The sequence below is a fragment of the Citrobacter sp. MGH 55 genome, from assembly GCF_016906145.1.
GTDB lineage: Bacteria > Pseudomonadota > Gammaproteobacteria > Enterobacterales > Enterobacteriaceae > Citrobacter_A > Citrobacter_A amalonaticus.
The window spans coordinates 857,390-909,208 of record NZ_CP070239.1; the positions used below are offsets into that span (position 1 = coordinate 857,390).

The 51,819-nt window shown below is 54.5% G+C and carries 46 protein-coding genes; 12 read left to right on the forward strand and 34 right to left on the reverse strand.

The window, feature by feature from the left end:
- Positions 1-2: 2 nt before the first annotated feature.
- The 3 genes from JTI98_RS03410 to glpE form a co-directional block, all read right to left on the reverse strand.
- The gene (locus JTI98_RS03410) at positions 3-761 is read right to left on the reverse strand and encodes a DeoR/GlpR family transcriptional regulator (protein WP_044253528.1); all 759 of its coding nucleotides are present in this window, start codon (positions 759-761) and stop codon (positions 3-5) included.
- Between the two features lie 15 nt (positions 762-776).
- Entirely contained in the window at positions 777-1,607 is an 831-nt protein-coding gene (glpG, locus tag JTI98_RS03415) for a rhomboid family intramembrane serine protease GlpG (protein ID WP_042998448.1), read from the reverse strand.
- A gap of 74 nt (positions 1,608-1,681) precedes the next feature.
- A complete protein-coding gene (gene glpE, locus JTI98_RS03420) occupies positions 1,682-2,014 on the reverse strand; it encodes a thiosulfate sulfurtransferase GlpE (protein ID WP_044327375.1) in 333 nt (110 codons plus the stop codon).
- A 197-nt stretch (positions 2,015-2,211) separates the two neighbouring features.
- On the opposite strand from glpE, the gene glpD reads away from it, so the two are divergent.
- The 4 genes from glpD to JTI98_RS03440 all read left to right on the forward strand — a co-directional run bounded on the left by glpD (position 2,212) and on the right by JTI98_RS03440 (position 8,132).
- Positions 2,212-3,720 carry a glycerol-3-phosphate dehydrogenase gene (gene glpD, locus JTI98_RS03425; protein WP_042998450.1) on the forward strand — a complete coding sequence of 503 codons (1,509 nt, stop codon included), beginning with the start codon at positions 2,212-2,214 and terminating at the stop codon, positions 3,718-3,720.
- Positions 3,721-4,129: 409 nt separating this feature from the next.
- A complete protein-coding gene (locus tag JTI98_RS03430; RefSeq protein ID WP_058587463.1) occupies positions 4,130-5,461 on the forward strand; it encodes an MFS transporter in 1,332 nt (443 codons plus the stop codon).
- Positions 5,458-7,173, forward strand: a complete 1,716-nt coding sequence (gene ilvD, locus JTI98_RS03435; protein WP_058587462.1) for a dihydroxy-acid dehydratase — start codon at positions 5,458-5,460, stop codon at positions 7,171-7,173. Before JTI98_RS03430 ends, ilvD begins: the two co-directional genes overlap by 4 nt.
- Before the next feature lie 53 nt (positions 7,174-7,226).
- Complete coding sequence (locus JTI98_RS03440; protein WP_187251212.1) at positions 7,227-8,132, forward strand: dihydrodipicolinate synthase family protein; 906 nt, start codon at positions 7,227-7,229, stop codon at positions 8,130-8,132.
- 49 nt (positions 8,133-8,181) lie between these two features.
- Here the strand turns inward: JTI98_RS03440 and JTI98_RS03445 are convergent, their stop codons facing one another.
- The 7 genes from JTI98_RS03445 to asd form a co-directional block, all read right to left on the reverse strand.
- Positions 8,182-8,937: an IclR family transcriptional regulator gene (locus JTI98_RS03445; protein WP_216081921.1), complete on the reverse strand. Its 756-nt coding sequence runs from the start codon at positions 8,935-8,937 to the stop codon at positions 8,182-8,184.
- Between the two features lie 128 nt (positions 8,938-9,065).
- Positions 9,066-11,513, reverse strand: a complete 2,448-nt coding sequence (glgP, locus tag JTI98_RS03450; RefSeq protein WP_044263852.1) for a glycogen phosphorylase — start codon at positions 11,511-11,513, stop codon at positions 9,066-9,068.
- Positions 11,514-11,532: 19 nt separating this feature from the next.
- Positions 11,533-12,966, reverse strand: coding sequence for a glycogen synthase GlgA (glgA, locus tag JTI98_RS03455; protein ID WP_042322968.1), 1,434 nt, complete (start codon positions 12,964-12,966; stop codon positions 11,533-11,535).
- 2 nt (positions 12,967-12,968) lie between these two features.
- Entirely contained in the window at positions 12,969-14,261 is a 1,293-nt protein-coding gene (glgC, locus tag JTI98_RS03460) for a glucose-1-phosphate adenylyltransferase (protein WP_042998455.1), read from the reverse strand.
- Between the two features lie 17 nt (positions 14,262-14,278).
- On the reverse strand, positions 14,279-16,252 hold the full coding sequence (glgX, locus tag JTI98_RS03465) for a glycogen debranching protein GlgX (RefSeq protein WP_216081922.1): 1,974 nt from the start codon (positions 16,250-16,252) through the stop codon (positions 14,279-14,281).
- On the reverse strand, positions 16,249-18,435 hold the full coding sequence (gene glgB, locus JTI98_RS03470) for a 1,4-alpha-glucan branching enzyme (protein WP_192502999.1): 2,187 nt from the start codon (positions 18,433-18,435) through the stop codon (positions 16,249-16,251). The genes glgX and glgB overlap by 4 nt, the downstream gene beginning before the upstream one ends.
- A 267-nt stretch (positions 18,436-18,702) precedes the next feature.
- Positions 18,703-19,809, reverse strand: coding sequence for an aspartate-semialdehyde dehydrogenase (gene asd, locus JTI98_RS03475; protein ID WP_042998458.1), 1,107 nt, complete (start codon positions 19,807-19,809; stop codon positions 18,703-18,705).
- Between the two features lie 190 nt (positions 19,810-19,999).
- Between asd and yhgN the strand changes: the two genes are divergently transcribed.
- On the forward strand, positions 20,000-20,593 hold the full coding sequence (yhgN, locus tag JTI98_RS03480; protein ID WP_042998459.1) for an NAAT family transporter YhgN: 594 nt from the start codon (positions 20,000-20,002) through the stop codon (positions 20,591-20,593).
- Positions 20,594-20,630: 37 nt separating this feature from the next.
- Here the strand turns inward: yhgN and gntU are convergent, their stop codons facing one another.
- The 5 genes from gntU to JTI98_RS03505 form a co-directional block, all read right to left on the reverse strand.
- Positions 20,631-21,971 (reverse strand): gluconate transporter, encoded by a 1,341-nt coding sequence (gene gntU / locus JTI98_RS03485; RefSeq protein WP_044263856.1) that lies wholly within the window; start codon positions 21,969-21,971, stop codon positions 20,631-20,633.
- 3 nt (positions 21,972-21,974) lie between these two features.
- The gene (gene gntK / locus JTI98_RS03490; protein ID WP_216081923.1) at positions 21,975-22,502 is read right to left on the reverse strand and encodes a gluconokinase; all 528 of its coding nucleotides are present in this window, start codon (positions 22,500-22,502) and stop codon (positions 21,975-21,977) included.
- A 139-nt stretch (positions 22,503-22,641) separates the two neighbouring features.
- On the reverse strand, positions 22,642-23,637 hold the full coding sequence (gene gntR, locus JTI98_RS03495) for a gluconate operon transcriptional repressor GntR (RefSeq protein WP_042998462.1): 996 nt from the start codon (positions 23,635-23,637) through the stop codon (positions 22,642-22,644).
- Positions 23,638-23,727: 90 nt separating this feature from the next.
- Positions 23,728-24,423, reverse strand: coding sequence for a pirin family protein (locus JTI98_RS03500; RefSeq protein ID WP_043001767.1), 696 nt, complete (start codon positions 24,421-24,423; stop codon positions 23,728-23,730).
- Positions 24,424-24,546: 123 nt separating this feature from the next.
- Positions 24,547-25,584: an oxidoreductase gene (locus JTI98_RS03505; RefSeq protein WP_216081924.1), complete on the reverse strand. Its 1,038-nt coding sequence runs from the start codon at positions 25,582-25,584 to the stop codon at positions 24,547-24,549.
- Positions 25,585-26,046: 462 nt separating this feature from the next.
- Here JTI98_RS03505 and yhhY point away from each other — a divergent pair, with 462 nt between their 5' ends.
- Positions 26,047-26,535 (forward strand): N-acetyltransferase, encoded by a 489-nt coding sequence (gene yhhY / locus JTI98_RS03510; RefSeq protein WP_042998463.1) that lies wholly within the window; start codon positions 26,047-26,049, stop codon positions 26,533-26,535.
- An 87-nt stretch (positions 26,536-26,622) separates the two neighbouring features.
- On the opposite strand, the gene ggt is transcribed toward yhhY, so the two are convergent.
- Positions 26,623-28,368: a gamma-glutamyltransferase gene (gene ggt / locus JTI98_RS03515; RefSeq protein ID WP_044327555.1), complete on the reverse strand. Its 1,746-nt coding sequence runs from the start codon at positions 28,366-28,368 to the stop codon at positions 26,623-26,625.
- Between the two features lie 119 nt (positions 28,369-28,487).
- Between ggt and JTI98_RS03520 the strand changes: the two genes are divergently transcribed.
- On the forward strand, positions 28,488-28,865 hold the full coding sequence (locus JTI98_RS03520) for a DUF2756 family protein (protein WP_216082223.1): 378 nt from the start codon (positions 28,488-28,490) through the stop codon (positions 28,863-28,865).
- On the opposite strand, the gene ugpQ is transcribed toward JTI98_RS03520, so the two are convergent.
- The 10 genes from ugpQ to livK form a co-directional block, all read right to left on the reverse strand.
- Positions 28,849-29,595 (reverse strand): glycerophosphodiester phosphodiesterase, encoded by a 747-nt coding sequence (ugpQ, locus tag JTI98_RS03525; RefSeq protein ID WP_058587460.1) that lies wholly within the window; start codon positions 29,593-29,595, stop codon positions 28,849-28,851. The genes JTI98_RS03520 and ugpQ overlap by 17 nt on opposite strands.
- Complete coding sequence (locus JTI98_RS03530; RefSeq protein WP_044263869.1) at positions 29,592-30,662, reverse strand: sn-glycerol-3-phosphate import ATP-binding protein UgpC; 1,071 nt, start codon at positions 30,660-30,662, stop codon at positions 29,592-29,594. Before JTI98_RS03530 ends, ugpQ begins: the two co-directional genes overlap by 4 nt.
- A 1-nt stretch (position 30,663) precedes the next feature.
- Positions 30,664-31,509 carry a sn-glycerol-3-phosphate ABC transporter permease UgpE gene (gene ugpE, locus JTI98_RS03535; protein ID WP_044327552.1) on the reverse strand — a complete coding sequence of 282 codons (846 nt, stop codon included), beginning with the start codon at positions 31,507-31,509 and terminating at the stop codon, positions 30,664-30,666.
- Positions 31,506-32,393, reverse strand: a complete 888-nt coding sequence (gene ugpA / locus JTI98_RS03540) for a sn-glycerol-3-phosphate ABC transporter permease UgpA (RefSeq protein ID WP_054176485.1) — start codon at positions 32,391-32,393, stop codon at positions 31,506-31,508. Before ugpA ends, ugpE begins: the two co-directional genes overlap by 4 nt.
- Before the next feature lie 106 nt (positions 32,394-32,499).
- Positions 32,500-33,816, reverse strand: a complete 1,317-nt coding sequence (gene ugpB, locus JTI98_RS03545; protein ID WP_044327556.1) for a sn-glycerol-3-phosphate ABC transporter substrate-binding protein UgpB — start codon at positions 33,814-33,816, stop codon at positions 32,500-32,502.
- 267 nt (positions 33,817-34,083) lie between these two features.
- Entirely contained in the window at positions 34,084-34,797 is a 714-nt protein-coding gene (livF, locus tag JTI98_RS03550) for a high-affinity branched-chain amino acid ABC transporter ATP-binding protein LivF (protein ID WP_044253570.1), read from the reverse strand.
- A gap of 1 nt (position 34,798) precedes the next feature.
- A complete protein-coding gene (livG, locus tag JTI98_RS03555; RefSeq protein WP_042998472.1) occupies positions 34,799-35,566 on the reverse strand; it encodes a high-affinity branched-chain amino acid ABC transporter ATP-binding protein LivG in 768 nt (255 codons plus the stop codon).
- Entirely contained in the window at positions 35,563-36,840 is a 1,278-nt protein-coding gene (gene livM / locus JTI98_RS03560; protein WP_042998473.1) for a branched chain amino acid ABC transporter permease LivM, read from the reverse strand. Before livM ends, livG begins: the two co-directional genes overlap by 4 nt.
- The gene (gene livH / locus JTI98_RS03565; RefSeq protein WP_042998474.1) at positions 36,837-37,763 is read right to left on the reverse strand and encodes a high-affinity branched-chain amino acid ABC transporter permease LivH; all 927 of its coding nucleotides are present in this window, start codon (positions 37,761-37,763) and stop codon (positions 36,837-36,839) included. The genes livM and livH overlap by 4 nt, the downstream gene beginning before the upstream one ends.
- A gap of 46 nt (positions 37,764-37,809) precedes the next feature.
- Positions 37,810-38,919: a high-affinity branched-chain amino acid ABC transporter substrate-binding protein LivK gene (livK, locus tag JTI98_RS03570; protein WP_042998475.1), complete on the reverse strand. Its 1,110-nt coding sequence runs from the start codon at positions 38,917-38,919 to the stop codon at positions 37,810-37,812.
- Positions 38,920-39,339: 420 nt separating this feature from the next.
- Here livK and panM point away from each other — a divergent pair, with 420 nt between their 5' ends.
- Positions 39,340-39,723: an aspartate 1-decarboxylase autocleavage activator PanM gene (gene panM / locus JTI98_RS03575; RefSeq protein WP_044253808.1), complete on the forward strand. Its 384-nt coding sequence runs from the start codon at positions 39,340-39,342 to the stop codon at positions 39,721-39,723.
- Between the two features lie 179 nt (positions 39,724-39,902).
- On the opposite strand, the gene livJ is transcribed toward panM, so the two are convergent.
- The 6 genes from livJ to ftsY form a co-directional block, all read right to left on the reverse strand.
- Positions 39,903-41,003, reverse strand: a complete 1,101-nt coding sequence (gene livJ, locus JTI98_RS03580) for a branched chain amino acid ABC transporter substrate-binding protein LivJ (protein ID WP_142764811.1) — start codon at positions 41,001-41,003, stop codon at positions 39,903-39,905.
- Positions 41,004-41,211: 208 nt separating this feature from the next.
- A complete protein-coding gene (locus JTI98_RS03585) occupies positions 41,212-42,477 on the reverse strand; it encodes a 4-aminobutyrate--2-oxoglutarate transaminase (RefSeq protein ID WP_216081925.1) in 1,266 nt (421 codons plus the stop codon).
- Positions 42,478-42,607: 130 nt separating this feature from the next.
- Positions 42,608-43,462, reverse strand: coding sequence for an RNA polymerase sigma factor RpoH (gene rpoH, locus JTI98_RS03590; protein WP_042998479.1), 855 nt, complete (start codon positions 43,460-43,462; stop codon positions 42,608-42,610).
- A 253-nt stretch (positions 43,463-43,715) separates the two neighbouring features.
- Complete coding sequence (gene ftsX, locus JTI98_RS03595; protein WP_042998480.1) at positions 43,716-44,774, reverse strand: permease-like cell division protein FtsX; 1,059 nt, start codon at positions 44,772-44,774, stop codon at positions 43,716-43,718.
- On the reverse strand, positions 44,767-45,435 hold the full coding sequence (gene ftsE / locus JTI98_RS03600; RefSeq protein WP_216081926.1) for a cell division ATP-binding protein FtsE: 669 nt from the start codon (positions 45,433-45,435) through the stop codon (positions 44,767-44,769). Before ftsE ends, ftsX begins: the two co-directional genes overlap by 8 nt.
- 2 nt (positions 45,436-45,437) lie before the next feature.
- Positions 45,438-46,925 (reverse strand): signal recognition particle-docking protein FtsY, encoded by a 1,488-nt coding sequence (gene ftsY / locus JTI98_RS03605; protein ID WP_216081927.1) that lies wholly within the window; start codon positions 46,923-46,925, stop codon positions 45,438-45,440.
- Between the two features lie 159 nt (positions 46,926-47,084).
- Between ftsY and rsmD the strand changes: the two genes are divergently transcribed.
- Both rsmD and JTI98_RS03615 read left to right on the forward strand, forming a co-directional pair.
- Positions 47,085-47,681: a 16S rRNA (guanine(966)-N(2))-methyltransferase gene (rsmD, locus tag JTI98_RS03610; RefSeq protein ID WP_216081928.1), complete on the forward strand. Its 597-nt coding sequence runs from the start codon at positions 47,085-47,087 to the stop codon at positions 47,679-47,681.
- Positions 47,671-47,940, forward strand: coding sequence for a DUF1145 family protein (locus JTI98_RS03615; RefSeq protein ID WP_042998484.1), 270 nt, complete (start codon positions 47,671-47,673; stop codon positions 47,938-47,940). Before rsmD ends, JTI98_RS03615 begins: the two co-directional genes overlap by 11 nt.
- Before the next feature lie 65 nt (positions 47,941-48,005).
- On the opposite strand, the gene JTI98_RS03620 is transcribed toward JTI98_RS03615, so the two are convergent.
- A complete protein-coding gene (locus tag JTI98_RS03620; protein WP_044327803.1) occupies positions 48,006-48,365 on the reverse strand; it encodes a DUF2500 domain-containing protein in 360 nt (119 codons plus the stop codon).
- Positions 48,366-48,506: 141 nt separating this feature from the next.
- Here JTI98_RS03620 and JTI98_RS03625 point away from each other — a divergent pair, with 141 nt between their 5' ends.
- Together JTI98_RS03625 and zntA are read left to right on the forward strand one after the other, a co-directional pair.
- Complete coding sequence (locus JTI98_RS03625; RefSeq protein ID WP_044253586.1) at positions 48,507-49,133, forward strand: lysoplasmalogenase; 627 nt, start codon at positions 48,507-48,509, stop codon at positions 49,131-49,133.
- 76 nt (positions 49,134-49,209) lie between these two features.
- The gene (gene zntA, locus JTI98_RS03630; RefSeq protein WP_216081929.1) at positions 49,210-51,408 is read left to right on the forward strand and encodes a Zn(II)/Cd(II)/Pb(II) translocating P-type ATPase ZntA; all 2,199 of its coding nucleotides are present in this window, start codon (positions 49,210-49,212) and stop codon (positions 51,406-51,408) included.
- A gap of 45 nt (positions 51,409-51,453) precedes the next feature.
- Here zntA and tusA read toward each other — a convergent pair whose 3' ends face one another.
- On the reverse strand, positions 51,454-51,699 hold the full coding sequence (tusA, locus tag JTI98_RS03635; RefSeq protein ID WP_042998488.1) for a sulfurtransferase TusA: 246 nt from the start codon (positions 51,697-51,699) through the stop codon (positions 51,454-51,456).
- Positions 51,700-51,819: the final 120 nt, after the last annotated feature.

A 51,819-nucleotide genomic window follows, 5' to 3' on the forward strand; every position in this document is an offset into this window, starting at 1 on the left:
CTTTAGCACAGTTCCAGTTGAATATGGTTATCGGTGATCACCTTCATTACCCCTGCTGGTGGCAGAGCATCGGTATATACCGCATCCACCAGACTGATACTGCCCATATTCACCATCGCATTACGGCCAAACTTCGAATGATCCGTCACCAGTATGACGTGGCGGGAATTCTCAATAATTGCGCGCTTGGTACGCACCTCGTGATAGTCGAATTCCAGCAGCGAGCCGTCACTGTCGATGCCGCTGATCCCCAGAATGCCGAAGTCCAGGCGGAACTGAGAAATAAAGTCGAGCGTCGCTTCGCCAATAATACCGCCGTCCCGGCTGCGAAGTTCACCACCCGCGAGAATAATGCGAAAATCCTCTTTTACCATCAGCGTGTTCGCCACGTTGAGGTTGTTGGTCACAATACGTAAATTGCTGTGGTCGAGTAGCGCGTACGCCACCGCCTCGGGCGTGGTCCCGATATCAATAAACAGCGTTGAACCGTTAGGGATCTGCGAGGCAACTTTACGCGCAATACGCTCTTTTTCCGCCGTCTGCGTGGCTTTACGATCGTGCCACGGTGTGTTGACGGAACTGGACGGTAGCGCCGCGCCACCGTGATGACGCAGAATCATGTTTTGATCGGCCAGGTCATTGAGATCCCGGCGAATCGTTTGTGGGCTAACGGAGAAATGCTCCACCAGCTCTTCAGTACTGACGTATCCCTGTTTTTTTACCAGCTCAATGATTGCATCATGTCGTTGTGTTTGTTTCATTGTTATTCCCTGGAACTATGTTCGTTTTCGCGCATTTAACGTATCCGCGAACGCCATTGCCAACCCAACTGCCAGCCCGGCGATATGTGCGCCATTGGCCATCGACATCCCAAACAAATCAAACCATCCGGCGACGATCCAAATCAGCGCGAAAATAATCAGCCCGCGCTGCAGGTAGATTCCGCTTTGCGGATCGCGCTCGCCACGCAGCCAGACGTAACCCATCAGCGCATAAACGACGCCGGAAAGCCCGCCGAACCACGGGCCGCTAAACTTATGCTGTACATATCCGCTCAGTAGGGCGCTGATGACCGTAATCACTATCAGTTTGCCGCTGCCTAAACGTTTTTCAACCGCACCACCAAGATACCACCACCACAGCAGGTTGAAGAGGATATGCATCAGCGAAAAGTGCATGAAGGCGTGAGTGAAGTAGCGCCAGACGTCAAACTGTAATGATGGGTCAAACGGCCAGGCCAGCCACACCATTACGGTTTGATCGCCAACGATATTCATGACGATAAATACCAGAATGCAGGCCGCCATAATCAGCCAGGTGACCGGACCGGCACGCTCACGCAGTGTGGCAATAAACGGGAAGCGGCGATAACGCAGCCCACTGCCAGTATGACCGGACTGCCAGCTGGCCGCGAGATAGCGCGGATCGCCAGGGTTCTCCATAAATCGCGCCAGCTCAGCATGCACACGTTCGGCCTGCGTTTCATCCGCCAGCCAGACATCGCTTTGATGATGTTGTTGAATGGTCAGGATAACGCCCTGCGTCGCCATGTAATCAACAAAGGCCTGTGCCACGCGGGGGTTAGCAAAAGAGGTAATCATCAACATGGTTGCTGTCGCTTAATCCATACAAAAGAGGACAGTATATATACCCTTCTAATTTCAAGCTGCATCTTTGTTGGCTATGAAGACGAACCGTATGCCACTTCGGCAGGGAAATGGCGATGCCAGGCGTCAAAACCGCCATCAACGCTGTAGACCGCGTCATAGCCTTGCTGAAGCAAATATTGCGCCGCGCCTTTACTGCTGTTGCCGTGGTAGCACATGACCAAAACCGCCGTATCGAAATCGTGATCGCGCATAAACGAGCCCAGCGTGTCGTTCGTCAGGTGAAATGCCTGGGGAGCATGCCCCATCGCAAAACTTTGTGGATCGCGGATATCCACCAGTACCGCCGCGCCCTGATGCAGCTTCTGGTGCGCTTCTTCAACATTAATACATTCAAACTGATCCATACATTCTCTTCTTTATCGTGCAGGTGAAACGTTTTCGGCATTTTATCCGTTAGTGTACGTCCCCATGGGAGTGAAACGCCATAATGTTATATGTATCACTGTAAATTGTTTATTCGATGTTACCAATGGAGCGTTTCTTTGCTATTATGCTCGATAACGAACATTTATGAGCCATAACGAAAGCGCACGAGGGCAGCATGGAAACCAAAGATCTGATTGTGATAGGGGGAGGCATCAACGGTGCCGGTATCGCGGCAGATGCCGCTGGACGCGGTTTATCCGTGCTGATGCTGGAAGCGCAAGATCTTGCGTGCGCAACCTCCTCTGCCAGTTCTAAACTCATCCACGGTGGCTTGCGCTACCTGGAACACTACGAATTCCGGCTGGTGAGCGAAGCGCTGGCTGAACGCGAAGTGCTGCTGAAAATGGCCCCGCATATCGCCTTCCCAATGCGTTTTCGCCTGCCGCATCGCCCTCACCTGCGTCCGGCATGGATGATTCGTATTGGTCTGTTTATGTACGATCATTTAGGTAAACGCACCAGCTTACCGGGTTCTGCCGGTTTGCGTTTTGGCGCAGAGTCGGTACTGAAACCGGAAATTGTGCGCGGTTTCGAATATTCCGACTGCTGGGTCGACGATGCGCGTCTGGTGCTGGCCAATGCCCAGATGGTGGTGCGAAAAGGTGGGGAAGTGTTAACCCGCACTCGTGCAACCTCTGCGCGTCGTGAAAACGGTCTGTGGATCGTCGAAGCCGAAGATATCGATACCGGTAAGACATTCACCTGGCAGGCGCGTGGGCTGGTCAACGCCACGGGGCCGTGGGTAAAAGAATTTTTCGACGAAGGTATGCATCTGCCTTCGCCATACGGTATTCGCCTGATCAAAGGCAGCCACATCGTGGTGCCGCGCGTCCATACCCAGAAACAAGCCTACATTCTGCAAAACGAAGATAAACGCATTGTGTTTGTTATTCCGTGGATGGATGAGTTCTCCATCATCGGCACCACCGACGTCGAGTACAAAGGCGATCCGAAAGCGGTAAAAATCGACGAAAGCGAAATCAATTACCTGTTGAAAGTCTATAACGCGCACTTTAAGAAACAGCTTGGTCGTGACGATATCGTCTGGACCTATTCCGGCGTGCGTCCGCTGTGCGACGACGAGTCGGATTCACCACAGGCCATCACCCGCGATTACACGCTGGATATTCATGATGAAAATGGCAAAGCGCCGCTGCTTTCTGTCTTCGGCGGTAAACTGACCACCTACCGTAAGCTCGCCGAGCACGCGATGGAGAAACTGTCGTCGTACTATCAGGGCATTGGCCCGGCATGGACCAAAGACTGCGTGCTGCCAGGCGGTGAAATCGGTGGCGATCGCGAAGACTACGCGGCGAAACTGCGCCGTCGTTATCCGTTCCTGACAGAATCGCTGGCGCGCCATTACTCACGCACCTACGGAAGCAACACAGAGTGGATTCTCGGCGAAGCCACCTCTGTCGCGGATTTAGGCGAAGATTTCGGCCATGAGTTCTACGAAGCAGAGCTGAAATATCTGGTAGACCACGAATGGGTTCGCCGTGCAGACGATGCGCTGTGGCGTCGTACCAAAGAAGGGATGTGGCTCAACGCCGAACAGCAGTCCCGCATGACCCAGTGGCTGGCGGAGTACGTCGCGAAACATCAGCTTTCACTGGCATCGTAATCTCCTCACGCCCGATAGCAACAAGCTATCGGGCGTTTTTATGTTTCCCTCTACAGCACAACGCGCACTGCGATGACGAAACACATACTTCCCCGTCCCTGAAATCCTCAAAAAACACCGCCATTCCCCGTATGGAATACGTTGCCTGTTCACGTGTGCATTCTTCTTCCGGCGAAAATCGGTAACCAGAATCAGCCAGTCAGCCGTTCCCCTTTGTTTTCAACCCTCTTTTTTTCGTGCCAGAACACTTTCCGGTGAGTGTTGCAGCAGGATATGAAGCAAATCACAAAATATAACCTTGCTGAGAATATGGAATTGACGCTCAAAATTTATCCCCTCATAGTATCTGCATACAGAACAATAGTTCTATATACAGAACAAACTACCTCTACTATTAAGGGATGCGCTAATGAGCATTGAACTCGATAAACCGACTACGCGAGGGCGCTGGCTGCACATCATTCCAGCTACCATCCTCGTTTATATCGTGGCTTACATGGACAGGACGAACATCGCAATTGGGATTGCGGGAGGAATGGACGAAGACCTGGGGATGACCGCCTCGTTTGCCGGTCTGGTCGCCGGTATTTTCTTTATTGGTTATATCTTCTTGCAAATTCCCGGCGGTCAAATTGCGGAACGATACAGTGCCAAGAAATTAATTGCCTGGACCATCGTCGCATGGGGCGGGTTCGCGCTACTGACAGGCTTCGTCCAGACTCCAACCCAATTGCTGATTATCCGCTTTGTCCTTGGCGTCGCTGAGGGTGCGGTCTATCCCGCTATTCTGGCGCTGATCGGTCACTGGTTCCCCAATGAAGAACGCGCAAGAGCGATTGCCTATTTCCAGATGAACCTTGCCGTGGCCTCAATCATCACCGGGCCGCTTTCCGGCTGGCTGATCGAAACCTATGGCTGGCGAGAAATGTTCATCATCGAAGGCTTACTTTCTCTCGGCCTGCTGTTCGTCTGGCTGCCTTTGGTTTCTGACCATCCTCATCAGGCCAAATGGCTGGATCCTAAAGAGCGCGCCTGGATCGAACAGAAACTGCAGGCCGATCGCGCACTGACGATCGCAGATGAGACAAGCAGCATTCGCAATGTTCTGAGCAGCATTAACTTATGGAAACTGATCGGTATCTATTTCTTCGTGCAGGTTGGTTTCTACGGCTTCGCCCTCTGGATGCCAAACCTGATTAAACACCTGACCGGCAGCGGAATGACTATCGTCGGCTTACTGACTGCGGCACCGTACATTTTGTGCATCGTCGGTCAGTACTACATTGCCAAATGGTGCGACAAAACCATGAATCGCCGCCTCTATACGGCAATTCCGTTGCTGGGCTTTGCCGCCTGTCTCGCACTCTCCCTGCTGTTGAAAGATAACATCTGGCTGGCGTACGGCATGATGGTCATCTGCGGCTTCTTCCTGCAGGCCTATGCGGGACCGTTCTGGACATTACCGCCATTACTCTTCGCTCCCAACGTGCTGGGCGGCGTACGCGGCACCATCAACGCATTAGGCAACATTGGCGGTTTTATTGGTCCTTATCTGGTGGGCCTGTTAACCGTCACATTCTCACAAACGGCGGGGATGACGGTGCTGGTTGCCGCACTCCTCATCGCCGTCGCGCTGCTGTTCAGTTTACCTTCGGTTACTGCCCGTCCTGCAGGCAGTAGCAACCCTCATCATGCATCGGCGCCTGAGACGTCACTCAAACAAGAAGGAATCGCCAAATGAGTCAGAAATGCCAACACGCCCGTGACCTGTGGTCACAACTGGACGCCCTGCGTCTGGGGATGAATTACACCAAAGAAGATGTCAATAAACTGCAGGTTCTGGTGGATGATTGCTATGGCGAAAGTCATCCCGGTAGCTTTCATCTTAATCATCTGGGCGATGAAGCCGTCTTAGGCATTCACGAAAGCGGCGGTCGTGCCGTTCGTCACCACGTGACCGATATTTGTGATGGCTGGGGTCAGGGTCATGACGGGATGAACTATATCTTAGCCTCCCGTGAGGCTATCGCGAACATGGTCGAAATTCATGCTTCCGTCGTGCCATACGATGCCGGTATCTTGATCTCCAGTTGTGATAAATCGATCCCGGCGCATCTGATCGCCGCTGCGCGCCTGAATCTACCGATGCTGCATATCCCCGGCGGCTCAATGCGTCCGGCACCGAATATGAGCACGTCCGATCTCGGTGGTATTACCGCCAAACTCAAGAAAGGCGAGATAGCCATCCAGCAGGTGGAAGCCATGCAGCAGTGCGGTTGCCCGACAGCAGGCGCGTGCCAATTTATGGGCACCGCCAGCACGATGCAGTGCATGTCTGAAGCGCTCGGCCTTGCCTTACCGGGAAGCGCATTGCTGCCCTCGACACTGGCGGAAATTCGCCGCATCGCGCGAAACGCCGGTCATCAGGCGTTATACCTGGCAGAGAAAAATATCACGACGCATAAAATTCTCACGCCTGCCGCCTTTGAAAACGCCATTAAGGTCCATGCCGCCATCGGTGGCAGCACCAACGCCATGATCCATCTCCCGGCGATCGCCCATGAACTGGGTTGGGAACTGAAACCTGAGTTGTTTGACCAGATAAACAATGAGATCCCTTACCTCACCAACATTCAACCCAGCGGTCAGTATGTGACTGAAATGATGTGGTTCGCGGGCGGCGTGCCGATGGTGCAATGGTATCTTCGCGACTATCTGGATCTGGATGTCCTGACAGTGACTGGCCGGACGCTGGGGGAAAACCTGGAAATGCTCCATCAGTCCGGTTTCTTTACCCGCAACCACGGTTATTTGAGTAATTATCGGGTCAGCCCGGAAGAGGTGATTCGTAAGCCGGAAAACGCCACCAAGAAAGGGTCGATTGCCGTGTTAAAAGGTAATATCGCACCAGAAGGCGCAGTCATTAAATATGCCGCCTGCGCGCCAGATATGCACCACCATACCGGCCCTGCGCGCGTTTTCAATTCGGAAGAGGATGCCCAACAAGCCATTATTCATAACCACATCGAACCGGGTGATGTCATTTTTATCCGTTATGAAGGGGCTAAAGGTTCGGGAGCACCGGAGATGCTCATGACCACAGACGCGATTGTTTACGACAAACGTCTTGATGGCAAAGTCGCCCTGATTACCGATGGTCGTTTCTCCGGCGCAACCAGCGGCCCTTGCGTCGGCCATGTTTCACCGGAAGCCGCCGATGGCGGTCCCATTGCGCTTGTCGAAGACGGCGACCTCATCGAAATGGACGTCAAGGGGCGCAAGCTCAACATTGTGGGTATTCATGGTGAGTACAAAACAGAAGAAGAAATTCAGCACTGTCTTGAACGCCGTCGGACAAACTGGACAAAACCGGATTATTCAAATCGACGCGGCGTCTTTAAGCAATTTACGACCAACGCAACCTCATTAATGGCGGGAGCCTGGATTAAATAACGTCCCTGGTGGGCGGCATTATCGCCAGCCCACCTGCTTTTAAGGATAAAATCATTATGCAAACTGAAAAATTCAACGGTGTCTTTCCGCCTGTTCCGACCATTGTTAATGCCCAGGGGAAATTAGATAAGAAAGGGATGGCGACCTTACTTGACCATCTTATTGCGAACGAGGTTAACGGCGTATTATTACTTGGCAGCGGCGGTGAGTTCTGCCATATGACAAAAGAGCAGCGTCTGGAAGCCGCTGAGTTTTGCGTTCAACATATCAATCATCGAATTCCGGTGTTGTTAGGGATCAGCAGTACCAGCACGCAAGACGTCATTGATTACGGTCGGCATGCTGACAGTCTGGAAGTCGATGCCGTACTGGTCCTCAATCCTTATTATGCACGACTGACCGATGAGTATATTTATCACCATTTCAAAACTGTCGCCGAAAGTATCAACACGCCGGTTATTCTCTATAACTTTCCGGCGCTTACCGGCCAGGATCTCAGCATTGATTTAATTACCCGGCTGGCACATGACATTCCCAATATCATTGGCATAAAAGATACCGTGGATAACATTAGCCATATTCGCGAAATCATCAATACCGTACGACCGATTCGCCCTGATTTTGTTATTTTCTCTGGTTACGATGAATATATGATGGACACGTTGATCCTGGGAGGAAATGGCGGGATCCCTGCAACTGCTAACTTTGCTCCGCAGTTAACCTGTGGAATTTATCGTGCCTGGCGCGAAAAAGAATATGAGACCTTGTTTCGCCTGCAACGTCGACTGTCTGCGTTATCAACTATTTACAGTCTGGATACGCCTTTCTTCGGGATTATCAAAAAAGCCATCCAACTCAGTGGCATTGATATCTCGGTTGAGGTCATGCCGCCAGTGCAACCGGCAAGTGAGGCACATATCACCAGCCTGAAAAAGGTTCTACAGCGCGCCGGGTTGTAACTCTCATCAGCGGGCTTAGCGCCCGCCTTTTCATTTAGCAGCGAAAAGACTAGCGCAACAGCGACGACAGGCGACGACTGGCATCCATCATCTGCATGGCAAGCGTTTCTCGTTTGTCATCCGGGATCTGGAACGCGACGCCTGACACACTCAAGGCCGCCACCACCTTCCCTTCGGCATTAAATATGGGCACCGCGATACAACGGACGCCTAAAGAATCTTCTTCGTTATCATAGCCCCAACCGCGCTGACGGATCCCGGCTAATTCCTGCTTGAGGATATCCACATCGGTAATCGTCGTTTCGGTATAGCGCGTCAGAACCTGATCGGGCGGCAGCAACTCATCCAGCTCTTCCGAATTAAGCCAGGCAATCAGCACTTTCCCCAGACCAGAACTGTGCAGCGAAAGGCGCTTGCCCTCCCAACTACGGATCACAATTGCCTGTGGGCTTTCCAGCTTGAGAAGATAAATAGGAGAGTCGCCTTCAAGTACGCCAAGATGACAGGTTAAACCCGTCGCATTACGAATTTCTTCCAGTATGGGCAGCGCTATTTTTTTAATATCGTACTGTTCAGCGGCTTTATTGCCTAATTCGTAGAGCCGTAACCCAAGATAATATTTGTCTTTTTCCTGACGCAATAAGCCATGCGCAACCATGCCCGTCAGTAAAGAGGAGGTACTGCTTTTTGCGATTCCTGAATTTTGATGAATTTGCGTGAACGTCGCGCCATCGCATTCCATCAGATAAGCGAAGACGCGCATAATTTTGTCGAGGGCAGGAATCGATGTTGTGATTTTTTTCATATACTTATCAATTAATTATAATTAATTCCTCGGACACTATACACCAGCAGACGGTTATTATTCCATATCAATGCGCAATCACCGCGCACAAAAAAGGAGCCCGAAGGCTCCTTTTTTAACATGACGACTTACAACCGTACCGGATCAATATGCCAGATGTGGTCAGCATACTCCTGGATGGTCCTGTCAGAGGAGAAGTAGCCCATGTTGGCGATATTGAGCATCGCTTTGGCGGTCCACTCTTCCGGACGTCCGTACAGGTCGTCTACCTTGTCCTGACAATCGACATAGCTGCGGTAGTCCGCCAGTACCTGATAGTGATCGCCGAAGTTGATCAGCGAATCCACCAGATCACGATAACGCCCAGGCTCTTCCGGACTGAACATGCCGCTGCCGATTTGCGTCAGTACCTGATGCAGTTCCTCATCTTTATCGTAATATTCACGCGGTTTATAGCCCTGCCTGCGCAGTTCTTCGACCTCTTCCGCCGTGTTACCAAAGATAAAGATGTTCTCTTCGCCAACGTGTTCCAGCATCTCCACGTTCGCCCCGTCCAGCGTACCGATAGTCAACGCGCCGTTGAGTGCAAACTTCATGTTGCTGGTGCCGGAGGCCTCTGTCCCCGCCAGCGAAATCTGCTCAGACAAATCGGCTGCCGGAATGATCAACTGCGCCAGGCTCACGCTGTAGTTGGGGATAAACACCACTTTCAACTTATCGCCAATCTGCGGATCGTTATTGATGACTTTCGCGACGTCATTAATCAGGTGAATGATGTGCTTCGCCATGTAATAGGCCGATGCGGCCTTACCGGCAAAAATATTCACTCGCGGCACCCACTGCGCATCAGGATCGGCCTTAATGCGGTTGTAGCGCGTTATCACGTGCAGCACATTCATTAGCTGACGCTTATATTCATGAATACGCTTAATCTGGACATCAAACAGCGATTTCGGATTCACCACCACATTGAGTTGCTGCGCGATATAGTTTGCCAGCCGCTTTTTGTTTTCCAGCTTCGCCTGACGTACCGCATGATTGACCAGCGGGAAATCACAGTGCTGTTCAAGTTCATGCAGTTGGCTCAGATCGGTACGCCATGTGCGGCCAATGTTCTCGTCCAGAACGCCGGAAAGCGACGGGTTTGCCAACGCCAACCAGCGGCGCGGCGTCACACCATTCGTCACGTTGCAAAAACGGGTCGGGAAAATGGTCGCAAAATCCGCGAACAGCGACTGCACCATCAGGTTAGAGTGCAACTCGGAAACGCCATTCACCTTATGACTCACCACCACCGCCAGCCACGCCATACGTACGCGGCGACCGTTGGACTCGTCAATGATCGACGCGCGTCCCAGCAGACCGGTATCGTTCGGATACTGCTCCTGCAACGTTTTCAGGAAGTAGTCGTTAATTTCAAAGATGATCTGCAGATGGCGCGGCAGGATTTTGCCCAGCATATCCACCGGCCAGGTTTCCAGTGCTTCGCTCATCAGCGTGTGGTTGGTGTAGGAAAAAACCTGGCAACACACTTCAAACGCGTCGTCCCAGGTGAACTGATGTTCATCAATCAGCAGACGCATGAGTTCCGGGATCGACAGCACCGGGTGCGTGTCATTCAGGTGAATGGCAATCTTATCCGCGAGGTTGTCGTAGGTTTTGTGCAACTGATAGTGACGGCTCAGGATATCCTGCACCGTTGCCGAGACCAGGAAATACTCCTGACGCAGACGCAGTTCGCGTCCGGAATAGGTGGAGTCATCCGGATACAGCACGCGCGACACGTTCTCGGAGTGGTTTTTATCTTCCACGGCGGCGAAGTAATCGCCCTGGTTGAATTTACCGAGGTTAATTTCGCTACTGGCCTGCGCATTCCACAGACGCAGCGTGTTGGTGGCGTCAGTGTCATAACCGGGGATAATCTGGTCGTAGGCGACCGCGAGGATCTCTTCGGTTTCAAGCCAGCGTGTTTTCTTGCCTTCCTGCTGAATACGTCCGCCAAAGCGAACTTTGTACCGCGTGTTATGGCGTTTGAATTCCCACGGATTACCATATTCCAGCCAGTAATCAGGAGACTCTTTCTGTCGCCCATCGACGATGTTCTGCTTGAACATCCCGTAGTCGTAGCGGATACCATAGCCACGCCCCGGCAGCCCTAAGGTTGCCAGCGAATCCAGGAAACAGGCAGCCAGCCGCCCGAGACCGCCGTTACCGAGACCCGGGTCGTTTTCTTCATCGATGAGTTCTTCAAGATCTAATCCCATCGCTTCCAGCGCGCCCTGGACATCGTCATAAATCCCCAACGATAACAGCGCATTGGAAAGGGTACGTCCAATCAGAAATTCCATCGACAGGTAATAAACCTGGCGGGTTTCCTGGGACAGTTGGGCTCGGTTAGAACGCAGCCAGCGCTCCACAAGACGATCGCGCACCGCAAACAGCGTCGCGTTCAGCCATTCATGCTTATTGGCAATAACCGGGTCTTTACCAATCGTGAACATCAGCTTGTAAGCGATAGAGTGCTTAAGCGCTTCTACGCTCAGCGTCGGCGATGCATAGGTAAATGGAGCATTCATAATGATGATTCCTGAATATCTATTTCAAGCGATAGTAAAGCTCGCGGTATGACTTCGCCGCGACTTGCCAGCTAAAATCCATCGCCATCGCTTGCCGTTGCACAAACCGCCAGAGCGAAGGTCGAGACCACAGCACGAAAGCGCGCCGGATAGCCCGTAGCAGGGACCAGGCGTTGCTGTCCTCAAACACAAACCCGCTGGCGATGCCATCGGCAAGGTTTTCCAGCGAGCTGTCGGACACCGTATCTGCCAGTCCACCGGTACGCCGTACCAGCGGCAACGTACCGTACTTCAGCCCGTAGAGTTGCGTTAAGCCGCACGGCTCAAAGCGGCTCGGTACCAGAATGACGTCCGCGCCGCCCATGATGCGGTGCGAAAACGCTTCGTGATAGCCAATCTGCACACCGACCTGACCGGGATATTCGGCAGCGGCGGCAAGGAAACCTTCCTGCAACACCGGATCGCCCGCCCCCAGCAGTGCCAATTGTCCGCCCTGCTCCAGCAGGCCCGGCAACGCCTCCAGCACCAGGTCCAGCCCCTTCTGGCTGGTCAGGCGACTGACGACGGCAAACAGCGGAACCTTGTCATTGACCTTCAGTCCCATTGCTATCTGCAACTGGCGTTTGTTTTCCGCCTTCTCTTCCAGCGAATCCCGCGTATAGCGCGACGCCAGCAAGAGATCCGTCTCTGGACTCCAGATTTTCTCATCTACCCCGTTCAGAACGCCAGAAAGCCGCCCTTCACGATGGCGCTGTTGCAGCAACCCTTCCATACCGTAGGCAAACTGCGGCTCGGTGATCTCCCGCGCGTAGGTCGGGCTGACCGCCGTGATGTGGTCGGCGTAGTACAGACCGGCCTTCAGGAATGAAATCTGACCGTTAAACTCCAGCCCATGCATGTTAAAGAACGACCATGGCAGTTGGATGTCATTCATATGCTGTGCATAAAACATGCCCTGATACGCCAGGTTGTGCACGGTAAACACCGATTTCGCCGGACGTCCGCGCGCGGCCAGATACGCAGGCGCCAGGCCAGCATGCCAGTCGTGCGCATGCACCACGTCCGGGCGCCAGAATGGATCAAGCCCACAGGCCATTTCACATCCTACCCATCCCAGCAGCGCAAAACGCAGTACGTTATCGGTGTAGGCAAACAGGTTCGTATCGTGATACGGACTCCCCGGACGATCGTAAAGATGCGGGGCATCAATCAGGTAAATCCCCACACCGTTGTAATGACCAAACAGCAGACTAATCCTGCCCGCGAATGTGTCGCGACGGCTGACTACTTGCGCATCCGTGATGCCCCGACGAATGTCGGGAAACGCGGGCAGCAAAACGCGGGCATCAACACCATCCGCGATTTGCGCCGCCGGCAACGCGCCAATCACATCTGCCAGACCACCTGTTTTCAACAGGGGAAACATCTCCGAACATACATGTAAAACCTGCATTCTCACTCCTGTTTGACCTGCAGTTTGCGCAACATTTCGCGCGTCACCAGCACAATGCCTTCCTCGGAGCGGTAGAAGCGACGGGCATCTTCTTCCGCATTTTCGCCAATCACCATGCCTTCAGGGATAACGCAGGCACGATCGATAATGCAGCGACGCAGGCGGCATGAGCGTCCTACCCAGACTTCGGGTAGCAACACTGCCGAATCAATATTACAGAATGAATTCACCCGCACGCGCGGGAACAGAACGGACTGCACTACGACAGAACCGGAAATAATACAGCCGCCCGAAACCAGTGAGTTCAGCGTCATGCCGTGGCTTCCCGAGCGGTCCTGCACAAATTTCGCCGGCGGTAGCGATTCCATGTGGGTGCGAATCGGCCAGTTCTGATCGTACATATCCAGTTCCGGGGTCACGGATGCCAGATCGAGGTTTGCTTTCCAGTACGCTTCCAGCGTTCCGACGTCACGCCAGTACGGCTCGGACTCAGGATCCGACTGAACGCAGGACAACGGGAAAGGATGTGCATAAGCCATGCCAGCTTTGGTGACTGTCGGAATAATATCTTTGCCGAAGTCATGGCTTGAACCTTCGTCGCTGTCATCCTTTTCCAGCAACTCATAAAGATAATCAGCATCAAAAATGTAGATCCCCATGCTGGCGAGCGATTTCGTGGCATCGCCTGGCATGGCGGGTGGGTTCGCCGGTTTTTCAACGAACTCAATAATCTTATCGTTTTCATCGACCGCCATTACGCCGAACGCGCTGGCCTCTTCGATCGGCACCGGCATACAGGCCACGGTGCAGCGCGCGCCTTTCTCGACGTGGTCGATCAGCATGCGGGAGTAATCTTGCTTATAGATATGGTCACCCGCCAGGATCACCACATATTCCGCCTTATAGCGACGGATGATATCCAGGTTCTGCGTCACCGCATCTGCCGTGCCGCGATACCAGTTTTCGCCCTGCATTCTTTGTTGAGCAGGCAGCAAATCGACAAACTCATTCATCTCCTCGCTGAAGAACGACCAACCACGCTGAATATGCTGTACCAGAGTGTGAGATTGATATTGCGTGATGACGCCAATACGGCGGATCCCGGAGTTAAGACAGTTGGATAACGCAAAATCAATAATGCGAAACTTACCACCAAAGTGAACGGCCGGTTTTGCACGTTTGTTGGTTAAATCTTTCAGACGAGTGCCACGTCCGCCCGCCAGAATCAGGGCAACCGATTTCAACGGCAACTGGCGCGCCAACATTAAACGATCATTCTTCTCTAAACTCACCATGACTAACTCCTTTTTGATCATCTCTGGAACACACACAGTCCGTGCGCAGGTCCCGGCCAGACAGCCGTAATTACCGGATTATCCTCTCCGGCAAACGGGGGAACAGCGCGCCATTCCCCTTCAGGTAAAACAATTTCAGCAGTATCAAGCGCGGCATTGATGGCAATAAGAAAACGATCCGACAGCAGGATTTGCATCTGCATTGGCCCGTTTTGCCATTCATCCGCACTCAGTGGTTGCGCGTAGCGATTAAGCCAGCGCACGTTGCCATCTCCCTCTTCCCACCAGTAGTCTCCCACCAGCGCCGGGATTTGCTGGCGCAGTTTGATTAATGCGGCGGTAAAATCGATTAATCCCCCGCTCGCCTGCGACCAGTCCAGCCAGGTCAACGCATTGTCCTGGCAATAGGCGTTGTTGTTGCCATGCTGACTGTGTCCGTGTTCATCACCGGCCAGCAGCATGGGCGTTCCCTGAGAAAGTAAAAGCGTCGTCAGCAACGCATGAATGCTGTCGCGGCGACGTTCGACGACCTCCAGAGTGCCGCCTAATCCTTCTTTACCATGATTATTGCTATGGTTATTGTCGGTTCCGTCCCGATTTTCCTCTCCGTTTGCCTCATTGTGTTTCTGATTGAAACAAACGCAGTCTCTGAGCGTAAAACCGTCATGTGCGGTGACCAGATTGACGGAAGCGGAAGGTTTGCGCCCATCGCGCTTAAACACGTCGCTGGAGGCCGCAAAACGCCCGGCAAACTCGCCGAGCGACACATTGCGCTGTAGCCAGAAGCGGCGTGACGCATCGCGAAAATGATCGTTCCACTCCGCGAACGGTGCGGGGAAATTCCCCACCTGATACCCGCCGGCCCCGATATCCCAGGGTTCAGCGATAAGCTTAACGCCGGACAGCACCGGGCACTGTTTGATGGCGGTAAACAACGGCGCATCCTGGCTAAACGCCGGCGTACGCCCCATCACCGATGCCAGATCAAAACGAAAACCATCGACATGGCAGGTTTCAACCCAGTAACGCAGGCATTCAAGGGCATACTCCACCACGCAAGGATGGCTGAGATTGAGCGTGTTACCGCAACCGGTCCAGTTGTGATAATCGCCATCTTCTCTGATCCAATAATAGCTACGGTTGTCGATTCCGCGCAGGGAGATGAGCGGCCCGTCCCGATCCAGCTCAGCGCTGTGGTTGAGTACAATGTCGAGAATGACCTCAATGCCGGCATTGTGCAGCGCCTTAACGGCATCGCGAAATTCATCCAGCGCCGTCTCTGGCGAGCATGCATAGGCTGGATGCAGCGCAAACAACGCGACGGGGTTGTAGCCCCAATAGTTTGACAACCCCAGCCGTTGTAAACGCGGTTCACTGGCGAAATGCGCCACGGGCAACAATTCCAGTGCGGTAATCCCCAAATGCTTCAGATAATCGATCACCACCGGATGACCAAGCGCGTGGTACGTGCCGCGAATCTCTGCCGGGATTTGCGGATGCAGGTAGGTTAAACCTTTGACATGTGCCTCATAGATGACGGTATTGCCCCACGGCGTGCGCGGCGGGGCATCGTCTTCCCAGTCATAGCGATCGACGGTCACCACGCACTTCGGCGCAATGGCGACGTTATCACGATGATCCGGCTGGTCATAACCCGCATGCATCAGCGGGTCATCTTTCAGGTCGCCCTCTACGCGACGCGCGCAGGGATCAATCAGCAGCTTAGCCGGATTAAACCAGTGACCCTGCGCTGGCTGCCACGGCCCATGCACGCGATAGCCATAACGCAGACCGGGACGGGCGTCGGCCAGATAGCCGTGCCAGACATCTCCGGTGCGCGCTGGCAGGTCGTAGCGCTGCTCATTGCCCGACGCGTCAAACACACACAGCTCAACGCGCTCGGCATGGGCGGAAAAGAGCGTGAAATTCACGCCATGTCCGTCATACGTTGCGCCATGCGGTGTGGCGTTACCGGCAACCAGTTGCGTCATTCCGCCTCCCGAACCAGCCAGATTGTCGACAGCGGCGGCAGCGTCAGACTCAGGGATTGCGGGCGTCCGTGGCTGGAAATCTCATCGGTATGGACCGCCCCGCCGTTCCCGGCATTGCTGCCGTGATAGTGCATCGAGTCAGTATTGAGAATTTCGCGCCATTTACCCGGCTGATTGACGCCAAAGCGGTAACCGTGACGCGGCACCGGCGTGAAGTTGCTGGCGACGATAATTTCGTTCCCGACCTTATCGCGACGGACAAAAATCAGTACTGAACGTTCTTTATCATCGACAACCAGCCATTCGAAGCCGTAAGGGTCAAAGTCGAGCTCATGTAACGCTTTGTGGTGACGATAGGTCAGGTTGAGGTCGCGCACCAGACGCTGCACACCGTGGTGCCAGTTGTCGCCGCCTTCCAGCAAATGCCAGTCAAGGCTGGCGTCATGATTCCACTCGCGCCCCTGAGCGAATTCGTTGCCCATAAACAGCAGTTTTTTACCCGGGAAGGCCCACATCCAGCCATAGTAAGCGCGCAGGTTGGCAAATTTCTGCCACGCGTCGCCCGGCATGCGGTCGAGAATCGATTTCTTACCGTGGACCACTTCGTCATGCGACAACGGCAGAACGAAGTTTTCGGTATAGTTGTAGAGCATGCCGAAGGTCAGCTTATCGTGATGATATTGACGATAAACCGGATCCAGCTTCATGTAATCGAGGGTGTCGTGCATCCAGCCAAGGTTCCACTTGTACCAGAAACCCAGGCCGCCCATATCCTGCGGTCGGGAGACGCCCGCGAAATCCGTCGACTCTTCCGCCATGCTCACCGCCCCCGGCACCTGCTCACCGAGAATGCGGTTGGTATTGCGTAAAAACTCAATCGCTTCCAGATTCTCGCGGCCGCCGAATTCATTCGGGATCCACTCGCCCTCTTTGCGACTGTAATCGCGATAAATCATCGACGCCACGGCATCCACGCGCAGGGCGTCAATACCAAAGCGTTCAATCCAGTACAGGGCGTTGCCCACCAGATAGTTACTGACTTCACGACGACCGTAGTTGTAGATCAGCGTGTTCCAGTCCTGGTGATACCCTTCGCGCGGGTCGCTATGCTCGTACAGTTTGGTGCCATCGAACTCCGCGAGAGCAAAATCATCCGACGGAAAATGGCCCGGCACCCAGTCAAGGATGACGTTCAAGCCCGCCTGATGCGCGGCGTTCACGAAATAACGGAAATCATCGCGCGTGCCAAAACGACGCGTTGGCGCATAAAGTCCCGTTGGCTGATAACCCCAACTGCCGTCAAACGGATGCTCATTCACCGGCAGCAGTTCGAGATGGGTAAAGCCCATCCATTTCACGTACGGGATGAGCTGGTCAGCCAGCTCGCGATAGCTCAGCCAGAAGTTGTTGTCGGTATGGCGACGCCATGAACCCAGATGGACTTCATAAATGGAGATTGGCGCGTCAAACTGGTTCGCTTTTTTGCGCGCCTCGGTCTGTTCCACTTTTTCGGGCAGACCGCAAATGAGCGAGGCCGTTTCCGGACGCATCTGTGCTTCAAAGGCGTAAGGGTCGGCTTTCACCCGCAGATTACCGTTGGCGTCGATCATCTCATATTTGTAGAGCTGACCATGCTGTGCGCCGGGGATAAACAGTTCCCAGATGCCGCTTTCTTTGCGCAGACGCATCGGGTGACGGCGACCATCCCAGAAGTTAAATTGTCCGACTACGGAAACGCGGCGCGCGTTCGGCGCCCAGACGGAGAAACGCGTCCCCGTGACGCCATCCATGGTGTCCGCGTGCGCCCCCAGCGTTTCATACGGACGCAAATGGGTGCCTTCCGACAGCAGCCAGGCATCCATATCCTGAATAAGAGGACCAAAACGGTAGGGATCATCAATCAGATTTTGCTGGCCGTGCCAGACAACAGCGAGCTGGTAGCGAAAAGGATTTTTACGACGAGGTAATACACCGCTGAAAAAACCGCGTGAGTCGAGGCAGTCCAGTTTGCCGACTTTGCGCCCGGTTTTAGGTTCGATCACCCACACTTCAGTGGCGTCAGGTAAAAGCGCGCGGACTTCGAGTCCGGCTGAGGTCTGGTGCATACCGAGTACGGAAAAAGGATCCGCAAAATGGCCTGCGATTAGCGCATTAATCACGTCTCTATCGATACGATCGGACATGGTTTTCATCCTGTTTTTTGGTGTCACTCCTCCAACTGATTTTCGACATCAGTCAGCGACACTTTTTTTGACCTGAACGGTGCAGCACAATTGTGCATCCTCTCTGCACCGTCCTACCTTCAGGTAAAGCCCTGATACTGAGATCAGGACACCCTTAAAGAATAGCCAACACTTTCATTAACTCCTGCATAAAGACTATACATTTGCGTTTACTCCTTTTTTACGCATAAAAAGGGGTGACTCAGCACCCCTTGTAAACCAACGCGATTACGCCAGATGGCGCAACATACGTCGCAACGGCTCTGCAGCCCCCCAGAGCAACTGGTCGCCTACCGTAAAGGCTGACAGGAACTCCGGTCCCATGTTCAGCTTACGCAGACGGCCAACTGGCGTGGTCAACGTGCCGGTAACGGCCGCTGGGGTTAACTCACGCATGGTGATATCCCGATCGTTTGGCACCACTTTCGCCCACGGATTGTGAGCCGCCAGCAGTTCTTCCACGGTCGGAATGGAAACGTCTTTTTTCAGTTTGATAGTGAACGCCTGGCTGTGGCAACGCAGCGCGCCAACGCGCACGCACAGGCCATCGACCGGAATGACGGATGAGGTATCAAGGATTTTGTTAGTTTCCGCCTGGCCTTTCCACTCTTCGCGGCTCTGGCCGTTATCAAGCTGTTTGTCAATCCACGGAATCAGGCTACCTGCCAGCGGGACGCCAAAGTTATCTACCGGCAGTTCGCCGCTACGAGTCAGTTGGGTAACTTTGCGTTCGATATCGAGAATAGCGGAGGAAGGCGTTGCCAGTTCATCAGCGACGTAGTTATGCAACTGGCCCATCTGGTTGAGCAGTTCGCGCATATGACGCGCGCCGCCGCCGGAGGCCGCCTGGTAGGTCGCGACCGACACCCAGTCCACCAGGTCATGGGCAAACAGACCGCCGAGCGACATCAGCATCAGGCTAACGGTACAGTTACCGCCGACGAAGGTTTTAATCCCGTTGTTCAGACCCCGGGTGATAACATCCTGGTTAACCGGGTCGAGGATAATGATAGCGTCATCTTTCATGCGCAGCGAAGAGGCCGCGTCAATCCAGTAACCCTGCCATCCGCTTTCACGAAGCTTTGGATAGATTTCGTTGGTATAATCGCCGCCCTGACAGGTCACAATGATATCGAGCGCTTTCAGCGCGTCCAGATCGAAAGCGTCCTGAAGTGTGCCGGTCGAGGTACCGCCGAACGTCGGCGCGGCCTGCCCAAGCTGAGAAGTTGAAAAGAAAACAGGGCGAATGGCGTCGAAGTCGCGCTCTTCAACCATGCGTTGCATGAGAACAGAGCCGACCATACCGCGCCAGCCGATAAAACCAACATTTTTCATAGCGTTTTTTCCTGCAAAGATGTGTGCTGTGTATGCTGACCAGTGTCCTACTGGCTCATCCTTCACCATACAAAAAGCAGCCAAAGTCGCAAGTGAATTTAATCAATGATAGCGATGCCATCAGAAATGCGACTTATCCCGCTGCTTAAGCGAGCAGAAAGTCCGAGGCAATTATCAGGGAATTTGAGTTATGAATGAAATCATTTCTGCAGCCGTTTTATTGATCCTGATTATGGATCCGCTCGGTAATTTGCCCATTTTCATGTCCGTACTGAAACATACCGAACCGAAGCGGCGTCGGGCAATCATGGTGCGCGAGCTGTTCATTGCGCTGTTACTGATGCTGATTTTCCTTTTCGCGGGCGAGAAAATTCTCGCATTCCTGAATTTGCGAGCCGAAACGGTTTCAATATCCGGGGGCATTATTCTGTTCCTGATTGCCATCAAGATGATTTTCCCCAGCGCCACCGGAAACAGCGCAGGCCTTCCGGCAGGCGAAGAGCCCTTTATTGTCCCGCTGGCGATCCCGTTAGTTGCCGGCCCAACGATTCTGGCCACGCTGATGTTGTTATCGCATCAATATCCGAATCAAATGGGGCATCTGGTGATTGCCTTGCTGCTGGCCTGGGGCGGTACGTTTGTGATTCTGCTGCAGTCGTCGCTGTTTCTGCGTCTGCTGGGTGAGAAAGGGGTAAATGCGCTGGAACGCCTGATGGGATTGATTCTGGTGATGATGGCGACCCAGATGTTCCTGGACGGTATCCGGATGTGGATGAAGGGATAAAACAATAGGGCCGGGCGATTGCCCGGCCTACCTTTTTTCAACTGAGCAGTGAAAACGCCACCATACCCACCATCGCACCCACGGTGCCGAGGATGGTTTCCATCATTGTCCAGGTCTTCAGCGTTTGTGCTTCTGTCGCACCGGTGAATTTCCCGAACAGCCAGAAACCGGCATCGTTCACGTGGCTGACGACGATCGACCCCCCCGCGATACAGATAGACAGTGCCGCCATCTGCGCCCCGGAGAAATTCAGTTGTTCAATTACTGGCATCACCAGTCCCACCGCCGTTAAGCAGGCTACGGTCGCGGAGCCCTGAATGATACGCACCGCTGCCGCCAGCACGAAGCAGGTAATGGCAATCGGCAAGCCCATCCCGGTCAGCGCTTCACCCAGCGCCGGCCCCACGCCAGAATCCACCAGCACCTGCTTGAAGACACCGCCAGCACCAATCACCAACAGGATGATACCCGCCGGTTGCAGCGCGTGACCGCAAATCTCCATGACCTTATCTTTCGGCATCCCCTGACGCATCGCCAGGCCGTAAATCGCCACCAGACAAGCCACCAGAATCGCGGTGAACGGGTGACCGACAAATTCAAACCACTGGTAAGCCGTAGAACCGACCGGCACAAAACGTGCGGCGATAGTTTTCAGTCCCACCAGCACCAGCGGCAACAGGATCAGCGACAGGCTGAAGCCAAAGGACGGCATTTTGCCCTCGCCCAGGTGCGGTTCGGTAATATCGTCTGGAATATTCAGCTCAACGTAGCGGCTGATAAAGTTGCCCCACAGCGGCCCGGCGATAATCATCCCTGGAATGGCGGCACACAGACCAATCAGAATCATCCAGCCAAAGTCGGCGTGCATCTGAGAAGCGAGCAGCATCGGCGCAGGCCCCGGCAGCAGAAATGCCGCGGCCGCCGCCACGCCCGCAAACAGCGGGATCACCAACTTCACCAGGTTTGTACCGGTATGACGCGCCATCGAGAATGCGACGCTTATCAGCAGAACAATGGCCACTTCAAAGAACAGCGGCAGCGCGCAAATCAGTCCCGCCAGCCCAATCGCATAATGCGCGCGACTGTGGCCGAAGGATTTCAGCATTTTGACCGCAATCTGATCGACTGCGCCCGTTTCATGCAAAATCTTGCCAAACATGGCCCCCAGAGCGACCACAATCGCCAGGAAGCCCAGCGTACCTCCCATCCCTTTTTCCATTGTCGCCGCGATTTTATCGAGCGGCATACCGGAAAAGAGACCTGCACCAATAGACACCACCATCAAAGCAACGAAGGCGTGCATACGTGCCTTCATCACTAAAAACAACAGCAGCAGAACGGAGCCTACTGCTGTTAAAACAAGCGTTAATGTACTCAAAACTTACTGCCTTTTATTAATGACCTCGATGGTGCTGGCAACAACACCTTCCAGTGGCTGATCGATATCCACCACCAGTACGTCGCTTTCGTCTGCACCCGGTTCTTGCAGGGTTTCAAACTGCGTCACCAGCATCTGGGTTTTGAAGAAATGGCCTTTACGCGCCTTCAGACGGCTTTCGATCACGTCGAAATCGCCTTTCAGGTAGATAAAAGAAAGGTTCGGGTTACCGTTACGCAGCAGGTCACGGTAGTGTTTTTTCAGTGCGGAACAGACGATCAGCGAAACCTTATTGGTACGCTGCATCGCAAACGCGGCGTCATTCAGCGCCTGCAACCACGGCTTACGGTCGTCATCGTTGAGCGGCTCACCGGAGGCCATTTTCTCAATGTTGCGACGCGGATGGAGAAAATCGCCATCAAGAAACGCGGCATGCAGTTGATGCGCCACTTCGCTGGCGACAGCGGATTTACCGCTGCCCGATACGCCCATCAGAACGTAAATGTGGTGATCATGATTAGTCGTGCTCAAAGTGGTGCCCCCACAGTACAAGGATCAGGAATTGTTACGGGTAACTGTTATCGGTAACATTGTCCAACCTGACTAAAACAGAAGCAATATCCAAACGTGCGAGAAGTGAATAAGTGTGAGCTACTTCAAATTTGTCGGGTTAAATAGATCCACCCGGTGACAAGGTGAAACCTAAATCTAACATTTTTGGCGTGACGCTCTCCCCACGAATACGCGCCAGCAGACGCTCTGCGCCAATGCTGCCCATACGCTCACGCGGCGTCAGCACGCTGGCCAGACGCGGTTCCATCACCTGACCGATATCATGGCCGTGAAAACCAGCGATCGCCATGTCATCCGGGATCCTCAACCCTAAACGCTGGCATTCAAAGGCCGCGCCCACCGCCAGGTCATCGTTAGTGCAGAAGATACCGTCCAGTTGCGGGTATTCACGACGCGCCTGACGGATAAGCTCAATCCCCGAAGAGTAAGAAGAAGACTGCTCCACCATCACACTGTAGGGCAACAGACCGGCATCCAGCATTGCCTGTTCGTAACCCTTCTGTTTGATGATAGTACGTTCGTCAAGACGTGCCCCCAGATAGGCGATATGACGATGCCCGCGTGCAATAATCGCGGCGGTCATTTGACGCGCGGCTTCAAAGTTGTCAAAACCGACGGCGATATCGAGGCAGGGTGACTGACTGTCCATCAGTTCAACCACCGGAATCCCCGCCACTTCGATCATTTTCAACGTGCGCGGCGTGTGGGTACGTTCAGTCAGGATCAGACCATCGATGTTCCAGGAGAGCATCGACTCCAGACGTTCCTGTTCCATCTCCGGCTTATAACCGTAGTGCGCCAGCATGGTTTGATAACCATGCGCATCCGTCACGGTCTCAATACCGCGTAAAACTTCAGCAAAAACCTGGTTGGTTAACGACGGCAGCAGTACGCCAATGGCCCGGCTGGTGGCGTTGGAGAGGATATCAGGTGCGCGATTGGGAATATAACCCAGTTCATCAAGTGCAGCAGCGATCTTGCCCCGCAATGCAACGGAGACTTGCTCCGGATTACGCAAAAAACGGCTGACCGTCATTTTGGTCACACCAACACGGTCAGCTACATCCTGAAGTACGGGTCTTTTCTTCTTCATCGTCCTGAGAAATCGTAAGTGAGAGATTTGCTCAGTTTATCACGGACAAAGCACAACCTTCCCCGTTTAAAGGGAAGGTTGCGTAATTATTTATACAGGCGGCAGATCAAACAGCAGGATTTCACTATCGCTGTCAGCATGAATTGACAGCGCCTGCTCATCCCAAATCGCCAGACCGTCGCTGGTGGTGGCTTTCGTGCCGTTAATGCTCACCTCGCCTTTTACCACCTGGATCCAGACGCGACGTTCAGCAGCAATCTGGTGTACTGACTGCTCACCTTTCACCAGCGCCCAGCGATACAGTTCCATATCCTGGTACACTTTCAACGAGCCGTCGCGAGCGTCCGGTGACAACACCAGTTGTTTACCCTGTGTGGCGTCGAAGCGGCGCTGCTCGTAACGCGGCGTGATGCCGGTTTTTTCCGGAATGATCCAGATCTGATACAGACGCAGACGATCCGTTTTGCTCGGGTTGTACTCAGAGTGCCGGATCCCGGTCCCCGCGCTCATAATCTGGAATTCACCAGCCGGCACCTGCTCTTTATTGCCCATGCTGTCCTGGTGTTCTACTGCGCCTTCCAGCACGTAGGTCAGAATTTCCATGTCTTTATGCGGGTGGGTACCGAAACCCTGGCCGGCGTCAATCACGTCGTCGTTAATCACGCGAAGTGCCGAGAAGCCCATAAAGTTGGGATCGTAGTAGTCAGCAAAAGAGAACGTATGCCAGGAATCCAGCCAGCCATGATTCGCGTGGCCACGGTCGTTTGCTTTGCGTAAGTAGATCATTGTGTTCACCCCCAGATGTTTTCGATGGAGTAAGTGTGGACCGAATCCATCATCAATCATAGAGGGTGAAAATTGACTCCTCTGTTCAAAAATTATGAACAAGTACAGAGGAGTCAGTCTGGCTTATCGGGCAAGGGTAATCGTGGCCGGTGAAGCCTGTCCGAACGCCCGTTCGAGGAGTTCAAGGTTGGTCAGAACGTCAGATTCCTTGACGTAATTTGGCGCGCCTGTGGTGAGAGTGTCATACAACGCATCATAGACACGCCCGTAGTCGCCCGTTTCCGGTTTGACCTCTTCTTTCACCGTCACCCCTTCGTCGTTAACGTACTCCAGCACGCCAACGGAATCGTCCGCCGCAAAGCCTGGCTCACCCGGCATGATGTTGGCCTTCAGGCTGGTTTCCTGCTGGTCAATACCGTATTTGATAAACGACCCCTTGGTGCCGTGCACGATAAACTTCGGATAGTCGATTTTCACCAGATGGCTGGTTTTGACGATGGCCTTTACATCGCCGTAAAACAGTTGCGCTTCAAAGGTGTCGTCCGGATTGGCCTTATTGCGCAGGCTGCGGATATCGTACGCCACGTGGTCCGGACGACCGAACAGCGAGATAACCTGATCCATCGTGTGTACGCCCAGGCCATAAAACGCGCCATCCTGCGGTAAACCTGGTTGGGTCTCCGCGACCGGGCGGTAGTAATCAAAGTGGCTTTCCAGTTCCACAATCTTACCCAGCTTACCGCTTTCAATCGCCTTTTTGGCGGTCAGGAAACAGGAGTCAAAGCGACGGTTTTGATACGGCGTCACCGTCAACCCTTTGCTCTGCGCCAGTTCAAACAGCATCTTCGCTTCAATCATTGTCGGGGTGAAGGGTTTCTCAACCAGCACGTTCTTCCCGGCCTCCAGCGCCCGTTTCGCGTAGTCAAAGTGGCTGTCGGCGTGGGTACAGATGATAACCAGCTTGACCTGCGGATCATCGAAAATTTCATTGAGATCGCTGGTGAAGTGGATGTGTGAGTAAATCGGCGCCTGCTCTTCCGGCTTCGCACGACGGCGAAAGATATGGGCCACATGCCAGGTATCTTTACGGTGAAGGACATACGGGAGATGGTAGCGAGTCGCACTCTTGCCGAACCCGATAAATGCGCAATGTAACGTCATGGTGGCGTCCTTTTTGGAAAAAAAAGATGCATACACCATAGCGCAAAGCACAGAGAGACTAAATGCGGAACCTCTCCTGAGGATGCGCTGTCGCACCTGGAAACGGATTGCTCGCGCCTCGGGCGTGAGTGGCGCAGGCAGATTATTCACGGCCTGCGCACAGCAGCCGGAGCGTACTTAATGTATGTGAGGAGCTCGGGCACTTCCCTGGGACAAAATAACAAGTCAGCCTGGCTGAAAAAAGACCAAAAAAAAGCCAGCACCCGGCTGGCTAAAATAATACTGGAAGCAATGTGAGCAATGTCGTGCTTTCAGGTTCTCCGCAAGGGTCTTCCTGAACGCAGAGCAATAATAATCATTCTCATTCGCAGTTGTCCAGCGATTTCTTCAAAAAAATGCAGTTGACGACATTTTTAATCTCAGCGACTGTAAAGACTCAATAACCCCTAAAGGAGATCGGGAATGAGTGAGATAGTGATACGCCATGCTGAAACCAAAGATTACGACGCGATTCGTCAGATCCATGCCCAGCCGGAGGTGTATCACAACACGCTACAGGTTCCTCATCCATCCAGTGAGATGTGGCAGGCGCGACTCGCCGAACAGCCCGGCATCAAACAACTTGTGGCCTGCATTGACGATCGCGTGGTTGGACATTTGTGCATTGCCGTCGTTCAGCGTCCACGCAGGAGTCACGTCGCCGATTTCGGTATTTGTGTTGATGCGCAATGGCAAAACCGCGGTGTCGCCAGCGCATTAATGCGGACCATGATCGACATGTGCGACAACTGGCTGCGCGTTGAGCGCATCGAATTAACGGTGTTTGTCGATAACGCCCCCGCCATAGCCGTGTATAAAAAATATGGTTTTGAAATTGAAGGCACCGGCAAGAAGTACGGCCTGCGTAACGGCGAGTACGTCGATGCCTATTTTATGGCGCGGATGAAGTGACAAATTGCCCGGTGGCGCTACGCTTACCGGGCCTACAGCTGCACAAACGTAGGCCGGGTAAGGCGAAGCCGCCACCCGGCAACAAAATCAATACCCCGCCGTTAAATCGTCCACAGTGCGTGGGTCTGATGCGCCATACAGCGCACCGTCCGGCCCTACCATAATGCTCTGTGTGCTACCCATCGCCTCTTTCAGCGCAACCTTCTGCCCTTTTTGCTCAAGTAGTTTGAGGGTATCCGGGCTAAAGCCTTTCTCCACACGCAGCTCATCCGGCAGCCACTGATGATGGAAACGCGGCGCGTTGGTCGCTTCCGCCACATTCATCCCGAAATCGATGCTGTTGACCACCATTTGCAGCACAGTCGTGATAATCCGGCTCCCACCCGGACTGCCCGTAACCAGCCAGGTTTTACCGTCTTTCACCACGATGGTGGGCGACATTGACGACAGTGGACGTTTCTTCGGCCCAACGGCGTTGGCATCTCCTCCCACCAGACCATAGACATTTGGCACGCCCGGCTTAGCTGAGAAGTCATCCATCTCGTTATTCAGCAGAATGCCGGTATTCCCCGCCACAATGCCGGTCCCGAAGGTGGTGTTGAGGGTATAAGTGACCGCCACGGCGTTACCGTCTTTATCCACCACCGAGAAGTGAGTGGTCTGGTTACTCTCGTAGGGCGCCAGTTTGCCAGGGCGAATTTCGCTGGAGGGTTTCGCCTTGTTGATATCGATCCGTTCGGCAATCGATTTGGCGTAATCTTTGTTGGTCAGCGCCTGCCACGGCACCTTCACAAAATCCGGGTCGCCCAGGTATTCCGAACGATCGGCGTAGGCCTGTTTCTCCGCTTCCGCCATCACCTGCATGGCGTCCGCACTGCCGAAGCCGTATTGCTTCATGTCGAAGTTTTCAAGGATATTCAGGATTTGCACGATGTGGATCCCGCCGGAGGACGGCGGTGGCATCGAGAAGACCTGATATCCGCGATAGTCACCGCTAATTGGCGTGCGCTCTACCGCTTTATAGCCCGCCAAATCCTCTTTGGTCATCAGCCCGCCATTTTTCTGCATCTCCTGCGCAATCTGGTCGGCAATCTCCCCTTTATAAAAGGCATCCGGCCCCTTTTCCGCAATCAACTCCAGGCTTTTCGCCAGATTTTTTTGTACCAGTTTGTCGCCCTTTTTCAGCGGCTCACCGTCCTTCCAGAAAATGGCTTTGCTGTTTTCGTGATTCGGAATGACTTCACTGCCGTAGGTTTTTAGATCGTCCGCCAGCGCATCGTTAACCACAAAGCCCTCTTCCGCCAGTTTGATCGCCGGACGCACCACCTTGTTGAGCGGCAGGGTGCCATATTTTTCCAGCGCCAGAGAGAACCCGGCCACGGTGCCCGGCGTGCCGGACGCCAGATGGGAGGTCAGCGATTTTTTACTGTCCGGATTGCCCTGGTCGTCAAGGAACATATCGCGCGTGGCGTTAGCGGGCGCCATTTCGCGAAAATCGATCGCCGTGGTCTTGCCGTCTTTAGTACGCAGCAACATAAAACCGCCGCCGCCCAGATTCCCGGCCTGCGGATGCGTTACCGCCAGCGCATACCCTACGGCGACCGCAGCATCCACGGCGTTCCCGCCCTGTTTGAGAATATCCACCCCAACCTTCGTGGCCATGGCATCTACCGAGGCCACCATTCCCTGCCTGGCGCGAACGGGATGGAACACATCCTCTTCCACCCCATACGACACCGGAGGGGGTGGAGGGGGGACGGCGAGCACACTGAAACAGCTTCCTGAGAGCAGAGCAGCAAGGGCTACCCGGCGTAAAAACGTCGGTTTCGTCATCGTTATTCTCCAAAGATGTGGGGTCAGCCCCCCACTAAGCCTGGTGCATAACTCTGAAATGATCCTCGTTTCGCCGGGAAAGGGGTAAACTTAAGAGAGACCTCAGTGGAGGAATGATGATGAAACGATACTTTATTTTGACAGCGCTACTGCCGTTTGCCTGTCTCGCACAGCCGATTAACACGCTGAACAATCCGAACCAGCCGGGCTATCAGATCCCCAGCCAGCAACGGATGCAGACGCAGATGCAGACGCAGCAGATCCAGCAGAAAGGAATGCTGAATCAGCAGTTAAAAACGCAGACGCAGCTTCAGCAGCAAAATCTGCAAACGCAGATGAACAACAATCAGCAGCGGATCCAGCAGGGTCAGGTACGCGAGCAGCCGTTGCCCAATACCAACGGCGGCATGTTGAGCGGCGGTACGCGTCTGGAGAGCGGCCAGCAGCACATGCTACCGCCGCGGCAGAATGGCGATATGCTTAATCCGCAGCAGTAAAGTCCGGGCCAATCACGTCAATCGCATCCGTACAGATGCAGTCCACGCCCCAGCGTAGCAGTTCAGCCGCACGCTGGGGTTTGTTGACGGTGTAGACCAGAATATGTAATCCCGCCGCTTTAAGCTGTCTGACCCGCGCTTCATCCAGTAGCTTGTGATTCAGGTGAATCGACACGCACGCCAGGCGAGTGGTCAGTTCGCGCCAGTCATCACGCCACTCGTCAAGCAACAACCCTCGCGGCAGCTCTGGTACGGCGGCCTGCGCCGCTTCCAGCGCATCAATTTCAAATGACGACAGCAGCGGCGCAGTCATCCCCTGCCACAGCTCACGCGCGGCGAGAGCAATCACTTTCCCCGTCAGCGGTCCGGTTCCGGTAGTCGGTTTAATTTCGATATTGGCCATCAGGCCATGCTGGCGACAACGCGCGGCCACCTGCGAGAGCAACGGCAGCGGTTCGCCTTTAAACTCGCCACTGTACCAGCCACCGGCATCCACCCGCAGCAAATCCTGCCAGTTGAGCTCTCCCGCCACGCCCCAGCCGTTGCTGGTGCGCTCAAGGTTATCGTCGTGCAGCAGGAAAATTTCCCCGTCCTTCGACAGCTTCGCGTCGAACTCGATCATGGAGTGCCCGTAATGCGCGCCGACGTCGATCGCCGCCAGCGTATTTTCCGGTGCCAGTTTACCGCCGCCGCGATGGGCGACGATGCGGGGATACGGCCAGTTACTCATACACGTTTTCCTGTTTCACCATCAAAAAGGTGCAAATGATTTTCCGGCAGATGCAGCCACAGCGTGCTGCCTGCCTTTGGGCGTTCCTGATGGGCCAGACGCACCACCAGTTTCTGATCGCCCCAGCGACCGTGCGCCAGATTATCGGCGCCCAACATCTCCAGCGTGTCCATCACCAGCGGCACACCGCCTTCCGCCTGGGAGCTTAGCGTAATATGTTCCGGGCGGATACCCAGCGTCATTTTTCGCCCGGCGTAGCCACGATAGTACCAATTGATGGGCAGCGCCATGCCGCTTTCCAGTTCGAAGTGCGTACCCGCATGGCTGATACGTCCTTCCAGCAGGTTCATCGCCGGACTGCCGATAAAGCTCGCCACAAAGCGGCTGGCCGGTTTTTCATAGACCTCTACCGGCGTGCCAATCTGCTCGGCAATACCTTTGTTCATCACCATCACGCGCTGGGCGAGGGTCATGGCTTCGACCTGATCGTGGGTCACGTATAGCGAGGTGGTTTTCAGACGACGGTGCAGGTGCTGAAGCTCCAGACGCATCTGCACGCGCAGTTTGGCATCGAGGTTCGACAGCGGCTCATCAAACAGGAAAACCGCAGGGTCGCGCACAATGGCACGCCCCATCGCCACACGCTGGCGCTGACCGCCGGAGAGTTCGCGCGGACGACGTTTGAGCAGACCGTCCAGTTCGAGAATACGCGCCGCTTCTTTCACCCGCTGTTCGATGTGTCCCTTGCCCATCCCACGGATTTTCAGCCCCCACGCCATGTTCTCTTCCACGCTCATGTGCGGGTAGAGCGCATAGTTCTGGAAGACCATCGCGATGCCCCTGTCTTTCGGCTCCATTTCAGTCACGCGCTGACGGTCAATCCAGATATCGCCGCTGGTGACGTGCTCCAGCCCGGCCACCATCCGCAGAAGCGTTGATTTCCCGCAGCCGGACGGGCCGACCATCACAATGAACTCACCGTCCGCCACGTCCAGCGTCAGCGGTTGAATCACCTGGGTTTTGCCATCCCAGCTTTTGGTTACTGCCTGTAATTTTAAACCTGCCATCTTATTTCTCACTATCGACCAGGCCGCGGACAAACGCGCGCTGCATGGCTAAAACAATGACTACGGGTGGGATAAGGGTGAGCAGCATTGCCGCCATCACCTGATTCCACAAGGTGGTGCCTTCGCCGGTGGCAATCATGCCTTTGATCCCCGCCACGGCAGTCCCCAGATTGACGTCGGTAATAATCAGCAACGGCCACAGATACTGGTTCCAGCCGTAGATAAAGGTGATGACGAACAGCGCCGCCAGATTGGTTTTCGACAACGGCAGCACGATGTCGCGGAAAAATCTCATCGGCGAAGCGCCATCAATGCGCGCCGCTTCGATCAGCTCATCCGGCAGGGTCATAAAGAACTGGCGGAACAGAAAAGTGGCGGTCGCCGATGCCATCAGCGGTAGCGTCAATCCTGCGTAACTGTCGAGCATATTCAAATTGGCAATCACTTCCACCGTCGGGAAAATACGCACTTCGACCGGCAGCATCAGGGTGATAAAAATCATCCAGAAGAACAGGTTACGCAGCGGAAAACGAAACCAGACGATAGCAAAGGCAGAAAGCATCGAGACCGCGATTTTCCCCACCGTAATGCCAAACGCCATGATGAAGCTGTTGAGCATCATCAGCCAGAACGGCGCGCTATTCACACCAACGCCGTTGGCCCAGATGTTTTTCATGTTTTCCAGCAGATGCGTACCAGGGATAAGCGTCATCGGCGTTTCAAACACCGCGTTGTTGTCCAGCGTCGCCGCGACAAACGCGACGTACAGCGGGAACAAAATTACGACAATCCCCAGAATCAGCATGGTGTGGCTGAATATTGTCAGCCCGCGACGGTTCTCAATCATTGGTAACGCACCTTACTTTCCACATAGCGGAACTGCACCACCGTCAGAATGATGACGAGGAACATCAGTACCACCGACTGCGCGGCGGACGCAGAGAGATCCAGACCGGCAAACCCTTCACGATAGATCTTATAAATCAGCGTCGTAGTAGCCTGAACCGGGCCGCCTGCGGTCGCGGCATCGATCACCGGGAACGTATCGAAGAAGGCGTAGACCAGATTGACCACCAGCAGGAAGAAACTCACCGGCGCGATCAGCGGTAACGCCAGCCTGAAAAAGCGACGAACAGGCCCTGCGCCATCGATCGCGGCGGCTTCAACCAGCGAACGTGGGATCGATTGCAACGCGGCAAAGAAGAAAAGGAAGTTGTAACTAATCTGCTTCCAGACGGAAGCAAAAACCACCAGGAACATCGCCTGCCCGCTGTTCTGTGCATGGTTCCAGTCATAACCAAACTGCTCAAGGAAGTGGGTAATTAGCCCACGTCCTGGGTTAAACAGGAAAATCCACAGCACGGCGGCTACCGCAGGCGCCACGGCATAGGGCAGTAGCATCAGCGTCTGATACAGATGACTGCCGCGCACGACGTAATCCACCAGCGCTGCGAAGAACAACGATACCAGCAGGCCGCTGAAGGTCACCAGCGCGCTGAATTTGATCGTCGTCCAGAAAGCGTCGAGATAGTAGCGGTCATGAAACAGCGTGACGAAATTATCCAGTCCCACGAACTGACTGGAAAGCCCAAACGGATCGACGCTTAGTAGCGAGTACCACAGCGCTTCGCCCGCAGGCCAGATAAAGAAAATAACGGTGATCGCCAACTGTGGCGCAACCAGCAAATAAGGCAGCCAACGCGAGCGAAACACCGGACGGGATGATGACATTGAGATTTGATTCCTGAACTGTGCCGGGTGACGGCTACGCCTTACCCGGCCTGCATGTAGTTCGTTTTAGGCCCGGATCGCTACGCGCCACCGGGCAAGTCACAGATTACGATTTGGTCGACTGCTCAAAGCGGCGCAGCAACTGATTACCACGTTCTACCGCAGAGTCCAGCGCCTGCTGTGGCGTTTTTTTGCCGGTCCACACGCTTTCCAGTTCTTCATCAACGATGGTGCGAATCTGCGGCATATTGCCCAATCGCAGCCCTTTGGTGAACGGCAACGGCGGTTTGTTCAGCATCTGACGGGTCGCAATGTCTGCCCCGGGATTCTTGTCATAGAAGCCCTGCTCACGAGTCAGGTCATAAGCCGCTTTGGTGATCGGCAGATAACCGGTTTTCTGATGCCATTCGGCCGCATTTTCCGGTTTTGCCAGGAAGTCGAGGAACTCGGCCACGCCTTTGTAGGTGTCGCTGTCTTTGCCCTGCATTACCCACAGGCTCGCGCCGCCGATGATGGCGTTCTGCGGTGCGCCTTTGGCGTCCGCATCGTAAGGCATCATGCCTACGCCATAGTTGAATTTGGCGTAATGACGGATATCCGCAAGCGAACCGGACGAGGCGGTGGTAATAGCGCAATCGCCGTTGTAAAACTTCTCGGTGGATTCGTCTTTACGTCCGAAGTAGCTGAAGTCGCCCTTCTTGTTCAGATCGGCAAGCAGCGCGATATGCTTCACCTGCTCCGGCTTGTTGAACTCCAGTACCGCATCGGTGCCGTCGAAGCCGTTGTTTTTGGTCGCCACCGGCAGGCCGTGCCAGGCGCTGAAGTTTTCAATCTGGATCCAGCCCTGCCAGCCGCTGGCGTAGCCGCACTTCATCCCCACCGCTTTCAGCTTCGCGGTGTACTCCGCCAGGTCCTGCCAGGTTTTTGGCGGCTGCTCCGGGTCTAAGCCCGCTTTTTTGAAGGCGTCTTTGTTGTAGTACAGCACCGGCGTGGAGCTGTTAAACGGCTGGGACAGCAGGTGGCCGGTTTTGGAATCGGTGTAGTAACCCGCTACGGTCGGCACGAATTGCGACTCGTCGAAGTTGATGCCCGCTTCTTTAAACACTTCATAGACCGGTTTGATGGCTTTGGAGGCCATCATGGTGGCGGTACCCACTTCATAAACCTGCAGCAGCGCCGGTGCATTTCCGGTACGGAACGCGGCGATACCGGCGCTCAGGCTCTGCTCGTAGTTACCTTTGTACACCGGCACAATCTTGTAATCCGGGTGGGTGTCGTTGAAACGTTGCGCCAGGGAGTCAACTTCTTTACCCAACTCCCCTTCCATGGAATGCCAGAATGGAATGGTGGTAACGGCCATTGCGTTTGTCGCAAAAGCCAGACCAACCGCCAGACCCAAAGCTGTGTGTCGTAACGATGTCATTGTCATCATCTCTCTTATTGTGCCGGATGCGCGAAATCACGCGTTTTATGCTCGCGAGGTAACATGACATGCGCGAATGACAGAAAGATAACCGTCAGATGACGAAGCGGTGACAGCCAGGCTTCAGGTGAATGATGTTTCAGTGGCAAGAAAACAAAAAAAGCCGGGTGGCGGCTTCGCCTTACCCGGCCTGCATCAGGTGTAAATATCGAATGTCGTGTAGGCCGGATAAGACGCCATGCGCCGCCATCAGGCATCACAAACCGTTTAACCGCCTAAATACGCGCTGCGTACCGCTTCGTTTGCCAGCAATGCGTCGCCGGTGTCCTCGAGAACGACATGGCCGTTCTCCAGCACGTAGCCACGATCGGCCAGCTTCAGCGCCTGATTAGCGTTCTGCTCAACGAGGAAGATGGTCATTCCCTGCTCGCGCAGTTGTTCGATAGTGTCGAAGATCTGCTGGATGATAATCGGCGCCAGCCCCAGAGATGGCTCATCAAGCAGCAGCAGGCGCGGTTCACTCATCAGCGCACGACCAATCGCCAACATCTGCTGTTCACCGCCGGACATGGTGCCCGCACGCTGAATACGACGCTCATGCAGACGCGGGAACAATTCGTATACCCACTTGATGCGTGCCTGAAACTGATCGCGCTCGGCAAAAAAACCGCCCATCGCCAGATTCTCTTCCACCGTCATGCGGGAAAACACGCGACGCCCTTCCGGAACGATCGCCACCGCTTCACGCATGATTTTCGCCGTTTGCCAGTCGGTAATGTCTTTGTCATCAAACACAATCCGACCGCTGGTCGCACGCGGATCGCCGCACAGCGTGCCAAGCAGCGTGGTTTTTCCCGCGCCGTTGGCACCAATCAAGGTCACAATTTCTCCCTGATTGATGTGCAGGCTCACCTCGTGCAGCGCCTGAATTTTGCCGTAGTGGGCACTGACTTTGTCAAAGGACAACATGACTTTTTCCATCTTATGCCTCACCAAGGTATGCACGGATCACGTCCGGGTTATTTCGAATCTGTTCCGGCGTCCCGTTCGCCAGCGGCGTGCCCTGGTTCACCACGTAAATACGGTCGGAAATCCCCATTACCAGCTTCATATCGTGTTCAATCAGCAGAATGGTGGTGTTGTGATGGTTGCGCAGTTCGGCAATCAGCTCGTCCAGCTCTTTGGTCTCTTTCGGGTTAAGACCCGCAGCCGGTTCATCCAACATCAAAATTTCTGGCTGCGTCACCATACAGCGGGCGATCTCCAGACGGCGCTGGTCGCCATAAGCCAGGTTGCTGGCCTGACGGTTCGCATGTTCCAGCAGCCCGATACGCTCAAGCCAGGTGGCCGCGCGATCCAGCGCTTCGCTCTGCGCCCGACGAAACGCCGGGGTTTTCAGTAGACCGGAAAACACGCCTGTTTTCAGTTGCTGATGCTGTGCCACCAGCAGGTTTTCAATCACCGTCATTTCGCGAAACAGACGCACGTGCTGGAAAGTTCGCACCACGCCCATCCGGGCAATTTGTTGCCCCGGCAGCCCTTCAAGGTGCTGATCGCGAAGCTTAATGGTGCCCCCCGTCGGCTTATAAAAACCGGTCAGGCAGTTAAACACCGTGGTTTTACCGGCGCCGTTCGGCCCAATCAGCGACACAATTTCTTGCGGATGCAGCTCCAGTTCAACGTTGTTCACCGCCAGCAGACCGCCGAAGCGCATCATCAGGCCGTTAACCGATAATAATGGCTGACTCATGCCTGCTCTCCTTTCGCTTCCCCGTTTTTCAGTTTCAACTGTGGACGGGTCATCGGCAGCAAGCCCTGCGGACGCCAGATCATCATCAGTACCATCAAACCACCCAGCATTAACATGCTGTATTCGTTGAAATCACGCATCAGTTCACGCGACACCACCAACAGAATGGCTGCGAGGATTACCGCAAACTGCGACCCCATCCCGCCGAGCACCACAATCGCCAGCACAAACGCCGATTCGGCAAAGGTGAACGATTCAGGGCTGACAAACCCCTGACGCGCCGCAAACAGCGTACCGGCGAAACCGGCAAACGCGGCGCTGATGGTAAAGGCGGTCAGCTTGATGCGCGTGGGGCTCAGACCCAGAGAGCGACAGGCGATCTCATCTTCACGCAGCGCTTCCCACGCTCGTCCCAGCGGCATGCGCAGCAGACGGTTAATCACAAACAGGCTCAGCACCACCAGCAGCAGCGCGACCAGATAGAGGAAAATCACGCGATCGGACGGATCGTATTTCACATTGAAGAAGTTGCTGAAGGTATCCCAGCCGCCTTCACGTGCGCTGCGGCTGAACTCGAGACCGAACAGCGTCGGTTTCGGAATTTGGCTGATGCCGTTCGGACCGCCGGTGATTTCAGTATTGTTGAGCAGCAGAATACGGACGATCTCACCAAATCCCAGGGTGACGATTGCCAGGTAGTCGCCGCGCAGACGCAGCACCGGGAAGCCCAGCAGGAAACCCGCCGCCGCTGCGACCAGTCCCGCCAGCGGCAGGCAGGTCCAGAAGCCGAGACCGTAATAGTGGTTCAGCAGCGCAAAAGTGTACGCGCCAATTGCGTAGAAACCGCCGTAGCCTAATACCAACAGGCCGGAAAGCCCGACGACAACGTTCAGCCCCAGGCCGAGAATGATATAAATCATGGTCAGCGTGGCGATATCCACCGTGCCGCGCGAGACCATAAACGGCCACGCCACGGCAATCACCAGCAGCGCAATCAGGAACAGCTTCTGCTTTACGGTTGAGCCATCAATCGCTGGCAAAATAAACTTCGGCCCGGAGACGCTTTTCAGGCTCTTCTGGAATACCGGACGCAGCATCTGGAAGAAAAAGACCACGGCAGTGCCGATAAACACCCACTGCCAGCGGATGTCGGCAGCGGTGTCCACCACCAGTTTGGTGCCATCCAGTTCCAGTTGAACGCCCATAAAGACGCCCGCCAGCACGAAGAACATCGCGGCAGAGAGCAGCGCCATCGCAAAATGCATCGGTTTCATACTTTCTCTACCTCCGGACGGCCCAGAATCCCGGTCGGCATCACCAGCAGTACCAGAATCAGCAGGGCGAACGACACCACGTCTTTGTATTCCGTACTCAGATAAGCAGAAGAAAGCGCTTCCGCGACGCCCAGAATCAGGCCGCCGATCATCGCGCCTGGAATGCTGCCGATCCCGCCAAGCACCGCTGCGGTAAAGGCTTTCATCCCGGCCATAAAGCCGATATAGGGGTTGATCACCCCGTAGAATTGCCCGAGCAGCACGCCGGCCACTGCCGCCATCGCTGCGCCAATCACAAAGGTCAACGCAATCACGCGGTCCGTGTTAATCCCGAGCAGGCTGGCCATTTTCAGGTCTTCCGCACAAGCACGGCAGGCACGTCCCATGCGGGAGTAACGGATAAAAATGGTCAGTGCCAGCATCGCCAGGAAGGTCACAACCCAGATGACCAGTTGCATGGTGGTGATCGAGGCGGAGAAGTTTTCGCTGGCCCCCACGACCCATTGCCCGTTGAACAGGCTGGGCAGCGCCACGTCACGTGAACCTTCCGTCAGGCTGACGTAGTTTTGCAGGAAGATAGACATCCCAATCGCGGAGATCAGCGCAATCAGACGTTTGGAATTCCGGACGGGCCGATACGCCACCCGCTCAATGCTCCAGCCGTAGGCGCTGGCAATGATAATCGCCCCAATGAATCCGGCCGCCACCAGCAACCAACTGGTATCGATCCCCATCATCATGAGTGCCGCGATAATCATAAAAGAGACATAGCTACTGATCATGTATACCTCGCCGTGGGCGAAGTTGATCATGCCGATAATGCCGTACACCATGGTGTAACCGATGGCGATCAGCGCATAGGTGCTTCCCAGCGTGACGCCGTTAAACATCTGCTGCAAAAAGTACAGGAACTGCTCGGACATAAAAAAACCTTTCTATTTCCGCCCGCGTGAACGGGCGGTGGGATAATTATTTGGCTGCCGTGGATGACCCATCGGCGTGCCACTGGAAGACACCAAATTCAAATCCCTTTAGATCGCCTTTTTCATCCCATTTCAGCGGCCCAATGACGGTATCAGCACCGTTTGCTTTTAAATCTTTCACCAGATCCAGCGGCGCTTTGCTGCCAGAACGGTCCATTGCCGTTGCCAGTGACTGCACAGCAGCGTAGGTGATCCACACATACGGACCGGTCGGATCTTTTTTATCGGCTTTCAGCGCATCAACAATCGCTTTGTTGGCCGGATCCTGGTCATAGCGTTTTGGCATGGTGACCAGCATGCCTTCAGCTGCTTCACCGGCGATATTCGACAGCGATGCATTGCCCACGCCTTCCGGCCCCATGAACATGGTTTTCAGCCCGACGGAGCGCGCCTGGCGCAGCATCTGCCCCATTTCCGGGTAGTAGCCGCCGTAGTACACAAAGTCGATGTTCTCTTTTTTCAGGCGCGCAAGCAGCGCGGAGAAATCTTTCTCGCCTGCGGTGATGCCATCAAAGAAGACGATATTGGCGTTTGCCGCTTTCAGCGCATCCTGAACAGAGCGCGCCAGCCCTTCACCGTACTGCTGTTTGTCGTGAATGATGGCGATGCGCTGCGGTTTTACGCTCTCAAGAATGTATTTTGCCGCGGTCGGTCCCTGAGAAGAATCCAGTCCCGCGGTACGCATGATGTGCGCGTAGCCGCGCTGCGTCAGTTCCGGGTTGGTCGCACCAGGCGAGATCATCAGAATGCCTTCATCTTCGTAAATATCCGACGCAGGCTGAGTCGAAGAGGAGCAGAGGTGACCAATCACATACTGAATACCGTCGTTGACGATTTTGTTCGCCACCGCCACGGCCTGTTTTGGATCGCAGGCGTCGTCATATTCCACAGCGACCAGTTTGTCGCCGTTGATGCCGCCTTTGGCGTTGATGTCTTTGATGGCCTGACGCGCGCCGTTAAATTCCATGTCGCCCCACTGCGCCACTGGACCCGACATCGCGCCGACAACAGCAACTTTAATATCCTCTGCCATTGCCGCCTGTGACATCGCCAGTGCAATCACCCCTGCGATGACCGTTTTCGCATTCCGTTTCATTTACTGAATCCCCATTCGTGATGTACTTATTTTCTATTTATATGGTTAAAAAGCAGACTGTGCTTTTTTTGCACTACACTATTTTTACCAGTCTGATTAATGGTTTAGCGCAGTATTTTCCGCAAATACAGCGTAAAACCTCTATTTTTCAGTCTATTAAGAACAGATAATATTCTGCTTTTCACCATAGATAAACAAAAAAAAGCACACTTGTCAGCATAAAATAACGGGACAATGAGCCGAATAAAACACTACCTTCCAGGGTATTATCCTGCCTGTTTTTCATTCTCTGATGTTTCGAACTGAGGTTCTGACCGTCATAAAATTAATCACCTGCCAAATGATTTAAAAAAGAGAAAGCGTCCGGTTGAATTATTTCGGTACACTTGCACTCTCTTTTGTGATTTGGACATGCTGTCGATGAAGCTGACCATCATTCGTTTAGAACACTTTAGCGATCAGGATCTGATCGACCTGGGCAAAATCTGGCCGGAGTATTCCGCCGCCTCTTTAAGCGTAGATGAAACGCACCGGATCTACGCGGCACGATTTAATGAGCGGTTGTTAGGCGCCGTAAGAGTCACCCTGAGCGGCACTCAGGGCGCGCTGGATTCGCTGCGCATCCGTGACGTCACGCGGCGTCGGGGGGTGGGAAAATATCTGGTGGAAGAAGTGATCCATGATAATCCGAACGTCTCCTCCTGGTGGATGGCGGATGTCGGCGTGGAAGACCGGGGCGTCATGGCGGCGTTTATGCAGGTACTGGGCTTCACCGCACAGCAAAACGGCTGGGAAAAACGTTAAAAAAGCCGGGTGGCGGCTTCGCCTTACCCGGCTGGCTATATTCTCTGCTGCCTTTTCCCAAGAATTTCGTGTTGCAGGAAGGCGGCAAGGGATGACATCCCCGGAAGCTTACCGACGTAAGTGACCGGGGTTGAATAACACAGCCAATGCACCTGCAATGCGCAAAGGCGCCGTGGAAATTACTTCGCGTCGGTCGCCGTGCCGTTGGCATGCCAATCGAAGACGCCGAATTCAAAGCCTTTCAAGTCACCCTTCTCATCCCACGACAGCGGTCCCATGACGGTATCCACGGAGTTCGCTTTCAGCCAGGTGGCGATTTCAGCCGGATCGGCTGACTGGTTCAGGCCCGCCTGCAAAGATTGCAGCGCGGCGTAAGTGGTCCACACGAACGCCCCGCTCGGATCTTGTTTTTTCGCCTTGATCGCATCAACGATAGGTTTGTTCGCAGGTACCTGGTCATAGTTCTTCGGTTTGGTCACCAGCAGACCTTCGGCCGATTCACCGGCGATGTTAGACAGGGAAACGTTGGCTACCCCTTCCGGGCCCATGAACTGCGTTTTCAGACCCGCAGCACGTGCCTGACGCAGGATCTGACCCATTTCCGGGTGATAACCGCCGTAGTAAACGAAGTCGATATTCTCTTTCTTCAGACGCGCCACCAGCGTGGAGAAGTCTTTCTCACCGGCGGTGATACCGTCAAAGAACACCACGTTAGCGTTGCCCTTCTTCAGATTTTCCTGCACGGCACGCGCCAGACCTTCACCGTACTGTTGTTTGTCGTGAACGATCGCGATGCGCTGCGGCTTCACTTTTTCCAGAATGTATTTCGCGGCGGTCGGACCCTGGTCTGAGTCCAGGCCCGTGGTGCGCAGCACCAGCTTGTAGCCGCGAGAGGTCAGCTCCGGTGCCGTTGCCGCCGGGGTGATCATCAGAATGCCTTCGTCTTCGTAGATGTCAGACGCGGGCTGAGTGGAAGAGGAGCACAGGTGGCCGATAACGTATTTGATGCCGTCATTAATCACTTTGTTGGCGACTGCGACCGCTTGTTTCGGGTCACAGGCATCATCATATTTAACAATCTGCAGTTTTTCGCCTTTGATTCCGCCTTTGGCATTAATGTCTGCAACCGCTTGTTCTGCGCCAGTAAACTCCTGGTCGCCGTACTGGGCTACCGGACCGGACATCGCACCGACAACAGCGACTTTAATATCGGCCTGAGCCATTGTGCTGAATGCCAACGCGATACATCCTGCCAGTAACGCTTTACCCTTCATATTCATCCTGACCTTCCCCATTCTTATGGTTATTACGACTATTGTGATGTTGTTGTGTGGCGCTTTATTTCGATTATAGGTGTGCAGCTCGCGCATTTTCAGCACACTCTGCTAAAACATACCCCATTTTTATAGTTTTGGAATAGCTAATTTCATATTCAAATAATAAGTGAACGACATAGCGTCGTGCCGCCCGGTGATGGACGGCACAGGTTTATCGTGTCAGCGTGTGGGTGATAATGCCGAGCGCCTGACGAAATTGCGCGTCAGGGATGGTGAGCGGATAAAGAAAACGGATGACGTTGCCATACACGCCGCAACTCAGTAGCAGAAGTCCTTCCTGCAAGGCGCAATCCTGCACCTGGCGCGTGAATTCTGGGGAAGGTTTTCCGCTGTGCGGATCGTTGAATTCTACCGCCACCATCGACCCCTGCGCGCGAATATCGGCAATAAACGGGCACTCCGCTTTTGCCTGGTTCAACGCCTCGACCAGCGTCGTGCCCAACGTAGCAGCGCGGGCGCAGAGCTGTTCTTCATCAATCACATCCAGCACCGCGTGTGCCGCAGCAACCGCCAGCGGGTTACCGGCATAGGTTCCCCCCAGACCGCCAGGCGCAGGGGCATCCATCACTTCGGCACGGCCAGCGACCGCAGAGAGCGGCATACCGCCTGCCAGGCTTTTCGCCATCGTGATGAGATCCGGCTGTACGCCATGATGCTCCATCGCAAACAGTTTACCGGTACGGGCAAAGCCGGTTTGCACCTCATCGGCGATCAACAAGATACCGTGGGTATCGCACAACGCGCGCAGCGCCTGCATGAACGCCGTTGGCGCAATATTAAAGCCTCCTTCACCCTGAACCGGTTCAAGGATGATGGCGGCAACCTGATCTGGCGCGATATCAGCTTTAAAAATGCGTTCCAGACTTTGCAGCGCATCGACGGTGCTCACACCGTGTAACGCATTAGGGTACTGAGCGTGATAAACCGAACCAGGGAACGGGCCAAAACCGATTTTGTAAGGTGCCACTTTACCGGTCAGCGCCATCGTCATGAAAGTCCGCCCGTGGAAAGCGCCGCCAAAGGTAATGAGCCCGGGTCGTTTGGTATATGCGCGGGCAATCTTCACCGCGTTTTCCACCGCTTCTGCCCCGGTGGAGAAGAATGCCGTCTTCACCGGCCCGTCAATCGGCACACGTTTATTGATACGTTCCGCCAGTCTGACATAGCTTTCGTAGGGAACAATCTGATAAGCGGTATGAGTAAAAGACTGGAGCTGTTTTTCGATGGCGGCGATGATTTTTGGGTGACGATGCCCAGTATTCAGCACCGCAATACCAGCGGCAAAATCGATCACCTCACGGCCTTCCACATCCCACAATGTTGCGTTTTCCGCCCTCTCAGCGTAAAAGCCACACATCACGCCGATCCCGCGCGGCGTCGCCTGCAAACGCCGTTCATTCAGTTCGTTATTCTTCATTTTCTTCCCCTAAGATGCGCACAACCCATCGGTAAGTGTTTGCCAGGGGGGAGGAATTCGCCAGATCAGGCGCTAAAAAAACAAAAACCCCGGACAGTTATCCAGGGTTTTAGCGGGGACTTCGCGGGAGTTACGCTTCGATAGCGGCGCGAAGTTTTTTCATGGCGTTCTTTTCAAGCTGACGCACACGTTCTGCGGAAACACCGTAGCGATCGGCCAGTTCCTGCAGCGTAGATTTGTTATCTTCGTCCAGCCAGCGGGCGCGGATAATATCCTGGCTACGCTCGTCGAGACCTTCCATCGCATGGGTCAGTTTGTTGGCAGCCTGATCTTCCCAGTTATCCTCTTCAATGCCGTCGGCAAAGTTAGAGGTTTTATCCTGCAGATACAGGACGGGTGCCATCGGCTGGCTGTCGGACTCATCGTCCGGGGACATATCAAACGTCATGTCCTGCGCCGCCATACGAGATTCCATCTCGCGGACGTCTTTACTGGAAACACCCAGCTCACGCGCCACCATTTCCACTTCATCCTGATTAAACCAGCCCAGACGCTGCTTGGTTTTACGCAGATTAAAGAACAGCTTACGCTGTGCTTTGGTGGTCGCCACTTTCACGATACGCCAGTTACGCAGGACATATTCGTGGATCTCAGCTTTGATCCAGTGCACGGCGAAGGAAACCAGGCGCACACCCACTTCCGGGTTGAAACGGCGCACGGCTTTCATCAGGCCGATATTCCCTTCCTGAATGAGATCCGCCTGCGGCAGGCCATAGCCCGCATAGTTACGAGCAACATGAACAACAAAGCGCAGGTGAGACAGGATCAGCGTCTTAGCTGCTTCCAGATCGCCCTGGTAATGCAGCTTTTCAGCCAGTGCCCGTTCCTCGTCAGCCGACAACATCGGCCACGCGTTCGCAGCCCGGATGTAAGACTCCAGGTTACCAACAGGGGCTAAAGCTAAATTTTGCATTTCTTTGGTCATTCAAATCCTCTCAATTTTTATCGTCTGGCACCACAGCGATAGATATCAGCAACAACCGTGCCAGCGTTAATGAGCAACGAGATTAGCATTCACTCTTTTATCAGACCGTGATTTTATCCACAAGTTCAATGCAACGTTGTGTATAAATTACGCACAAATTGTGACATGAAGATGAAAAGTGGGGAAGAGACAACAGGAACTCTTTCCCTGCGAACGGAAACCCATTGCAGGGAAAGATTATATCACGGTTTTTTTAATCAGGAGTAAAGTGACGTAAATGTTGAACCGTCGCGAGCCACGCTGCCACCCAGCCGATCATCGAGCAAACCAGCAGCAGTAACAGGCACTCATCGAACGATAAGCCATTGAGATCAAACTTCGTTCCGAAAACTTGCGCCACTTCCGTGACCGCCGACGACAGTCGTAACACCAAAATTTCTGACAAAATCAGTGAAAGAAATGCGCCAGAAAAACCGAGCAATGCGCCGCCGTACAAGAACGGACGCAGGATAAATCCATCCGTCGCACCAATCAGTTTTTGCACGTTAATCGTATCGCGACGGGCAAAGATGCTCAGCCGCACGCTGTTACCAATGACGAGGAAGACGGCGGCAACCATCAGCACACCAATCATCGCCGACACTCGCCCGACCAGACCGGTCAGCGCCGCCAGACGGGCAAACCAGCTGTCGTCCATCCGCACTTCATCAATCCCGTTAATACGAGAGACGCGGTCGCGCAGCGTATTCAGCGAATCGGTGCTCTGGAAGTCGAGTTTCGGGATCACCACCGCCACCGCAGGCAAGGGATTCTCTTCCAGCATATCCAGCGCGCCGCCGAAACCGGACCAGTTGCGGAATTCGCCGAGGGCATCTTCACGAGAAAGGTAATTCACCTTCTCCACACCCTGCTCAGCCTGCAACTGGGCGACGACGCCTGCCGCCGCATCATCATCCAGCGTTTTTTGCAGATAAACGGTGATCTGCGGAGACGGGTAATACTGCGTCGCTGCCTGGTTAACGTTTTTGTAGACCATGTAGCAGACGCTCGGCAGAGTCAGGGAGATGGCAATCACCATCACCGTCAGAAACGTCGCCAGCGGTTTGCTTTTCAGATCCTGTAACGCGCCCTGGAACGCATAGCGCACCTGCTCGTTAAAGACGTTGGTTTTACGTGAGTTCGGCTTTGGCGACGGTTTCGCCCGCTTCGGCGCGTTACGTCCACCGTCACCGGAGGAGCCGCCGGAACGACGAAAACGGTCCAGCCGTCCGCCGAATTGTTTGATTTGATTGATAGCGTCGCGCTTATTCACGGGCTTCGCCTCCATGCAAATGGCCATCACTCAGGGTAAGCATACGGTATGACCGACGGGAAATGAGCCCGATGTCGTGCGTCGCCATCAGCACCGTCACCCCGACACGGTTAAACTCTTCGAACAGACGCAGAATCCCTTCCGACAGCGCGTCATCCAGGTTACCGGTCGGTTCATCCGCCAGCAGTACCGCTGGCTTGTTAACCACCGCACGGGCGATCCCGACACGCTGCTGTTCACCCCCGGAGAGCTGAATCGGGAAGTTTTTCGCTTTGTCCAGCAGCCCAACTTTGTCCAGCGCCGCCGATACGCGACGACGAATATCATCCCCGCTGGCACCGGCGATAATCAGCGGGATCGCCACATTGTCGAATACCGTTCGGTCCATCAACAGGTGGTGATCCTGGAAAATCATGCCGATCTGACGACGCAAAAACGGCACTTCACGGTTTTTCAGTCGCGTGATGTCATGCCCACTGAAGAGGATTTTCCCGGCGCTGGACCGCTCAATCCCACAGATAAGCTTCAGCAGGGTACTTTTCCCCGCGCCGGAGTGGCCGGTCAGAAACGCCATCTCGCCCGGCTGCATATGGAATGTGACCCCTTGCAGCGCTTGTCTCCCACCGAGATAGGCCTTGCTGACATGTTCAAAGCGAATCATTGTTAATCCTCTCGGGCAAAAAGTGCCTCTATAAAATCGTCCGCCTTAAACGGACGTAAATCCTCGATACGTTCGCCCACACCAATATAGCGGATAGGGATGCCAAACTGATCGGCCACCGAGAAGATCACCCCACCTTTCGCCGTACCGTCCAGCTTGGTCAGGGTAATACCGGTCAGGCCCACCGCTTCATGGAACAGTTTGGCCTGGCTTATCGCATTCTGCCCGGTGCTGGCATCAAGCGTCAGCATAACTTCATGCGGCGCGTCTTCGTCCAGTTTCTTCATCACGCGAACGATTTTTTTCAGTTCTTCCATCAGGTGCGATTTGTTTTGCAGACGACCTGCGGTATCGGCAATCAGCACATCAATGTGACGCGCCTTCGCGGCCTGAATGGCGTCGAAGATAACGGAAGCGGAATCCGCGCCGGTATGCTGGGCAATCACCGGAATATTGTTACGCTGACCCCAGACCTGCAACTGTTCGACCGCTGCGGCGCGGAACGTATCGCCCGCCGCCAGCATCACGGATTTCCCTTGCTGTTCAAACTGGCGCGCCAGCTTACCGATGGTGGTGGTTTTCCCCACCCCATTCACGCCGACCATCAGAATAACAAACGGCGTTTTACCTTCAACGTTCAGCGGTTCATCGACTTTCGCCAGAATCTCGCCCATCTCGTCTTTCAGCAGTCCGTACAGCGCTTCAGCATCTTTAAGCTGTTTGCGGCTGGCGCCTTCCGTCAGATTGGCGATGATTTTGCGCGTGGTTTCCACGCCCACATCGGCAATCAGCAGTTGTTCTTCCAGCTCTTCAAACAGATCATCGTCGATTTTTTTACCACGGAACAGACTGATAAATCCGGAACCGAGGTTTTCTTTGGTTTTCAGTAAGCTGCGTTTCAGACGCGCGAAAAAACCTTCTTTGGTCGGTTTTTCCTGTTCCTGAATCATCTCTTCGACCGGCGCGTCTTTTTCCGCCAGCGGAACGATCATTTGCGCGTCTTCCGCCGCTTCCGCCGCCAGCGCTTGTGCTTCCAACTCTTCGTCGGTCAGTTCCGGTTCGTTTTGCGCCTCTTCTTCTACCGCTTCAACAATCTCAACGGTTTCCGCTTCGGCCTGCCACTCTTCAGCGGAGGTTTCCTCTTCGGCTTTCACCTCTTCAGGCAACGGCAGCTCTTCGTGCGCAACGGCAATCTGCGGCTCAACCTGCGCGTCAACATGCTCTTTCGCGATAGCGGGTTCTGCTGACTGGAAGGTTTCGATTTCCTGAACCTGTTCCGTCACCTCAACCACTTCCTCAGCAAAGGCTTCAGCCTCTTCTTTGCTGTGAAGCGGCGCTTGCGCTTCTACGTCAGCCGCCGTTTCAACGGGTTCGTCGGACGGTAATTGCGCTTCAACACCCTGCTGATCTTCGGTTTTTTGTTCTTGTTCCTGCTCTTTTTCACCAAAGCCCAGCCAGGAAAAGAAGCCACGTTTTTTCTGTTTTGCCATCTGCGATTACGCTCCTGGGGACTCATTCTCTTGCCGCTTTGAGGCATCCTGAATGATTTTGTGTATAGACGCTAAAAAAAATGATGAAATAGTCTATCACTTTACTTAATCCACATCACCGCCTGGAATCATCTGCACGCGGCGGTTTGAGCAACAGAAATGAAAAAAACGAATCACTCAGGTAGCGGCCAAATCCGCATTATTGGCGGACAATGGCGCGGCCGCAAACTCCCGGTCCCCGATAGCCCTGGTCTCCGTCCGACAACGGATCGCGTGCGTGAAACGCTGTTTAACTGGCTGGCACCGGTGATAGTAGAAGCCCAATGTCTGGACTGTTTTGCCGGAAGCGGCGCACTGGGGCTGGAAGCGCTATCACGCTATGCCGCTGGTGCCACGATGCTGGAGAGGGATCGCGCAGTCTCTCAGCAGTTACAAAAGAACCTGGCTACGCTGAAAGCAGGGAATGCAAAAGTCGTTAACACGAATACCCTGACATTCCTGACGCAGTCAGGCACGCCGCATAACGTGGTATTTGTCGATCCGCCGTTTCGTAAAGGGTTACTGGAAGAGACCTTAAACCTGTTGGAAACTCACGGCTGGCTGGCGGATGTTGCCTGGATTTACGTGGAAAGCGAAGTGGAAAACGGTCTGCCGCCCGTGCCGACGAACTGGTCATTATACCGGGAAAAAATCGCCGGGCAGGTCGCGTACCGTTTGTATCAACGCGAAGCACAAGGAGAAAGCGATGCTGATTAATCTTGGTCGACTACTGATGCTCGGCGTGTGGGCATTCTTATTGTTAAACCTGGTGCAACCCTTCCCGCGACCGCTCAACATCTTCGTTAACGTCGCCCTCGTGTTCATGGTACTGATGCACGGCATGCAGCTGGCGCTACTGAAGTCCACCCTGCCCAAAGACGGACCGCAAATGACCACCGGCGAGAAAGTTCGTATTTTCCTGTTTGGCGTGTTTGAGCTGCTGGTCTGGCAGAAGAAGTTTAACGTTAAAAAGTAATACGGCATGAAGGTGCCGGATAGCGCTTCGCTTATCCGGCTTACCCAGGTGAGCGGTTTCCCGTCTTAGTGCTGTGCAACAAACTCGACGAAGCGCGACCCTTTGTAACTTAGCGTCCCTTTATCCCCCACCGTCAGCGCATGATACTGACGCGCCTCCAGGCGGAAGGTCTTTTCCAGCCCGCCGTTCTGTGGTTTAAAGCTCACCTCATAGCGCATACTGGTTCCCGCTGGCGTGACCTGCTGCTGTCGGGAACGTCGGTCGTTGATGGGTTTTTCACGTTTATTACTGACCACCATTTGCGCCTGACGAAGCGGTGCCGCATCGTTATCGGCTTTTTCCCGCCGCTGCTGCATAAAGCGGAATGAGGCGGCAACGATAATTAACACAATGATAATAATGAAGAAAAGTGGCGGCTTACTCATATTGATAACCCATCAGAAAATGCGGAAATAAGCATACCCTGCCCGTTATGGTGTTGTCATCAGGTGGTCGCGGCCTCTACACTGAACATCAGGGTTGTGAGCATACCGCTTACGAAAAAATAACGAATTCAAGGAACTATGATGCTTTGGTCGTTTATCGCTGTCTGCCTTTCCGCATGGTTATTTGTGGATGCCTCCTACCGTGGACCCGCCTGGCAACGCTGGGTCTTTAAACCCGTCACCTTATTACTCCTGCTGTTACTGGCCTGGCAGGCGCCGATGTTCAACGCCGTGAGCTATCTGGTGCTGGCCGGTCTTTGCGCCTCACTGGTTGGCGATGCGCTAACATTATTGCCGCGTCAGCGACTGCTCTATGCGATTGGTGCCTTTTTCCTCTCGCACCTGTTGTACACCATCTATTTTGCCAGCCAGATGACGCTCTCTTTCTTCTGGCCGCTACCGCTGGTGCTGATGGTACTGGGCGCGCTGCTGATTGCGGTGATCTGGACACGCCTTGAAGAACTGCGCTGGCCGGTGTGTACCTTTATCGCCATGACGCTGGTGATGGTCTGGTTAGCCGGTGAGCTGTGGTTTTTCCGCCCCACCGCACCTGCGCTGTCGGCGTTTTTGGGTGCGTCGCTGCTGTTCATTGGCAACATCGTCTGGCTGGGCAGTCATTACCGCTGTCGTTTTCGCGCGGACAACGCTATCGCCGCCGCCTGCTACTTTGCCGGGCACTTCCTGATCGTCCGCTCGCTTTATCTCTAATAACGCTTGACTCTGGAGTCGACTCCAGAGTGTATCCTCCGGTTAATGAGAAAATTATCATCAACCGGAGGATGCCATGTCGATACCTGCTCACAATGGCAAAAAAGCCCCACAGTTTTCATCTTTCAAGCCAGCTCCCACGCCCCAGAAGCCCGATGACTGCTGCTGCGAAGGCGCATGCTCAGCCCCTGAACCTGTTGTTGAAACGGTTAAAGGCACCCGCTATAGCTGGAAAGTATCCGGGATGGACTGCGCCGCCTGCGCCCGCAAAGTAGAAAACGCGGTGCGCCAGGTCAGCGGTGTCAACCAGGTCCAGGTGCTGTTTGCCACCGAGAAACTGGTCGTCGACAGCAACGGCGATCTTCGCCTGCAAATCGAGCATGCGGTGCAAAAAGCGGGTTACACCCTACGCGATGAACAGGCGAAGGAAGAAACGCCTGAATCCCGCTTTAAAGAGAACCTGCCGCTGCTCACGCTTCTCGTCATGATGGCGCTCAGTTGGGGGCTGGAGCAGTTCAACCATCCGTTCGGCCAACTGGCATTTATCGCCACGACGCTGGTCGGCCTGTTCCCGATCGCCCGCCAGGCGCTACGGCTGATAAAAACCGGCAGTTGGTTTGCCATTGAAACGCTGATGAGCGTCGCGGCTATCGGGGCGCTGTTCATCGGTGCCACAGCAGAAGCGGCGATGGTATTGCTGCTGTTCCTGATTGGCGAACGCCTCGAAGGCTGGGCCGCCAGTCGCGCCCGCAAAGGGGTCAGCGCGCTGATGGCGCTGAAACCGGAAACCGCGACACGTCTGCGCGACGGCGTACGCGAAGAGGTGGCGATCAACACGCTGCAACCGGGCGACATCATTGAAGTCGCTGCCGGGGGCCGTCTCCCTGCCGACGGTAAACTGGTCTCTGGTTTTGCCAGTTTTGATGAGAGTGCGTTGACGGGAGAATCGATCCCGGTGGAACGCGCCACCGGTGAAAAAGTCCCGGCGGGGGCGACCAGCGTGGACCGTCTCGTCACGCTGGAAGTGCTCTCTGAACCGGGTGCCAGCGCGATTGACCGCATTCTGAAGTTAATCGAAGAGGCCGAGGAGCGTCGTGCGCCAATCGAGCGTTTTATCGACCGCTTCAGCCGAATTTATACGCCGGCGATTATGGCCGTCGCCCTGCTGGTGACGCTCGTCCCGCCGCTGCTGTTCGCGGGCTCCTGGCAGGAGTGGATTTATAAAGGGTTAACGCTGCTGCTGATCGGCTGTCCGTGTGCGCTGGTCATCTCTACACCGGCAGCCATCACTTCTGGACTGGCGGCAGCAGCTCGTCGCGGGGCATTGATTAAAGGCGGCGCGGCGCTGGAACAGTTGGGCCGTATCACCCAGGTCGCCTTTGATAAAACCGGGACGTTGACCGTCGGGAAACCGCGCGTCACGGCGATTCATCCGGCTACCGGCGTCAGTGAGTCTGAACTGCTGGCGCTGGCCGCGGCTGTCGAGCAAGGCGCAACGCATCCGCTGGCGCAGGCCATTGTGTGCGAAGCACAAACCGCAGGGCTGACGATCCCATCCGCCGAGGGGCAACGGGCGCTGGTAGGGTCAGGGATTGAAGCGCAGGTGAATGGCGAAAGCGTTCTGATTTGCGCTGCCGGGAAACGTCCTGCCGACGCCTTTGCCGGAGAGATTAATCAGCTTGAAAGCGCCGGGCAGACGGTCGTTCTGGTCCTGCGCAATGAGACCGTGATCGGCGTCATCGCCCTGCAGGATACGCTACGCAACGATGCTCGCACCGCCATCCGCGAACTGAACGCGCTGGGCGTGAATGGTGTGATCCTGACTGGCGATAACCCGCGCGCGGCAGCCGCCATTGCTGGCGAGCTGAGTCTGACATTTAACGCCGGGCTGCTACCGGAAGATAAAGTGAAGGCGGTCACCGCGCTCAATCAACAGTCGCCGCTGGCAATGGTGGGGGATGGCATTAACGATGCGCCGGCGATGAAGGCCGCCACCATTGGTATCGCCATGGGTAGCGGCACCGACGTGGCGCTGGAAACGGCAGATGCCGCACTGACGCATAACCGCCTCACGGGGCTGGTGCAGATGATCCAACTGGCGCGCGCGACCCACGCCAATATCCGTCAGAACATCACCATTGCGTTGGGGCTGAAAGGGATTTTTCTCGTCACCACGCTGCTCGGAATGACCGGTCTGTGGCTGGCGGTGCTGGCGGATACCGGGGCAACGGTGCTGGTTACCGCTAACGCGCTGCGGTTGTTACGTAAAGGGTAACGTGTTTTTGCCGGATGGCGCTAACGCTTATCCGGCATAACAAGATTACTGGCCTTTACGCACCAGATAGCGGTACGGCAGAGAGTCGGTCTCTTTTGCCACCAGCTCATGCTCCATAAACGTACAAAAGCCGGGAATGTCGCGGGTGGTCGCCGGATCGTCCGCCACAATCAGCAGCGTTTCGCCGGTCCGCATGTTGCGTACGGTTTTACGCACCATCATCACCGGTTCCGGGCAGCGGAGCCCCTGGGCATCAAGGGTATGGTCGGGAGAGGAAAACAGATCGCTCATCGTGGTCTCGTTCACTAAAAAAACGGCTGTAGTTTACGCTCAGTTCGGAAGTAAGCCAATCAGGTTAACGATTGCGTGAAAAACAACCATTGCAATGCGCCCTTAAAGCAGTATCATGCG

What these genes read in the sequence shown, in the direction of transcription:
- JTI98_RS03410 (WP_044253528.1), bottom strand. Translation starts at nt 761, where the DNA reads ATGAAACAAACACAACGACATGATGCAATCATTGAGCTGGTAAAAAAA.
- glpG (WP_042998448.1), bottom strand. Translation starts at nt 1,607, where the DNA reads ATGTTGATGATTACCTCTTTTGCTAACCCCCGCGTGGCACAGGCCTTT.
- glpE (WP_044327375.1), bottom strand. Translation starts at nt 2,014, where the DNA reads ATGGATCAGTTTGAATGTATTAATGTTGAAGAAGCGCACCAGAAGCTG.
- glpD (WP_042998450.1), top strand. Translation starts at nt 2,212, where the DNA reads ATGGAAACCAAAGATCTGATTGTGATAGGGGGAGGCATCAACGGTGCC.
- JTI98_RS03430 (WP_058587463.1), top strand. Translation starts at nt 4,130, where the DNA reads ATGAGCATTGAACTCGATAAACCGACTACGCGAGGGCGCTGGCTGCAC.
- ilvD (WP_058587462.1), top strand. Translation starts at nt 5,458, where the DNA reads ATGAGTCAGAAATGCCAACACGCCCGTGACCTGTGGTCACAACTGGAC.
- JTI98_RS03445 (WP_216081921.1), bottom strand. Translation starts at nt 8,937, where the DNA reads ATGAAAAAAATCACAACATCGATTCCTGCCCTCGACAAAATTATGCGC.
- glgP (WP_044263852.1), bottom strand. Translation starts at nt 11,513, where the DNA reads ATGAATGCTCCATTTACCTATGCATCGCCGACGCTGAGCGTAGAAGCG.
- glgA (WP_042322968.1), bottom strand. Translation starts at nt 12,966, where the DNA reads ATGCAGGTTTTACATGTATGTTCGGAGATGTTTCCCCTGTTGAAAACA.
- glgC (WP_042998455.1), bottom strand. Translation starts at nt 14,261, where the DNA reads ATGGTGAGTTTAGAGAAGAATGATCGTTTAATGTTGGCGCGCCAGTTG.
- glgX (WP_216081922.1), bottom strand. Translation starts at nt 16,252, where the DNA reads ATGACGCAACTGGTTGCCGGTAACGCCACACCGCATGGCGCAACGTAT.
- glgB (WP_192502999.1), bottom strand. Translation starts at nt 18,435, where the DNA reads ATGTCCGATCGTATCGATAGAGACGTGATTAATGCGCTAATCGCAGGC.
- asd (WP_042998458.1), bottom strand. Translation starts at nt 19,809, where the DNA reads ATGAAAAATGTTGGTTTTATCGGCTGGCGCGGTATGGTCGGCTCTGTT.
- yhgN (WP_042998459.1), top strand. Translation starts at nt 20,000, where the DNA reads ATGAATGAAATCATTTCTGCAGCCGTTTTATTGATCCTGATTATGGAT.
- gntR (WP_042998462.1), bottom strand. Translation starts at nt 23,637, where the DNA reads ATGAAGAAGAAAAGACCCGTACTTCAGGATGTAGCTGACCGTGTTGGT.
- JTI98_RS03500 (WP_043001767.1), bottom strand. Translation starts at nt 24,423, where the DNA reads ATGATCTACTTACGCAAAGCAAACGACCGTGGCCACGCGAATCATGGC.
- JTI98_RS03505 (WP_216081924.1), bottom strand. Translation starts at nt 25,584, where the DNA reads ATGACGTTACATTGCGCATTTATCGGGTTCGGCAAGAGTGCGACTCGC.
- yhhY (WP_042998463.1), top strand. Translation starts at nt 26,047, where the DNA reads ATGAGTGAGATAGTGATACGCCATGCTGAAACCAAAGATTACGACGCG.
- ggt (WP_044327555.1), bottom strand. Translation starts at nt 28,368, where the DNA reads ATGACGAAACCGACGTTTTTACGCCGGGTAGCCCTTGCTGCTCTGCTC.
- JTI98_RS03520 (WP_216082223.1), top strand. Translation starts at nt 28,488, where the DNA reads ATGAAACGATACTTTATTTTGACAGCGCTACTGCCGTTTGCCTGTCTC.
- ugpQ (WP_058587460.1), bottom strand. Translation starts at nt 29,595, where the DNA reads ATGAGTAACTGGCCGTATCCCCGCATCGTCGCCCATCGCGGCGGCGGT.
- JTI98_RS03530 (WP_044263869.1), bottom strand. Translation starts at nt 30,662, where the DNA reads ATGGCAGGTTTAAAATTACAGGCAGTAACCAAAAGCTGGGATGGCAAA.
- ugpE (WP_044327552.1), bottom strand. Translation starts at nt 31,509, where the DNA reads ATGATTGAGAACCGTCGCGGGCTGACAATATTCAGCCACACCATGCTG.
- ugpA (WP_054176485.1), bottom strand. Translation starts at nt 32,393, where the DNA reads ATGTCATCATCCCGTCCGGTGTTTCGCTCGCGTTGGCTGCCTTATTTG.
- ugpB (WP_044327556.1), bottom strand. Translation starts at nt 33,816, where the DNA reads ATGACATCGTTACGACACACAGCTTTGGGTCTGGCGGTTGGTCTGGCT.
- livF (WP_044253570.1), bottom strand. Translation starts at nt 34,797, where the DNA reads ATGGAAAAAGTCATGTTGTCCTTTGACAAAGTCAGTGCCCACTACGGC.
- livG (WP_042998472.1), bottom strand. Translation starts at nt 35,566, where the DNA reads ATGAGTCAGCCATTATTATCGGTTAACGGCCTGATGATGCGCTTCGGC.
- livM (WP_042998473.1), bottom strand. Translation starts at nt 36,840, where the DNA reads ATGAAACCGATGCATTTTGCGATGGCGCTGCTCTCTGCCGCGATGTTC.
- livH (WP_042998474.1), bottom strand. Translation starts at nt 37,763, where the DNA reads ATGTCCGAGCAGTTCCTGTACTTTTTGCAGCAGATGTTTAACGGCGTC.
- livK (WP_042998475.1), bottom strand. Translation starts at nt 38,919, where the DNA reads ATGAAACGGAATGCGAAAACGGTCATCGCAGGGGTGATTGCACTGGCG.
- panM (WP_044253808.1), top strand. Translation starts at nt 39,340, where the DNA reads ATGAAGCTGACCATCATTCGTTTAGAACACTTTAGCGATCAGGATCTG.
- livJ (WP_142764811.1), bottom strand. Translation starts at nt 41,003, where the DNA reads ATGAATATGAAGGGTAAAGCGTTACTGGCAGGATGTATCGCGTTGGCA.
- JTI98_RS03585 (WP_216081925.1), bottom strand. Translation starts at nt 42,477, where the DNA reads ATGAAGAATAACGAACTGAATGAACGGCGTTTGCAGGCGACGCCGCGC.
- rpoH (WP_042998479.1), bottom strand. Translation starts at nt 43,462, where the DNA reads ATGACCAAAGAAATGCAAAATTTAGCTTTAGCCCCTGTTGGTAACCTG.
- ftsE (WP_216081926.1), bottom strand. Translation starts at nt 45,435, where the DNA reads ATGATTCGCTTTGAACATGTCAGCAAGGCCTATCTCGGTGGGAGACAA.
- ftsY (WP_216081927.1), bottom strand. Translation starts at nt 46,925, where the DNA reads ATGGCAAAACAGAAAAAACGTGGCTTCTTTTCCTGGCTGGGCTTTGGT.
- rsmD (WP_216081928.1), top strand. Translation starts at nt 47,085, where the DNA reads ATGAAAAAAACGAATCACTCAGGTAGCGGCCAAATCCGCATTATTGGC.
- JTI98_RS03615 (WP_042998484.1), top strand. Translation starts at nt 47,671, where the DNA reads ATGCTGATTAATCTTGGTCGACTACTGATGCTCGGCGTGTGGGCATTC.
- JTI98_RS03620 (WP_044327803.1), bottom strand. Translation starts at nt 48,365, where the DNA reads ATGAGTAAGCCGCCACTTTTCTTCATTATTATCATTGTGTTAATTATC.
- JTI98_RS03625 (WP_044253586.1), top strand. Translation starts at nt 48,507, where the DNA reads ATGCTTTGGTCGTTTATCGCTGTCTGCCTTTCCGCATGGTTATTTGTG.
- zntA (WP_216081929.1), top strand. Translation starts at nt 49,210, where the DNA reads ATGTCGATACCTGCTCACAATGGCAAAAAAGCCCCACAGTTTTCATCT.
- tusA (WP_042998488.1), bottom strand. Translation starts at nt 51,699, where the DNA reads ATGAGCGATCTGTTTTCCTCTCCCGACCATACCCTTGATGCCCAGGGG.